This is a genomic window from Methylovulum sp., assembly GCF_028687615.1.
Taxonomy (GTDB): domain Bacteria; phylum Pseudomonadota; class Gammaproteobacteria; order Methylococcales; family Methylomonadaceae; genus Methylovulum.
This window is the reverse complement of sequence record NZ_JAQTZU010000009.1, coordinates 57,672-113,390: the sequence shown is the minus strand read 5'-3', so window position 1 is coordinate 113,390 and position 55,719 is coordinate 57,672. Positions and strand designations below refer to the sequence as shown.

The following is a 55,719-nucleotide window of genomic DNA, read 5'->3' as shown; positions in this document are numbered from 1 at the left end:
TATTTTTCAAGAGGGCAAGGGTTCGCATTTGAAAGTATTTTTGAACGGCAAACAGTCTATCTTACCCATGCACAACACTGACTTAAAAACAGGTACGGTGGAAGGCATTAAAAAACAACTCGGCTTGAAAGGAACACACCATGTTTGATTACCCCGTTATTCTCAAAGCGCAACCTGAAGGCGGCTTTGTTGCCACCTTCCCCGATATTCCCGAAGCGATCACCCAAGGTGAAGATGAGGCCGACGCTTTATGCCATGCGGTTGATGCCTTGGAAAGCGCCTTGTCGTTTTATATTGACGACCGTAAGCCTTTGCCCGTGCCTTCTGATCCGGGCGGTTTGCCAACCGTTTGCCCTTCGCCACTGGAATCTATTAAGTTGGCGATTTATAGCGAGATGCTGGCGCAGGGTATCCGTAAGGCGGAGCTGGCCAGGCGGTTGGGCTGGAAAGCCCCGCAAGTGGATAGATTATTTGATTTGACCCATGCCTCCAAAATTGAGCAAATGGAATTGGCGGCCAAGGCGTTGGGTCGGCATATCAACATGACGCTGGTTTAACGGCTGCTGGTGGATACCCGTTATGTAGACTGGCATCAAACCACAGGGATGGTTTTACCCGCTTGCAAAAATTTGTCCAAAAGTTTGGGGCTGCAAACCATTGCCGAAGGGGTGGAAACCGAGGAACAACAGGCTTTTCTGCGTGAACAGGGTTGCGGTGAGGCGCAAGGTTATTTGTTTGGCAAACCCGTGACGACCGGGCAATTTGAAATGCTACTGGCACAGGATGCCCGGCGTTTTTTGTGATGGGCTGTAGAGACCTTGCATGGCAAAGTCCAGAAGTGATAGGTAAGGATTTTCCCACCCGAACCGATTTATCTACCGTTTCTATGACATTCCTATCGTTATCACTGCCTGTAAATGTGAGTGGCGGGGACGGGCAATAAAACCGTCCCGAGCTTTTCAAGCAAAAACTTCTTCAAGAAAATTTTGCATCGCCACCCAAGAACGGCGGTCGGCACTGGCTTGATAAACCGTGCCAAAATCAGGATTGTTGGCGACCGGATTGGTGAATGCGTGCAGGGTGTTGCCGTAGACATGCACTTGCCAATCGGCTCCGGCCTCCGTCATTTCCTGCTCGAACGCGACAACTTGCTCGACCGGCCCCATCGGGTCATCATGTCCATGCAAGGCCAACACCTTGGCTTTAATCGGCTGTCCGGCAAGATTGTCCGGCGCACCCAACAGGCCATGAAAGCTGACCACGCCTTTGATGTCCGCGCCAGTGCGGGCCAAATCCAGCACACATAAACCACCAAAACAAAAACCTATCGCCGCGATCTTGTTGTCATCCACCCAAGGCATCAACCTGACCGTAGACAACGCCGCTTGGATACGTTTTTGCAACATCGCCCTGTCATCCATAAACGGCTGCATCAAACGGCTATTTTCTTCTTGCGACGTACCTAAAACGCCTTGCCCATACATGTCCACCGCAAAACCCAAGTAACCTAGCTTCGCCAGTTTTTCGGCTTTTTCGGCAATAAAACCATCCCGTCCGCCCCGGGCATGATTGATCAATACGGCGGGACGGCGGCCCTGGATTGCCTCATCAAAGGCAAAAAAACCTTCTAAAACAACGCAGCCATCCAAATAATTGACTGTGTTCGTGACTATCGCCATGCTGCTATCCTCAAAGTGTCTACGCCATTATGTTTAATCGACCTGATGCCTTTAAAGCCGCCAAAAAACCTACTGACGCTTCTTCCACCAAATCCAGCACCCGTTCAAAACCATAACTGCCACCGTAATAAGGATCAGGGACTTCCCGCACAATCAGATGCGGCGCGTAGTCAAGGAACAAACGGACTTTGTCCTTATGTTCGTCGGGGCAGGCGTCTGTCAGGATAGAGAAATTGTCATTATCCATCGCCAGGATAAAATCAAAATCCTCAAAATCGCCGCGCGTAAATTTTCTGGCGCGTAAATGGGTCAACTCCACGCCCCGGTTGCGGGCGGCTTTTTGGGCGCGTAAATCCGGCGCGTCGCCGACGTGGTAAGCATGGGTGCCGGCAGAATCAACAGCAAACTGTTTCTCCAAATAACGGTCTGCAATCAACTTGGTAAACACGCCTTCAGCGGTCGGTGAACGGCAAATATTGCCCATACAAACAAAAAGCACCTTAATCTTTTGCATCGTCAAACCTGTTTAAAAATTATCGCCTAGGAACGGGCATGAAATAATTTCCGCACCGGCTCATCAGACCTGTCAGGTTTTGATACCCTTATATCTCTGGGGCACAAGAAACCTGACAGGTCTTGATCCGCGAATTTATTCCATGCACATTCCCTAATGATTTGGGTTATGTTTTTTCATCCCGGCAATTCTATTTCACCTGCCTAAAATAAGCTATCCCGCCTAGATAGATGGCCCGATATACCTGGCCAACAGGCCATATCCGCCGGGTATTTCCGGCACAGGAATTTTCACTTCATAGCCACCGCCGGAAGCTTCCTGCATGACTTGCCCGTACATGCCTTCCATGCGTTCGACGGGTATGTCTTGGTTGCCTTCCGGCAAGATCAATTCCAGCGTATCGCCCACTGAAAATTTGTTTTTGACATCAATGGTCGCCAAGCCTGTGGCTGGATCATAACTTCTGATTTCTCCACAAAATTGCTGTTGGTGGCTTTTGGAATAGCCGGAGATGTAGTTTTGCTGCTCGTGGGTGTGGTGGCGTTGATAAAAGCCATCGGTGTAGCCGCGATTGGCAAGGTTTTCCAACACGCCGATCAACTCCGGCTGGAACGGACGACCCGCCAGCGCATCGTCTATCGCCTGACGGTAGCTTTGCGCGGTGCGGGCGACATAATAATGCGATTTGGTGCGACCCTCGATTTTCAGGCTATCGACACCCATTTCGACCAGGCGATGGATATGTTCAATCGCCCGCAAATCTTTGGAATTCATGATGTAAGTGCCGTTTTCATCTTCCATGATCGGCAGCAATTCGCCTTTGCGGCCTTCTTCTTCGAGAAAATAAATGTTATCCGCCAACGGATGCCGCTCCGCGCCACCGACTGCCACGGATGGCGGAAGTGCGGCGGCGGGTAGGGAACCCGCGCCACCGCAGCTTGCTTGGCTAAGGTCAGACAACGACAAGGAGCCGCCCGCCAACACAGTATCGCCCTCGGCATTTTCATGGGCGGGCAAAGTGTCATATTTCCAGCGGCAGGAATTGGTGCAAGTGCCTTGGTTGGGATCGCGGTGGTTGAAATAACCGGACAACAAACAACGCCCTGAATAAGCGATGCACAAAGCGCCGTGGACGAACACTTCCAATTCCATATCGGGGCATTGCTGGCGGATTTCGGCGATTTCGTCCAGCGACAATTCCCGCGACAAAATCACCCTCGCCACGCCTATGCTTTGCCAAAATTTGACCGACGCATAATTGACTGTGTTGGCCTGCACCGACAAATGGATGGGCATATCCGGCCACGCTTCCCGCGTCATCATCATCAAGCCAGGGTCAGCCATAATCAACGCATCCGGCTGCATGGCGATGATCGGGCTGAGGTCTTTAATAAAGGTTTTGACCTTGGCGTTATGCGGGATGACATTGGTCGCCAGAAAAAACTTTTTGCCTTGTTGATGGGCTTCGCTGATGCCTGTTGCCAGATTGCCAGCCAGAAAATCATTATTGCGCACCCGCAGGCTATAGCGAGGCAATCCTGCATAAACCGCATCCGCCCCGTAAGCAAACGCATAACGCATGTTTTTGATGGTACCGGCGGGGGAAAGGAGTTCTATTGGCTTCATATTGATAGGTTTAAAAATTTGATTGGGAGCGATTTTAGTGCAGTAGGAGGTCGAGGATAGCATTTAAAATATCCTATTTTCAATAGGATAATTAGCGATCAGGCCATAAACGCCATAAGGAGCCACCTTGCCTAACTCGGCATCGATGAAATCGTAAACCCGAACCTCCTCTGGCTTCCCCTTGGGGCCGCCATTCTTGGCCACTGTTCTTAAAATCACCGACCAACCTTTTCTTCTTGGTATCAACCGAGATCACCTAGAAAAAATAACTTGAACATTTGAGTGAAGCCGACTACTGTTGGCGCATGGATAATGTAGCACTGATAATTAATAACTGATGTTACGCAGACATTTTCTACGAATTGAAAATAACTAATGAAGAGTCGCTATCGCGACGTTTATTTAATCGGGTTCCCGCACCCGAAGGCGAGATACACTGCAAAATCCATCCGTGGATTTTGCCCTTCGAGTTGGCACCAAATCCGCTCCCGGCGGATTTGTCTTTTGCTCCGCCTCGGCAACCGCTCTGTCCATAGACCCCCTTGAGGGGCGTTGCCCTACCTCTGTCCATAGACCCCCTTGTGGTGGCATCTATGCAGTCGAAAAGAAAGTATCCAAAGAAAAGGCGGCCCGTTGCCGCTGATGTCTTGCGTTCCTCGCACTTGTCGGGGGGCGGCAAAAGGGGGCTTCCTGCCCTTTATGCCCTGTGGGTACTTTGCCGCCGTGCGGCATCCTTGCCGCACCCCTTTATGCCCTGTGGGTATTCGGGCTAGTCCCGACAAATGCTGCGGTGCTCGACGCGGTAAATGGGATACAAACTACGTTACTGCGTAACGTCAGTTAATAAATATAAAGTTCTTTCAGAACGGTTGGACGGGTGTCGGTATAGACCATGATACCGCCGGATTTGCTGTTGAAAGCATACGCCGCTGGTGGCGGGAAATGGGCAAGCAGTTATACGCCAGCGCGAAAAACCTGCTGATTACGGCGGACTGCGGAGGAAGTAATGGCTATCGAGTTCGCTTGTGGCGATTGCAATTACAGAAGCTTGCAGATGAGCTGCCGGAATGAAGACCAATAAAACTTGTGTAGATACTTATGCCCATGAGACGGGAAGCGCGACACCCATTTTGGGGGCGATTTTTTCAGGCAGCGTGGCCGATGCGGGGCAACAGCTTTATGGGCGCGCCATTCAAGCGGGGTTTGGTAAAGGGGCGCATTTGCACGGCGTAGGCGATGGCGCAACGTGGACGGCCGACCAGATTGACGGACAATCCGGCGTCCAAGGCCGCTGCCTGACCGACTTTTATCACCTTTGTGGCTATCTTACGGCGGCAGCAAAATCTTGTGCGCCCCGGCACGAGAAAGCCTGGATGGACAAACAAAAGACCGGTTAAAACAAAACGGCCGCCCGAGTGTTTTGGCGGAACTGGACGCATTTTTAGAGCCCGGCACCGTGGAGCCGCAAAATGCACCGGTACGCGCATGCTACAGGTATATCAAAAACCGCCCCTATCAGTTAGATTATAAAACCGCACCGGCCCAGGGCTTGCCTATGGGTTTCGGGGAAATACCCGCAAGGGGCGCATGTAGAAAGTGCGCACCGCAGCCAGAAAGTGACCGATGATAAAGTGTTGCCAATTGACATTGGCACTCAATGATTTGTATTAAAAACTATAAAAAGACAAGAGCTTATAAAAAATGGATTACAAAAAAACCTTAAACCTCCCCAACACGGGTTTCCCGATGAAAGGCAATCTGGCCCAACGTGAGCCGGAGCAATTGAAAAAATGGCAGCAATTGGAGCTATACAAAAAAATCCGCGCCAACCGTGCGGGCAAGCCTTTGTTTGTCTTGCACGATGGCCCACCGTATGCGAACGGCGAAATCCATATCGGTCATGCCGTCAATAAAGTCTTGAAAGATTTTATCCTCAAATCCAAAACTCTTAGTGGTTTCGACGCGCCATACATTCCAGGCTGGGATTGCCACGGTTTGCCGATTGAATTGCAGGTTGAGAAAAAAGTTGGCAAAGCAGGTGCGAAAGTCTCTCCTGCCGTATTCCGCAAAGCCTGCCGCGAATACGCGGGCAAACAAGTCGCCATCCAAAAAGAAGCCTTTGTCCGCTTGGGGATTTTCGGCGATTGGGAAAACCCTTATCTGACGATGGATTTTAAATTCGAGGCTGACATCGTGCGCTCACTCGGACGCATTAGCGCGAAAGGCCATATCACTAAAGGCGCGAAGCCCGTGCATTGGTGCACCGATTGCGGCTCGGCCTTGGCGGAAGCAGAAGTGGAATACGAAGACAAACATTCGCCAGCAATTGACGTGCGGTTCCAGGTGGTTGATGAGGCTGGTTTTTTGGCGCGTTGCCACCATGTCCCCGACCATGTCGGTGTGGGCCCGGTTTCTGTCGTGATTTGGACGACGACACCGTGGACATTGCCCGCTAATCAAGGTGTCGCACTGAATGCCGATTTGGACTATTCCGTCGTTCAATGCGAAATAGACGGCCAGCACGAACGCTTGGTTGTTGCCGAAGCCTTAATGAAAGACACTATGCTGCGTTACGGCGTAGACAATTACCATGTCGTCGCGTATTGCCCAGGTTCGGCCTTGGAGCACCAACTCTTGCAACACCCGTTTTATGACCGCCAAGTGCCGATTGTGCTGGGCGACCATGTCACCACCGATGCCGGAACCGGAGCCGTACACACAGCACCAGCCCACGGGCAAGAAGACTATGTGGTCGGACGAATCTACAATTTGCCCGTCGATTGCCCCGTCGGCGGCGATGGCGTGTTTTTACCCAACACCGAACTGTTTGCTGGCAAGCATGTGTTTAATGCCAATGCGGATGTGCTGGAAGTCTTAAAAGAAAAAGGTAATTTGCTGCATCACCACGCCATCCTGCACAGCTACCCGCATTGCTGGCGGCACCACACGCCCATCATCTTCCGCGCCACCCCACAATGGTTTATCTCAATGGAACAAAACCATTTGCGCGAGCTGGCCTTGAGCGAAGTGCAAAAAGTGCAATGGATTCCCGATTGGGGCCAAGCGCGTATCGAAAGCATGATGAACGGTCGCCCGGACTGGTGCATCTCTCGCCAACGTACTTGGGGTGTGCCGATCACTTTTTTCATCCATAAAGAAACCGGCGAATTGCATCCACGCACGGCGGAATTGATAGAACAAGTCGCGCTACGGATTGAAGAAAAAGGCATAGACGCGTGGTTTGAGCTAGAAGCGGCAGAATTGCTGGGCGAGGAAGCCAAAGACTACGACAAAACTACTGACACCCTGGATGTGTGGTTCGATTCCGGCGTAACCCACGCGGCGGTTTTGGAACGGCGTAGCGAACTGCAATTTCCGGCAGATTTGTATCTGGAAGGCTCAGACCAACATCGCGGCTGGTTCCAATCGTCTTTGCTGGCCTCGGTCGCCATGAATGATGTCGCGCCATACAAAGCCGTGTTGACGCACGGTTTCACGGTCGATGCCAAGGGCGAGAAAATGTCCAAATCCAAGGGCAATGTCATCCCGCCGCAAAACGTCATGAAAAACCTCGGCGCGGACGTGTTGCGTTTATGGATTGCCTCCACCGATTATCGCGGCGAAATGCGCGTGTCCGATGAAATCCTCGAACGCACTTCAGACGGCTACCGCCGCTTGCGCAACACCGCGCGTTTCTTGCTTTCCAACTTGGCGGATTTTGACCCAGCCCAACATCTGGTGGCTACCGATGATTTGCTGGCCTTAGACCGCTGGATGCTTGACCGTGCTTTTCTGCTGCAAGAAGAAGTTAAAGCCGCTTACGAGGCTTACCAATTCCAGCACGTTTTCCAAAAAGTCCATCATTTTTGCGTGATTGACTTGGGCGGCTTTTATCTGGACATTATCAAAGACCGCCAATACACCGCCAAAACCGATGGGCTAGCGCGGCGTTCGGCGCAAACAGCCATGTACCATGTCGCCGAAGCCCTAACCCGCTGGCTTGCGCCGATCACCAGCTACACTGCCGAAGAAATCTGGCACTTCTTGCCAGGACAACACAGCGAATCGATATTCTTGGAAACGTGGTACGAAGGCTTGGCGACGCTGGACGATAGCGCGACCATGAACCGGGAATTCTGGCAAAAAATCATGGCGATCCGTCCTAATGTCAGCAAGGAACTGGAGAAAAGCCGCGCCAAAGGTGACATTGGTTCTTCTTTAAATGCCGAAATTTATTTGTATTGCAATGAAGCCTACCTTGCCGATTTGCAAGCCTTGGAAGATGAATTGCGCTTTGTCTTCATCGTGTCTAATGCCAGCGTATTTCCTGAAAGCGCCTCGCCAGAAGACGCGGTAGCCAGTGAAATAGACGGCGTGAAAATCAAAATCCGCGTGTCAGAACACGGCAAATGTGTCCGTTGCTGGCACCAACGCCCCGATGTCGGCAGCCACGCCGAACATCCCGAATTATGCGGACGCTGTATCGAAAACGTCGCTGGCGATGGCGAGGCGAGACGTTATGCTTAAATGGTTATGGTTGTCGGTGCTTGTTTTGGTCGTAGACCAAGCCAGCAAACTCGCCATCTCCGGCACAATGCAATTGTACGAATCTATTGCCTTGATACCGTCGTTTAACTTGACCTACGTCCACAATACTGGCGCGTCGTTCAGTTTTTTAAGCGAAGCGGGCGGCTGGCAACGCTGGTTTTTCGCAGGGCTAGCACTCATCGTCAGTGCCGCCTTGGGTGTATGGTTGGCGCGTCTGCAAAAACATGAAACCTTATTGGCGGTGGCCTTATCGTTGGTTTTAGGTGGTGCTATCGGCAATTTGATAGACCGCTTAGCCTACGGCTACGTCATCGACTTTTTTGATTTTTATGTCGGGACGTGGCACTTCGCGGTGTTTAATGTCGCCGATGCCGCGATTAGTATTGGCGTGGGGCTGATGTTGTTGGAATCGTTTGGGGTTGGTAAAGCAAAAGAAAACGAAACTAATAATATTTGAATCATTAGATAATGAGTAACAATAGAGATGATTTCGCAGATAAAACCAAAAAAACACTTGCTGAGCGTGTGGCTTGGCGTTGTTCTTGGCCTGGCTGTAAAGAAATTACCATTGGCCCAAATTCAACAGATGCTACAAAAAGCATAAACAATGGAATTGCTGCTCATATACATGCGGCGGCCAAACACGGCCCTCGGTACAGAGAAGACATGTCAGCAGAAAATCGAAAGCATATTTCTAATGGAATATGGATGTGCAGAAAGCATGGAAATTTAATTGATGCTGATTTTGAAATATACTCAAGTGAAACGTTGATGTCTTGGAAACGTGAAGCTGAACGTTACGCCGCAGAAAATTTAAAAGCCATAAACAACAACTATCCTCAAGACTCGTCTACTTTGTTACAAATTGGTTCATCGATAATATTTAATTCTCATTGGAAATGTGCTAGCCCTCAGCAATGGGAGTTTATTATTAATTCACCAATTATTGGTAACATAGAAACTCTAATAGAGTACGTTTCGTCTTTTAATACGCTAAGTCAAGAAAATCGCTTTGTAATAGTCGAATCTCAAGGAGATGCTCGAATTATTAAGGATATTAAACTAACAGAAGGCAGCACCCTATCTTTCAATATTGAAGAAAAATCCAAACCAACTAATCCAGAGTTATTGGGGGTCAACTTGGCACTTGGTAGCAATGGTGACTTATTTGTTGAAGCAGGGAATATTGCTACTGTTGAAGGAGTGGAGTCAGCGATACAAATGCTAACAACAACCTTGTCTGTTCAAAAAGGGGAAATGATATATGCAAAAAACTTTGGTTCATTAGCTTCGCATTATTATCAAATATATAACACTGATTTACATTTACTGGGCAAGTTGTTGAAAATGGAAACAATAAGACTCTCCTTAATTCCTGAAAGCAATAACGTTTTTAAATCGGAGAAAATGCCTCCCCTTCATTTTGTAAAGCGCATCTTAGAAGTCACTATTGAATCAAGCCAACTAAATAATAATCGTCTTAATATGAATCTAGCTTTGGAATGGGGTAATGGAAAAACTTGGTCTGGCAAAGTCCCTGTATTTATTGGGATTCCAGCGTAGTGCAATTAGGTCAAACAATTAATCTTCATTACTGTTTTGATTTAACCTAAATTTCTAGGCTACTGGCTCACTAGAAGGAAAAACCATGAACGCAACCGAAATAACCCAAATGAGTAAATTTGAAAGGCTTCAAACAATGGAAGCTATCTGGGATTCGCTTATCCACGACAATTCAGGCATCGAATCGCCCGAATGGCATCAAGATATTCTTGCGGCAAGAAAAAAGAAAATCGAAGAAGGTACAGCCCAATTCCATTCAATTGCGGAGTTGAGATCACGGCCTGTTAAATGAATGTTAAGCACATTCAAATACTCGTCGATGCTGAAAATGATCTGTACGAAGGCCAAGCTTTTTACAATAAGCAAGGCGAACATGTCGGCAATTATTTCTGGGACAGCTTATTGTCAGACATAGAATCGTTAGCTATTTTTGCTGGCATCCATAAGCAAGAATTTGGGTTTTACCGAATGCTATCCAGACGTTTTCCTTACGCCATTTATTACGATGTCTGTGGTGATGTCGCCTCTGTTGTTGCGGTGTTGCCAATGCGAAGGAATCCTGTCTGGATAAAAGCGCAAATGGACACGAAAAGCTAACGAATGAGGGTAGGATGGACTGAACGAAGGGAAGCCCATCGTTTATAATTAGCTGATGGCTTCGCCCATCCCACACAACCCATGTTTACGAAACCACTATGCGATCATTAAAAAAACAACTAGCCCTACTTTCGTTCATCGCGCTATTTTCGGTTAACCCTGCCGTTTTTGCCGAACCCACCAAATCCCACGATGCCCATCACGCGCAAAACAGCATCGACTGGCCAGGTGTTTATTACGGCTTTACGCCTTGCGCCGATTGCAAAGGCATTAAAACTTCGCTGGCATTAAACAGCAACGGCACGTACATTTTGATGACCCAATTCGTCGGTAAATCGGAGCGGGAGTTTGTCGAGAAAGGTAAATTTACCTGGAGTGACCAAAGCAACACGATTGATTTGACACCTAAAAAAGGCACAACCATCCGGCATTATTTTGTCGGCGAAAACACGCTGATCCAGCTTGATGAAAACGGCAACCGTTTCACTGGCAAAAACGCTGAAGGCTATACTTTGCGTAGAAATGAAATGACAGAACCTAGCCAGCCGCATACAGGACATTAAAATTTAATTTAGTAGTACCTAGATGCTGGAGTCCAAAACATGTTTTGGACTCCAGCGAAAAGCATTATAGAGTTTTGGATGCCTCTTATAATTTGCCGACGTAATAGCAAAGGAGGCCATTAATTACTTAGCCCGTATGCTTGAAAAATAAATACCCGCCCGCCAAGCCTCACGTTTTACGTTATAATCACCCTCTTTTTAACTCAACCCAACAAAGCCCACCGTGTCGAGTCTACACTACGATTTATCTACTTTTCAAGGACTTATCCTTGCGCTGCAATCCTATTGGTCAGACCAAGGCTGCATTTTATTGCAACCCTTAGACCAAGAAGTCGGCGCAGGCACATTCCATCCTGCGACATTCTTACGCGCCATCGGCCCAGAGCCTTGGAACGCCGCCTATGTGCAACCCTCACGCCGCCCGACTGACGGGCGTTTTGGCGAAAACCCCAACCGCTTGCAGCATTACTACCAATACCAAGTCATGCTCAAACCGTCGCCGGACAACATCCAGGAACTGTATTTAGGTTCGTTGACCGCGCTGGGTTTTGATTTGCTGGAACATGACATCCGCTTCGTCGAAGACAATTGGGAATCACCGACGCTAGGCGCATGGGGCTTGGGCTGGGAAGTCTGGCTGAACGGCATGGAAGTCACGCAATTCACCTACTTCCAACAAGTCGGCGGTTTGGAATGCCGCCCGGTTACAGGCGAAATTACTTACGGTTTGGAACGCCTGGCGATGTATTTGCAAGGCGTAAAAAGCGTTTACGATCTGGTCTGGACGCGCACCCCGCACGGTGTCGTCACTTACGGCGACGTGTTCCATCAAAACGAAGTGGAAATGTCATCGTTCAACTTCGACCACGCCAACGTGCCATTTTTGTTTTCCTGCTTCGACACTTACGAGCAAGAATGCGTCAAGTTGATTGAGTTAGGTCTGCCGCTGCCCGCCTACGAAATGGTCTTAAAAGCCTCGCACACCTTCAACCTACTCGATGCCCGCCACGCCATTTCCGTCACCGAACGCCAACGTTATATCTTGCGGGTAAGGACCTTATCGCGTGCCGTGGCTGAGGCTTATTATGCGCGGCGTGAGTCTTTGGGTTTTCCGATGTGCAATCCAATTGCTGAATAAATAAACATGGCAAACTTCTTCAACTCAGTTCGGATTACTAATTTCAAATCGCTTAAGGATGTGACCTTAAGCGATTGCAAACGCATTAATTTGCTGATTGGTAAGCCGAATGTGGGGAAGTCTAATATTTTGGAGGCGATTGGGTTATTCAGTTTGCCTTATTTTCAATATAACAAGAACAAAAAATTAACCCAATTTGTCAGATTGGAAAATATTGCCGAGTTGTTTTTTGACGGAAATATTGGGGAAGAAATTAGCATCCGTGCAGATGATAATAGCTCATGTATTGTTAAATATTTAGACAGATTATTTATACAAAAAGAAAGTTTTGTTTCCTTTTACATAGAATCTACGCAAAACACCATTAAGCAAATTAGCCCTGTTATGGTAGATGAACAATTTAACTTGGGTATAAACAATCATGGCTTTTCAGAAAAAGAAGTAGAAGAAATAAAGAATAAAATTATAGAAATTGAAAAAAAATTTAACAACGGAATCGAACTATCCTTAGAAGATAATCGGACTATGATTCAATGGAAGAAGATAGGAAGGATAAATACAATCTACATCGATAAAAGAAATCAAAAAAAAAGGGATCGTTCGCAACCTAAAGTTAAATACTACAAGTTTACTAAAGATTTTGTCTTTAACTTTAAGAAGCAAACTATTCGGCATCCCTATCTAATACCTCCTGTCGGTGTTAATTTAATTGAGGCTATTCAAGAAAGTAAAATAGACAAAGAATTAGCAGATATATTTGCTGAATATGGCTTAAAACTTCTGTTTGATAAAACAAACAATACCTTGAGAATAATGAAGACATCGAAGGAAGAAAATTCAATGGTTTCATTTCCATACAGCTCTATTGCCGATACATTGCAGCGTGTGGTCTTTTTTAAAACAGCTATTGCATCCAACCAAAACTCAATCCTGCTTTTCGAAGAACCCGAAGCACACTGCTTTCCGCCTTACATTGCCCAAATAACCCAAGATATTCTCGATTCAGAAACTAACCAATTTTTCATCGCCACACATAGCCCCTATGTGTTAAATGATTTCTTGGAATATGAGCGTAATGACGTGGCTATTTTTATCGCCAATTTTAAAAACTGCGAAACCGTGATTAGACGATTGACTGATGAAGAGGTAAACGACGTTTACCAGTACGGTATAGATTTATTTTTCAACCACGAATTATTTACGGATGATTAAGAACATTAATTACCACATCATCCCAGAGTGTTACTTAGATACCAATTTGGTTGAAACGATTGTTCCACCACAAAAGTTTAAAGGTTCTCAAGGGTACAATCACCAGCACACTTGTAATGATGTTGTTAAATTAATCAGGACACAATTGAACGACAATTTCGCTGTTGGCATTGTTGATAGGGATAAACGGAAACTGGAGCATACCGACGATTTTGAATTATTGGTATCCAAACAAAATTTAGAACTCCATGTCCGAAACAATAAAAACCATTATTTGATATTCCACAAACCGATTGAACAATGGTTGCTTGATGAAGCCGCGCTTTATGGAATTTCTTTGGTAAATCATGATTTACCAGCAACCCTAAAAGAGCTTACAAAAATATCTAAGCGTGAATCCATCAAAACCGATCAGCGGTTTAAAAATCTGTTTCGAGATTTAAAAACACAAAATACCAGCGGTATCAATCTATTAGCCAAATGGGTTGAGTATCTGAAAGCAAATCCTTATAACGCCGACAAAACCACGTTACAAAACCTGTAGCAACAATTAATTAAAAAGGTCGCCCTGTGACAGAAACACAACACTTACTTTTCGAATTAGGCTCTGAAGAATTGCCGCCTAAAACCCTGTTAAAACTCAGCAACGCCTTGCTGGACGGCATTGTCGCAGGTTTAAAAGCTGCCGATTTAAACTTCACCGCCAGCAAAGCCTTAGCCACGCCGCGCCGTTTGGCGGTGTTGATTGAAAACTTGCAAACCGCCCAGCCCGACAAAACCGTTGAAAAACGCGGCCCGGCGATTCAGGCGGCGTTTGCGCCGGATGGTTCGCCTAGCAAAGCGGCCTTGGGGTTTGCGACTAGCTGCGGCACCAGTTTCGACCAATTGGAACGTTTGAAAACCGATAAAGGCGAGTGGTTAAGCTACACGCAAGCCGTCAAAGGCCAAACCACCGCCGAAATCATCCCCGACATTATCCGCGCCGCCATCGCCGCGTTGCCGATTGCGAAACGGATGCGCTGGGGCAGCTTCGCCACCGAATTTGTCCGGCCTGTGCATTGGGCGGTGTTGTTGTTTGGCGATAAAGTCATCGCAACCGAAATCCTCGGCCTGACCACGGGCAACAGCACGCTAGGCCATCGTTTTCACGCGCCACAAGCAATTGCTTTAAGCAAGCCGGACGATTACCAAGCGGCTTTGTTCGAGCAAGGCAAAGTGATTGCCGATATTGAACAGCGCAAAGCCATCATCCGCGAAAAAGCCGAACAAGCCGCCGCCAAAGTCGGCGGTATCGCGCATATCGAAGAAGACCTGCTTGAAGAAATCGCCGCGCTGAACGAATGGCCTGTGCCTGTGACGGGCGACTTCGACCCGCGCTTTTTGGCCTTGCCTGCCGAAGTGCTGATCACCACCATGCAAACCAACCAAAAATATTTTCCGGTGAAAAATCCCCCCCTGCCCCCCTTTGCCAAAGGGGGGAGTGAAGACGCTTTCGATGGCAATCACCCCCCTTTGCAAAAGGGGGGCAGGGGGGATTTATTACCGCATTTCATCACTTTCAGCAACATCGAAAGCAAACGGCCTGAATCCATCCAGCACGGCAACGAGCGCGTCGTTACGCCACGTTTGGCGGATGCGGAATTTTTCTGGAATCAAGATAGAAAACAGCCATTGGAAGCACGCATCGAAACCCTAAAAACGGTGGTTTTCCAAGAGAAACTCGGCACGGTTTACGAAAAATCCATGCGCGTCAGCAAACTCGCCGAACGCATCGCCACCCAGTTAAACGCCAACATCGAACACGCCACCCGCGCCGCCTTGCTGGCAAAAACCGATTTGATGACCAATATGGTCGGCGAATTCGGCAATTTGCAAGGTTTGATGGGGCGTTATTACGCATTGGCTGAAGGCGAAGCGGCGGAAGTCGCGTGGGCTTTGGAAGAGCAATATTTCCCCAAACAATCCGGCAGCGAAACCGCGCCTAGCACGATTGGACAGGTCTTGGCGATTGCCGAAAAAGTGGATACGTTGACCGGTATTTTCAGCGCGGGATTGATACCAACTGGCGACAAAGATCCGTACGCCTTGCGCCGTGCGGCTTTAGGCACGTTGCGGACGATGATCGAAAACAAGCTGAGCTTGAATATTCCTGAACTGTGCGCGTTTGCCTTAGAGCAATTCGCGCACAGCTTCGACAAAGCCGCCACGCACACCGCCGTGGTCGAGTTCATTTTTGACCGTTTGAAAGGTTACTGTCTGGACAAAGGTTATAGCGCGGATGAATTTGATGCCGTGATGAGCTTGGCTCCCGCCGAGCCCTTGGATTTTATGCAGCGTATCGCGGCGGTGAAAGCCTTCCGCCACAAACCCGAAGCCGAAAGCTTAGTTGCGGCGAACAAGCGTATCCGCAATATCCTGAAAAAATCCGACACCGCTCCAGCGGCTAGCGTTGGCGTGTTGGTCGAGCCGCAGGAAATGGAACTGTTCGATGCCGCCCTGCATTCAGCACAAGACATACAACCCTTATTGGCACGACACGATTATCAGGCAACATTGAACCGTTTGGCGGAATTGCGCGAAGTGGTCGATGCGTTTTTTGATAATGTCATGGTTATGAGCGATGACGCGGAATTGCGTGCCAACCGTTTGGCTTTGCTGAATTTGTTGTCCGAGCAGTTTTTGACTTGCGCGGATTTGGCGAAATTACAGTCTTAACGGAGACAGCCATGCAAACCATCAGTGACGAACAAGGCAATATTACTGGCGTTATCGTGCCGATAGACTTATGGCAAAAAATCCAGCCGCAACTTGGTCCTGATTTGCTTGCCGCCCGCGAAAAAAGGCCACGCCCTATAGGTTTGGCAAAAGGGCTTTGGTCGGTGCCGCCGGATTTTTTCGAGCCTTTACCGGATGAAATATTAGATGCTTTTGAAGGCAAGTGATGAGAGTGTTATTGGATACCTGTGCTTTTATTTGGCTGACCACCGATGCACCAGAACTGACAACAAAAACCAAAGGGATTTTTCAAAATCCTGACAACACCATCGTCCTTAGTGTAGTGTCGGTCTGGGAAATATTAGTTAAACATGGAATAGGAAAGCTGGCTTTGCCTACCCAACCAGAAACTTTCATCACTAGACAATGTGAGCAGCACCTAATTGATATATTGCCACTGAATTACACGGCAGTGTTTCAACTAGGACGATTACCCAACCATCACCGTGATCCGTTCGATAAGATGTTGGTTTGCCAAGCAATTGAACATGAGCTGATTATTTTGACTCCAGACCATTACATCGCCCAATATCCGGTGGCGACCATTTGGTAAGCCTTGGAAAATTAACCATGTCTAAATTCGTCCTCCTAGACCGCGATGGCGTAATCAACCAAGACTCCCACGACTTCATCAAGTCGCCAGATGAATGGCGGCCTCTTGACGGTAGCCTAGAAGCCATAGCCCTGCTCAACCAGCATGGCTATCAAATCGCCGTCATCACCAACCAGTCCGGTTTGGCGCGTGGGCTGTTTGACGAGGCCGCACTCACGCAAATCCACGCCAAAATGCGGCAATTAGTTGCCGGACACGGCGGCAAAATCACCGCGATTTATTACTGCCCGCACGGCGCAGACAGCACTTGCGGATGCCGTAAGCCCAAGCCAGGCTTGTTGTTGCAATGTGCCGCAGATTATCAAATCAAGCTGTCCGAAACCGTCATGATTGGCGATTCATACCGCGATTTGCAAGCCGGAATCGCCGCCGGAGCCAAACCTGTGTTGGTAAAAACGGGTAATGGCAAACAAACCTTAACTGAACACCCTAACCTTAACATCCCAGTTTTTGACAATCTTTATGACGCAGCCAAACACCTTGTATCAAGGCAGTAAAATCAAACTCTACCTAGGTTCAACCGTATTATTGATAGGTATGGTGTCATCCTCGCTGATTGTCGGCCCTTTAGTGTTGATATGTAACATCTTCCCTTTTTCAGTACGTTATGGGGCCGCCAGTGTCTGGGTACGCTTTGTCTTGTTCATAGCACGGGTTTTCTGCGGTGTCCGCCATGAAGTTGAAGGCTTGGAAAACATCAAGGACATTCAAACGGCCATTGTCCTCTGCAAACATCAATCGGCATGGGAAACCATCGCCTTAAGATTAATACTGCCCATGCAAACGGCGTTATTGAAAGAATCGCTGTTAAAAATCCCTGTCTGGGGCTGGGCATTAGCCACCCTAAAACCGATTGCGATAAACCGGCAAAACCAGCGGGCGGCACTTAAAACGCTGCTGAAAAAAGGTAAGGAATGCCTAAACGAAGGGTTATGGGTGGTGGTGTTCCCTGAAGGTACGCGGACGGCCCACGGAGAAGTTAAAAAATTCAATGCTGGCGGTGCGATACTGGCGGAAAAATCAGGCTATCCGGTAATACCTATCGCCCTTAATTCAGGCCGTTGTTGGTCACGCAACAGTTTTTTGAAATATCCCGGCATTATCAAGGTAAAAATTGGGCCGGCAATCCAAACTCAGGGACGCAAAGCCGCCGAAATTAATGCCGAAGCGGCGGAATGGATAGCCTTGGCGATGCAGGATTTATAACAAGATCTACAGCAAACCTGCGTAATTAAAACTTGCGGGTATAATGTCAGATGACTCTTGAAAAATAACAATACTGGTAAAAACTTACATGAAAAAACGACTGCTGATTGCCTTATCACCCTTATTGTTGACCGCCTGTGCGGATAAACAACACTACCAAGAAGCGGTATTGGCGCACATCCAAAAAGACCAAAAAGTACAAGAAGAACAGCATCTTAAAGATTACAAAATCGATCCTGGACATCTGGCGGAATGTGTTGTTGACACCAGTGCCAACAAAATGCCGGGGATATTCGCATTTGATCCTGAGCGGCTCACCGCATACCGCAATTACACCAAAATGCTGACCTTGACTTCTTCAGCCGATCCGAAAAAAACCTTGGAAGAATTACGCACCGACTTTGGTTCTGGCAAAGCCCTTGCGGAAGCGAACGCCAATTTTACGGAAAGTCTGTTGGATTGTTATTCGGCGATGGTTTCGGAAACCGAACCGGAAGCGAAGTAAAAGCATGGCAAGTGGGCAAACAATTTCCGCCCACTTACATGACGTTTTAATCTGGGGCGTTTTAATTTTTCGCCCCAGCATGGTTTTGAAAGGTCACGGGCACAAGCCCGCGCCGCTACCACTTAAGCCTTTTCTTTTCCGGCCGGCTTAATCAACCTAATCCCTAATTCTTTCAACTGCTCGTCAGTCACCACGGCTGGCGCGCTGACCAACGGACACGCCGCCGATTGGGTTTTCGGGAAAGCGATCACGTCACGGATGGAAGTCGATCCGGTCATCAGCATCACCAATCTGTCCAAACCAAACGCCAAGCCGCCGTGTGGCGGTGCGCCATATTTCAAGGCATCCAGCAAGAAGCCGAATTTTTCCTGGGCTTCTTCTGCGCCTATTCCCAGAATGCCGAACACGGTTTGCTGCATGGCGGGGCGGTTGATACGGATGGAACCGCCGCCGACTTCCGTACCGTTCAACACCAAATCGTAAGCGCGTGACAAGGCCGCACCAGGGTTTGCCACCAAGTCTTCAACCGAGCAGCTAGGCGCGGTGAACGGATGGTGGATGGCATTGTAGCGGCCTGATTTTTCATCCCAATCAAACATCGGGAAATCCACCACCCAAACGGGCAGCCATTCGCCTTCGATCAAATTCAAATCATGGCCCAGCTTGACACGCAACGCGCCCATCGCTTCGTTGACGATACTGGCTTTGTCCGCGCCGAAGAACAGCAAGTCGCCGTTTTGTGCACCCGTTTTCGCCATGATGCTGGCCCAGGCTTCGGCGGGGGCGAATTTGACGATAGGTGATTGCAAGCCTTCCAGACCCGCCGCCAAATCGTTGACTTTGATGTACGCCAAGCCTTTTGCGCCATAAATGGCTATGTATTTGGTCAATTCGTCGATGTCTTTACGGCTCAATTTCTCACCAGCACCCGGCACACGCATCGCCACGACACGGCCTTTCGGGTCATTGGCCGGGCCTGAGAAGACTTTAAATTCCACGTCTTTCAAATCTTCGGCGACATCAATCAATTCCAGCGGAATCCGCAAATCCGGGCGGTCGATACCAAAACGCGACATGGCTTCTTGATAGCTCATGCGTGGGAATTCGGCGGGCAACGCCACGTTGATGACTTTGGCGAACAATTGGCGGATCATTTCTTCCATGATCCCCATGATTTCGTCTTCGGTCATGAACGAGGTTTCAATATCCAACTGGGTGAATTCGGGTTGGCGGTCGGCCCGCAAGTCTTCGTCGCGGAAACAACGCACGACTTGGTAATAGCGATCCATGCCCGCGACCATCAAAATCTGTTTGTACAACTGCGGCGATTGCGGCAAGGCGAAAAACGCATTTTCGTGGGTGCGGCTAGGCACGATGTAATCGCGTGCGCCTTCTGGCGTGGCTTTGGTCAAATACGGCGTTTCGATTTCGAAAAACTCGTTGTCATCCAGGAAATTACGCAAGACACGGGTGACGTCGCGGCGCACTTTCATTTTTTCCTGCATGGCGACGCGGCGCAAGTCAATGTAACGGTAACGCAAGCGCAGTTCTTCGTTGACCTCGATCTCGCTTTCGATGGGGAACGGTGGCGTCTCCGACTCGTTCAGCACTTCGATTTCCTTCGCCAATATCTCTATCGCGCCGGAACGCATATTGGCGTTGACTGTGCCGCCCGGACGGTGGCGGACGATGCCGCTGATTTTTAACACATATTCGCTGCGCACATGTTCGGCGGCGGCGAAAGCGGCTTCCGTATCGGGGTCAATGACCACTTGCACCAGTCCGGCTCGGTCGCGCAAGTCAATAAAAATAACGCCGCCGTGGTCGCGCCGTCTGTGTACCCAACCGCAGATGGTTACGGTTTCGCCTAACTGTTGTGTGTCTAATTCCCCGCACTTGTGGGTACGCATGATGCTTTCCTGTTTGTTCTTATGGGTTTTGGTGATAAAAGATTTAAATGATCAGGTAGCGATAGCGTAACCCGACATTTTTTGAGTTGATTGTGTCGGGTTACGCTATCGCTTTTATGCCCAGTGGGTAAACCCGACCTACGATTTTTCAAATTCTTAATGGCTTTTGCAACCGCCAGCCGCAGGGCAAGTGTGGGTGGCAGGAGGTGCGGCTGATTCGCCCGCCACATTTTTCTTCGTACCGCTTTTAAAATCAGTCTCATACCAGCCACTACCCTTCAAGCGGAAGCCCGCAGCGGAGATTTTTTTCATCAGTTCAGGTTGGCTGCAAGCGGGGCAAACTTTAAGCGGTTCGGCACTGAGTTTTTGCAACGCTTCATGTTTATGACCGCAAGCTTGGCATTGATATTCGTAAATTGGCATTGATAACTCCTAAACAAAAAATAATGACTACAATTGGGTGCAATGTTAGTTTTTCAAGGCACTTTATTAATTGTTTCATAAATGCTTGCCGAATCCATTTGAGGAATACGGGTTATTTTTCAAAGCAAGCATTTATGAAACAATTAATAACTGATTGAATTGATACTATAGAATACCGTGCATTTTACAGACTCGTTACAAACAATGAAAACATTAACCCTAACCCGCCCCGATGATTGGCATGTCCACGTCCGTAATGGTGCTGTTTTAACCACGGTGTTGCCACATACCGCCAGGCAATTTGCCCGCGCGATTATCATGCCTAATCTTAAACCTCCGGTGGCGACGGTTGCCCAAGCCCAAGCGTATCGTGAAGAAATCCTCCAAGCGATTCCTGATGGCAGGGATTTTACGCCGCTGATGACGCTGTACCTGACCGCCGCAACTAGCGAAGCGGAAATCAAGCTTGCGGCGGAAGCCGATTTTATCCATGCGGTTAAATTGTATCCGGCAGGGGCGACCACCCATTCCGATGCGGGGGTTGGCAATATCGGTCAGATTTATCCATTGCTGGCGGCCTTGGAGCGTCATGGCCTGCCCTTGCTGGTGCATGGCGAAGTCTCCGATGACGATTGCGATATTTTCGACCGTGAGCGGGTGTTCATCGAGCGGCATCTAAACGCTATCACCAAAGAGTTTCCGGCCTTACGGCTCGTTTTGGAACATGTCACCACATCCGAAGCCGTACAGTTTGTCGAAGCCGCCAGCGCGAATGTCGCCGCGACGATCACGCCGCAACATTTGCTGTTCAACCGCAACGCCATTTTGGCGGGTGGTATCAGGCCGCATTATTATTGTTTGCCGGTGCTAAAGCGCGAACGACACCGTCTGGCCTTGCTCAAAGCCGCCACCAGCGGCAACCCGAAATTTTTCTTAGGTACCGACAGTGCGCCGCATCTGACAAATCTCAAAGAAACTGCCTGTGGTTGCGCAGGTTGTTTTAGCGCACCAGCAGCCTTGGAACTGTACGCCGAAGCCTTTGAACAAGTAGGCGCGCTGGACAAACTGGAAGGCTTCGCCAGCTTTTATGGCGCGGATTTTTACCGCTTACCGAGAAATTCCGGCACGGTGACGTTGGCAAAATCCGCATGGCAAATACCAACGGTTTATGGTGATGAAGACGTGGTGATTACGCCATTAAAATCGGGGGAAACCTTAAGCTGGAAAATGCTTTAAAACCGATGATCCAGATCTGTAACTGATGTTACGCATTGTCCACGAAAAGCACATAAGAAACGAAATATCCATCCTTGTATTTCTTTGTGGACTTCGCCGCCTTCGTGGTGAATTAAGGGAATGCACAATATGAATAGATTTTTTATTACGCCAATTTCGCGTACCATGCCCTATCACTGTTTTTATCTAGGATTTGACACCCATTCATGGATACACCTGCCATAATCCCTTTGGACAAACGTTTTAGAGGTTACCTGCCTGTCATTATTGATATAGAAACCGGCGGTTTCAATCCGAAAAAAAACGCCTTGCTGGAAATCGCAGCGGTGATTGTCGAACTCAATCACGAAGGCAATTTGTCGATTACTGAACGCTATTCAACCCACGTCATCCCTTTTAAAAACTCGGAACTTGACGAATCTGCATTGAAATTCAACGGCATCGACCCGCATCATCCGTTCCGCATGGCGGTGGATGAACATGACGCCCTGGATTTGCTGTTTAAACCGATCCGGCACGCGGTCAAACGCAACAACTGCACCCGCGCCATCCTAGTCGGACACAATCCGGCGTTTGACATCGGTTTTCTAAACGCGGCAATCACCCGCACCCAAATCAAGCGCAGCCCGTTCCATCCGTTCAGCACCTTCGACACGGCAACCTTGGGCGGACTCGCCTACCAACAAACCGTGCTGGCAAAAATCGCCCAAGCGGCGGGCATTGAATGGGATAACGACAAAGCCCATTCGGCCCTATACGACGCAGAAAAAACAGCGGAATTGTTTTGCATGATAGTGAACCGCTGGAAACAACTGGAAGCATTGGACGCTGGCTAGCCAAACGCCGCACGATATCCAAGCCGCACGATAGCCAAATGGTTTCAAAAAGCTAAGCGACACATCATGTCAATTGAGTTTTATGAAATTTCCATTGACTCAAAGCAGTGTTAAACATACAATGGCGGACTGATTTTTTAACAGATTAATGCTTGACGGAGCGACGCAAATGTATGCGGTAATTCAAACAGGTGGTAAACAGTACCGCGTTGAAGAAGGTACGACCTTAAAAATAGAAAAGCTGGAATTGGGCGAAGGCGACAATGTCGAATTCGACAAAGTCCTGATGATCCAGTCGGGTGATTCCGTAACAGTCGGCCTGCCCTTCATTGAAGGCGGCAAAGTGACAGCAACAGTCATGTCACAAGGACGGCACAAAAAAATTAAAATCATCAAATTCAGAAGACGTAAGCACCACATGAAACATCAAGGTCATCGTCAATATTACACAGAAGTCCAGATCACTGGCATTTCTGCCTAATCAGGAGTTAAAGAAATGGCTCATAAGAAAGCTGGTGGTAGTACCCGTAACGGCCGCGACTCAAATGCAAAACGCCTAGGTGTCAAAATGTATGGCGGCGAAGCGGCAATTGCGGGCAACATTCTCGTCCGTCAACGCGGCACACATTTTCATGCCGGTGACAATGTTGGTTTAGGCAAAGACCATACTCTATTCGCAACAGCCGATGGCAAAGTTGTGTTTCACGTCAAAGGCCCTAAAAGCCGTAAATTTGTCAGCATCGTTCCTGCCGTTTAATTCCGGCACGCTTCAAAGGCTTGGCGGCAAGCCTTTGAAAAACTTGCACAGTGCCTAGGTTAGGCGCGAGCCGTAACCCGACGCATCGAAGCGGCAATTGTCGGGTTACGCTACCGCTAACCCGACCTACATGGCTTGCACAGCCCATCGCAATGTTGTAGCCAAAAAATTTCCTTATCATCCAATAAGGTGGCGTAAATGGCATTATCCATTGAGTTTGAAGCAAACAATCTGTTCGTCATACGCTCATCAGGTGTTTTGGAACGGGGCGACGCTGATGCAATCAAAAAACAAGTCGTCAGCTATATCAAACGGCATGGTCGCGCGACGGGACTTGTCATTATCGACGAAGCCTTTCAAAACGTCTCGGCATTTGCCAGTTGGGATGACGACGAAGATGACGAATTCATCCAGAAACATATCGACCGGCTGGCGGTTGTCGGTGATTTACGCTGGCGGGACAGTGCCATGCTGTTTTTTCTAAACGGCTTTGTGCCGTTCAGCATTGAATACTTCAAGGCTGGTCAAGAGACGTTTGCCAGGGCTTGGCTTAAAAATTGACCTAGCCCATCGCCACGCTATCAATGGTGCCATGCAAGGCGATATTAACATCGGGGCGCAAATTCTCCCCAAACGAAAAGCTCCGCTGTTTGCATGGCGGGGCTTTTTTTGTTTTTAGGTCGTGGTTAAAAAGCTTTGGAGCGCGGTCATCTGACCGCAACATGTAGCGGACAGGATGTCCGCGCTCCAGTTTTTACCAGCACCTCTTTTTACAACTAGGTTTACAGTGTGAACAACCATGAAATTTGTCGATGAAGCAGAAATCCGCGTTGAAGCGGGCGATGGCGGTAATGGCGCGGTCGGTTTCCGGCGCGAAAAATACATCCCTATGGGTGGGCCAGATGGCGGCGATGGCGGCGACGGCGGTTGCGTTTACCTGGTCGCCGTCGAAAACATCAACACCTTGGTGGACTTCCGCTACCACGCCGTGCACAGGGCCGAAAACGGACAAAAAGGCATGGGTGCCAAATGCACGGGCAAAAAAGGCGAAGACTGCTATGTTTCCGTGCCGTTAGGAACCCAGGTTTCCGATGCCGGAACCAATGAGGTGATTGGCGATTTGACCCGCTTGGGGCAAACCTTGCTGGTCGCCCAAGGCGGTTTTCATGGCCTGGGCAACACCCGCTTCAAGAGCAGCATCAACCGCGCCCCGCAAAAGGCCAGCAAAGGCACACCCGGCGAACACCGCCAATTGCGTTTGGAATTGACGCTGATCGCCGATGTCGGCTTGCTCGGAATGCCCAACGCGGGCAAATCCAGCCTAATCCGCGCCGTCTCATCCGCCACGCCCAAAGTCGCCGACTATCCCTTCACCACCTTGCACCCCAACCTCGGCGTTGTGCGTATTGACGATATGCGCAGCTTTGTCATCGCCGACATTCCCGGCGTCATCGAAGGTGCGGCGGAAGGCGCGGGTTTGGGCTTACAGTTCCTTAAACATCTGTCACGCACCGGCCTGTTGCTGCATCTGGTCGATGTCGCCCCCTACGACAGCACCGAATCGCCCGTGCAAGCGGCACAAACCATCATCCGCGAAGTGGAAAAATGGAGCGACAACCTCGCCCACAAACCGCGCTGGCTGGTGCTAAACAAAACCGACCGCTTGCCGGAAGATGAAGTGGACGCACACTGCCAAGCGATTATCGACGACCTGCAATGGACCGGTCCCGTCTTCAAAACCGCCGCGATCAACGGCTCAGGCACACGCGAACTGATGTTTGCGATCATGAATTTTTTAGAACAACAAAAGCGGGGTGATGATGGGCAGGAGTAAATTTGCAAGCGTTAAATAAATCGGCAGTGCTTAAAGCAAAATAAGCGACGCCCATATTGCCTCTATTGCGGCATTACGCTATCGTTGACCCTGTCCAAATACAAAAACCAATTAGGCATCACAATATCAAACCGTCGAGGTCAACAATGAATTGGCAAGAACTCTGTGACAGCAAGGCATTTAAAGACCTGCCATTTAAGGTTGAAACCAACCAATGGGGGAAAATTGAAATGAGTCCCGCAAGCAATGAACATGGCCTCTATCGGGTGTTAATCATTGAATGGCTTATCCGGCTGGCGCAACAGGGCAAGCCGTTGGTGGAATGCAGTATTGAAACCAGCCAAGGTGTAAAAGTCGCCGATGTCGCGTGGGGCAGTTACGGTTTTTTCCAACGCAACAAACGCCAAAACCCTTATCAGGAATCGCCTGAAGTGGTGATTGAAATCATTTCACCGTCCAACAGCCGTGCCGAAATGAACAAGAAAAAACGCCTGTATTTTGCCAAAGGGGCGCGGGAATTTTGGTTGTGTGACAAAGACGGCAAGCTCACATTTTTTAATCCACAAGGACAAATACCAGAAAGCGTGCTTATCCAAGGCTTTCCTCAACGGATTACGATTGATTTTGCTTAGGATGTTGCAATATCGGCATTGCGGTGCATTCGTATACTTAAGTGGTCACAATATTGTTGGACGGACAGAATTCAAAACCAAAGAGATTACACATTGTGAGCAGAACACATTTTCAAAACGCCAAACGCATCGTCGTCAAAATCGGCAGCTCGCTACTGACCAAAGGCGGACAAGGCTTAGATAAAACCGCCATCGCCGCGTGGGTGCAACAAATGTCCGTCTTGCGCCAGCAAGGCATTGATGTCGTGCTGGTGTCATCCGGCTCGGTCGCCGAAGGCATGAGCCGTCTGGGTCTGAAAACCCGCCCCACCACCTTGCACGAACTGCAAGCGGCGGCGGCAGTCGGGCAAATGGGCTTGGTGCGCACCTTCGACGATGGCTTCAAATCCCACGGCCTACATGCCGCGCAAGTGTTGCTCACCCATGACGATTTATCCAACCGCCAACGCTATCTCAATGCCCGCAGCACCTTGCTGACCTTACTGGAATTCGGTGTCATCCCCGTCATCAACGAAAACGATACTGTCGCCACAGAAGAAATCCGCTTCGGCGACAACGACACGCTCGCCGCCTTGGTCGCCAATCTTGTCGAAGCCGAACTGCTGATTATCCTGACCGACCAACAAGGCTTGTTCACAGGCGACCCTAGCGTGTATCCCGATGCCACTTTGATCCCCGAAATCAGCGTCAACGATGACCGTTTGGAAAAAATGGCGGGCGATAGCCGCAGCGGTTTAGGACGTGGCGGCATGTCCACCAAAGTCCGCGCCGCACGGCTGGCCTCGCGTTCCGGCGCGGCAACGGTGATTGCCTGGGGCGGGGCGGCGGATGTGATTGGCACAGTCATTAGCGGACTCCCCATTGGCACATACTTCGTCCCCGATATTGAACCCTTAGCCGCGAGAAAACGCTGGCTGGCAGGGCAATTGCAGATCAGGGGCGTTGCCGTGCTGGATGCAGGCGCGGTTAAGGTCTTGAAAAACGACGGCAAAAGCCTGTTGCCAGTCGGTATCAAATCGGTTTCAGGCCAATTTGAACGCGGCGAGCTGGTCTCCTGTGTCGATGAAAAGGGGGTGGAAGTCGCAAGGGGCCTGATTAACTACGGCATCAACGATGCCCGTCTTATAGTTGGCAAAAGCAGCCCGGAATTTGAAAAAATCCTGGGTTATGCCGACGATGCGGAGATGATCCACCGTGACAATATGGTGTTGATTTAAAAACTGATCTTGCCCGGATTTGACGAACATTCAACTAAGCGACTTTTTAGCTTCAAACGCTTCCAGGCTGACATTATGGAACGGGTAATAAACCCGTTCCGGCAATTGTTTGATTCCACTGCCTACTTCCAAATACCGACAATATTGGTGAAATCATCCGTCCACGGTTTCATATCAAAATACAGCGGCATTTTTTGCCAATCGCCTAGCAGGCTAGTTTTCAGCGGTTCCAAGGTTTTTGCCTGGTTCGCCAACACCACCCAATCGGTCGCCACGACTAGCGGCTGTTCTTCTTGAGGTATAAATTCCTCAATCAACGCCGCCAGATGCAGATTTTCGGCGTGTATGGACAGGACTTTTTTCAGCGATAAATGGCGGTTGGTGATGTGGAAGGCCAGGATGCCGCCCGGTTTGAGCTTTTGGAAATACAGCTTCATCGCCTCTTCGGTGAGCAAATGCGTCGGCACGGCATCGGAGCTGAATGCGTCCATGACCAGCAGATCAAAACTGTGGTCAGGCTCTTTCGCCAACGATAACCGCGCGTCGCCGATGCTCACAAGCGCGGTTTTGTTGCAGTGGCTCAGGTAAGTGAACCAGCGCGGGTCGCTGGCAATGTCCACGACTAGCGGGTCGATTTCGTACAGCGTCCACTGTTGCCCTGGTTTGCTGTAACACGCCAACGCCCCCGCGCCTAAGCCCACACTACCGATACGCCAGTTTTGGTCAACATCATCATACGTTTTGAACAATTGCCCCATCGGCCCAGGGCGGCTGTAGTAGGTCAGCGGGATGGTGCTGAGGTTGGCGGCTAGGCGTTGTGCGCCGTGTTTGGTGGTGCCGTGGAACAGTTCCCGATAGGTTTCTGGTTGGCCTTGTTCATCGGTCAAAGTGCTTTCGCGCACGGCGAGGACACCGAAGAAAGTGCGATCTTGGAACAGGGTGCGCGATGACAAGCTATGCACGCCCAACGCCAGGAAAATAATCGCGCCAGCGGATAAGGCAAATAGTGCAGGTTGTTTGCGGAAGAAGAAAATCACCAGCGTCAACACCATCAAGCTGATGGCGATGGCATCGAAATAATCCAATAAATTGCTGACGCTGAAATACAGCACCAAGCCGATAGCCACCAGCAGGGCAGGTGGGAGCAGTTGCCATAACGCACGTTTGTTGATGGTCAAACCAGGGCGCAATAACAAGGCCGCGATTATCATGATCGGGTATTCGTAAATGCCGTTGAAAATGAACGGCGCGACAAAGGTGTTGAACATCCCGCCCAACATCCCCGCAAACGACATGATCAAATAATAGCGGGTCAGATGCTGGGTATTCGGACGCAATTTCGCCAGTTCGCCGTGGCAGACCATAATCGCGAAGAAAAACGCGATGACGTGTAAAATCAAATACATCCAATACGGTAAATCCGCCGGATTGATGAAAGCATAGGCGATGAATGGTACGAGGAACACGGGCTGGATGCGCACCATCCACGGATGGATGGCGTCATTCCATTTGGAAAAAACGATGATGAATGACAGCAAGTAAACTGTCAGCGGGATGACCCACAACAACGGCACGGAGGCAATGTCGGTGCTGATGAAATTGGTCAATCCCAGCAACAAACTGGAAGGCACTAACGCCAAGGCCAGCCAATGCAATTGTGTGGTGTAGGGGATTTTGTCGGTGGATTCTTTATCGGTTTGCGCTGCTGGCGGGTGGTTTTTCCATAATACCAACGCGCAGGATGCAATCAATACGCCCAAAACCGCATAGCCGACGCTCCAGTCGGTTTGCTGGGCGGCGAGTCCGATATTCGGTTCTAAAACAAAAGGATAGCTTAATAAAGCCAATAAGCTGCCCGTGTTGCTGGCGGCATATAAAAAATATGGGTCGTGGCTAGCATGATGCCCGATTTGCGCGAACCATTTTTGGATCAGCGGCGCGGTGGTGGACAAGACGAAAAACGGCAAGCCAATCGCCAAGCCTAAAGTGGATAACAGCCAGAAAGTCGGGTCGCTTTCAGTCGGTGGTGAGATGGTTTCCGGCAAACCGACAGGCAGGGCCAACACGCTGAGTAAAATTATCCCGGCATGGATGGCGATTTGCTGGGCCGCATTGAAGCGGGTCGAGAGCGTGTGGGCGTACAAATAACCCAAGAACAATATGCTTTGGTAAAACACCATGCAGGTGTTCCACACTGCTGGCGAACCGCCCAGCAAAGGCAGCAACAGCTTGCCGAACAAGGGTTGCAGCACAAACATCAGCGACGCGCTGGTGAATAAGGTGACGGCGAACAGCAAAATCAGGGATAAACGACGGTCGGGCGCAGCATTCATGGCAATTAACTCAGTATTTTTGATCCCCCATGATAAAGCATTGTGCTTTTGAAAGTAAGTGGACGGCGGATGTGGGTTATTTGTTGGTTGTGCGTGATGTTTAGGCGGTTTTATGTTGATCCAGAAACGCTTTCAGAACTATCCAAGGCCATGCAATTGCCGGGCAAGCACAGAAAAATCGACTTGGTTTTGATAAGGCACCACCCCCAACAAGGGCGAAGCTAAGGCCGTAACCAAGGTGGCGATGTTTTCTTCGCGCATTGGCATGTCGGCATCATTGCAAACCGCTATCCAGCCGGCACAAGGCAAGCCGGATGCGGCAATCGCCTGATGCGTGAGTTTGGCGTGGTTGATGCAGCCCAAGCGGATGGCGACGATCAAGATAACCGGCAGCTCCAAGGCTTTTGCCAAATTGCTGATGTCCTGATGTGCGTTGATGGGCGCGTACCAGCCGCCCGCACCTTCGACTAGCACGACGTCGGCCTGGATTTTGATTTGCTTGAAGCTGTCGATAATGGTGTCTATTTTCACCGGATTGGCAACTCCGGCAAGATGCGGCGACACGGCTAGTTCGTAAGCGTAAGGGTTAATCAAATGATATGGCAACGGCAACGAAGCATGGTGTTGCAACAACAAGGCGTCGGCATTTTGCCAGCGTCCATCCTGCCACTGGCAACCCGCCGCAACCGGTTTCATCGCGGCGACGGTATGCCCGCGTTGTTGGTAATATTCCATCAGCGCGACGGTGGCCCAGGTTTTACCCGCATCGGTGTCGGTGCCGGTGATGAAATAAGCGGCATTCATCGTTTTGCTCCCATAATGATGACTTCAAACGTGGCAATGACGGGATCGCCAGGATATGCCGCCATCATGCGCTGGAGCGCGGTTTTGCCAGTCACGTGTGGATTGCGTCCGGGCAGGACATTATGTGCACCGAGCTGTTTCAGTTCCTGCATCAATGCCAAGACCGATTCATAACGGGGGCGGTAAGTCAGCCGCTGGCTGCGGATGTCGCGGAATCCGGCCTGTTTTAAAATTGCATGAAGTTGGTTTTCTTCACAAAAGTCATTGACATGCTGGTAAGCATCCACGCTTGCCCAAGCGGTTTTCAGTTCCTGCAAGGTCCCGTTGCCAAACGTCGAAAACAGGATGCGTCCGTCCGGTTTCAGCACCCGCCGGATGTCACTAAACACGGCGTCAAGGTTATAGCACCATTGCAAGGCCAGATTGGAAAATACCGCGTCTACGCTTTGCCCGGCCAGCGGCAAAGCCTCGGCATCGGCGCACAAATAGCTCACTTTGGCGTTTGCGGCTAGCTTGTCGCGGGTGGCGTGCAACATCGCCAAGGCCATATCCAACGCGATAATGGCTTGGCAAGGGGCTAAGGCCAGCAATTCGCCGGTCAAAAAACCCGTGCCGCAGCCGATGTCCAACAAGGTGCCGCTTTGTTTTGCCCAATCCACCGACTGCAACAAGGCCGCGCCGACCTCGCGTTGCAAATGCGCGGCACCGTCATAGCGGGAGGAGGCGGCGGAAAAAGCCTGTTTGACCTTACGTTTATCTATCAACTTGATTTTCCATAAAATTCTTGAGCAAGATGAGCATCTCCTCTGGATGCGACAAAAACGGCGTGTGGGCGGCGTGTTCGAGCAAACACACTTGCGCGGCAGGTTGGCAATCAGGGATATGTTGGCTGAGTGCGGCGGGCACAAGGCTGTCTTTTTTGCCCAATACGACCAACACCGGCACTGTGATTGCCGCCAAAGCAGGACGCATATCGGCAGTTTTGAGGATGTCCAAACCGCCTTGCAGTGCGGTATTGTCCGGTATGGGGCGTGATAGTACGGCGGTTTTTAAGGATTTCGCCAGTTCTTTTGCGTTGGGCAAAGTCATAACCTGGATCGCCAAAAATCGCGTCAATGTCGCCTGTGTGTCTTGTTGCAGATTGGCGGCGAAACTGTCCAGCACATCCGTCCGCATTCCCGCCCAGTCATCTTGCTGTAGGAAACACGGGTTGCCCGCCACCAAAACTAGGCGGTTGACGCGTTCAGGAAAACACCGCGCCATCTCCAGCGCCACCGCCGAACCCAACGACCAGCCCAGCCAGCAACAGGGTTCATCCGGCAAAGTTTGCGCCAGCATGTCAGAGATATTTTCCAATGTGAACGGCGTAATCAGGTCGCTATGCCCATGCCCGGGCAAATCAACCAGCGTGACTCGATGATGCGAGGCAAGTTGTTCGGCAAAATCCTGCCAGATGCCGCTGTGCATCCCCCAGCCGTGGATGAGGACGATGGGTTTGCCGGAGCCTAGGGTTTGGTGGTGGAGTTTTTGCAAGGGATTAGAATCCTTTCGTGGTTTAACTCTAGTTTTTAAAGACGCAGACATCAAGTTTCAGTCAACCTGTCCAGATAGGGGCATAATTAACTTCACGCTAGGGAAATAAGTGCTGAACCTGCCTTTATCGCGCGTCACCAAACCATAGCCAGACACGGCGGCATGGGCGCCGATGAAAAAATCGGGTAGCACGTTGCCTTTTCCCCCCTTACGCTTTTTGTAATCCAAATAGGCTTTCCCTGCAAGGAACAAGGCTTCTTTAGGAAGCGGCTTTATGGGTAAACGCAAATGCACAAACAATGCTTCGACCTCTTCAAACCGTTGGAAGCCGATGGAGCATTCGGCGTAAATAATAGGGTTGATCACCATTTTATTGTCGCCATCCAGCTTTTCCAAAGTTCCCGCACTCCATTCATGCCAATCGCTGGATTTATCGGCAAGGTCGGTGATGATGCAACTGTCAATTAGGATGACGGTCACAGTCCGCCCCGTGTCAGTGCCATGATTTCCTCGGTGGACAGGGTTAGTTTTGCGGTTTTATGGGCGGTACGGAAACGGCTTACTGGTTTATCGGTAACTTGGTTTTTTTCGATGCTTTTTTCGATATACCAGCGGCCTTGCTCATCTTGCCGGAAATTGATTTCCGTTTCAGCGGGCAATATGCCCATGCTTTCCCGAACGTTGAGTGGAATGGTCACTTGGCCTTTTGTGGTTACGCGCATGATGGCAATCCTGTTTGTGGGTAATACTTTAATGGTAATACCCGATGGCGTGAAAATCAATCATGGTCATGCCCATCAGTCCAGGGCGGACATTTTCTGCCACTGCCGATGATCAACCCAAGGGCGGCTAATAAACCATCAACCATCGACTCTTCATGCGCCGCCGATAAAGTCACCCGCAACCGTGCAGTTCCTTGTGCCACAGTCGGCGGACGGATCGCGCTGACCAAAAACCCTGCTGCCAATAAGGCATTGCTGATTGCTACGGTGCGATGGCTGTCGCCAATTACTATCGGTTGGATAGGCGAAGACGAGGGCATCAATTGCAAACCTAGTTGTTCGGCACCATCGCGGAAACGCGCCACTAAGCTATTGAGTTTCTCCCTGCGCCAATTTTCGGTTTGAATAATATGTAGGCTGGCGCGGGTGGCTTCGGCAACGGCAGGTGGTAAAGCCGTGGTATAAATATAAGTCCGCGCCGATTGGATCAAGGTTTCGACCAACACCTCAGATCCCGCGACAAACGCGCCAAAGGTGCCAAAACCTTTGCCCAATGTCCCCATCAGCACTTGCACATCGTCCTGCACCAAGCCGAATTGCTCCAATAAACCGCCGCCGTTTTCACCCAACACGCCCAAACCGTGCGCGTCATCGACCATCAGCCACGCATCGTGTTGTTTTGCCACTGCCGCCAATTCCGGCAAAGGCGCGACATCGCCATCCATGCTGAACACACCATCGGTAACGACCAATTTATTGCCCGTCGCTTGAGCTAACAATTTCGTCAAATATTGAGTGTCAGCATGGGCATAGCGTTTGAATTTTGCCCCCGATGACAAACCGCCGTCCAGCAAGGACGCATGGTTCAGGCGGTCTTCAAACACCGCATCACCGTGCCCGACCAAGGCGTTGATCACGCCGATATTCGCCATATAACCCGTGGAAAACAGCAACGCCCGCTCGCGTCCGGTAAACGCCGCTAGTTCATCTTCCAGCGCATGATGCGCCGTGCTATGCCCGCAAATCAAATGCGCCGAACCGCTGCCCACGCCGTAAGTGTCGGCGGCATTTTTAAACGCCTGTACCACCGCCGGATGGTTTGCCAGCCCCAAGTAATCGTTGCTGCAAAAATTGATGACGGTTTTGCCGTTTAATTGCAGATGGATGCCTTGCGGGGAAGCTACGATGCGGCGGGAACGGTATAAGCCTTGTTGGGTGAGCTTATTGAGATTGTGGGTTAAATGTTGAAAGGGCATGATTGGATTGGGTTTGTAGGTTGGGCTGAGGAACGAAGCCCAACCTATCGGAGTGACAAATGCTGGGTTACGCTACCGCTAACCCAACCTACGAAACTTGAAAAGTTGTCATTAACGAGCGGTCTGAAAAAGTGATAGGGAATTCTTCCAAATAAAGTTCGGTGGCTTCTTGTAGATTTGCCAAAGCCTCTTCAATGCTATCGCCTTGGCTGGTTGTGCCTGTTTCCGGGTTTAAGGCGACGTAGCCGCCTTCAGGGGCGGGGTTAAGATTGCGGAGAGTTCCATGGTTTTTCCTACAAATCGGAATTGCTTAGTTAGCGTCGCCAAATCCAACCGACTTGGTTAATATATCTCTTCAACGGAATAAAAACTGAATATATCCGTTCTCGTGATATTCATAATATGGAGAATGTCCGGCCTTTTATCAACAAGCCGTTTAAGGATGCCACGTGTCAAATCCTTTTCGGCATGATGGATTGCCCGATGGCAATATGGGCAAAGGCTGAAAATATTTTCTATAGTATCGAGTTTCTTGGGTAGCACTTTTTGTAACGCCATCGGAATTAAATGATGGGCTTCAAGATAGGGTCTTTGTGTATGACGTGAAATGAAAAGGCTGTGCGACGCACTGTATTCACATCGGTATTTTTCGATTTTAATTCTTTCCAGAGCTAGGTTCCGGTCTCTTGAAAACACATCGCGTGCTTGCAATGTATTGATTTTTATTGCGTCCAACTCTAACAACGAATCCTGATACACGTTTTCTGTTCCATCATAGACGATGATGATATTTTCATCCCGCCATTGTGCCTCTGCCATGCTGCCAATCCGGATGGCACTATTGTGTAAAAACATAAATAAAACGAATGCCATCAATAATAAATATCGTCGCTTTGAGCTAGGTGCGGTAACTCAAAGTTCGACCTTCTCAAAAATGAATTCCCTATGATAAACAAGGAATTCTGAATGGGGTATAAATTTTTCTGGCAATGAAATTGGCTTGCCGTCATAAGTCCAAATGGCTGAATAAAAAAAACCATCTGTTTTTTCTTTGTACTTTTTTGAAACGTTAACCGTCATATCCTCAGAAATCGTAATTATGCCGACATCAAATGCTTTGTCATGCAACATAGACAGACAAAGCCCATTGCTGGGATTAAGACGATTAGCCTCATCAATCCTCCAGGGAACGATATGGCTAGCCACTAACAGTTTTGAAATTGCCAACCCAGTGATGCAGCAACGATAGTCATACGCACTAAGCACAGCCCGCCTAAAAAAATTCTGACCAATTCGTGATGTTGTTTGGATTGCCTTGTTGCTCCCAGTGTAATCAATAAAATTATTTGGCTCGGAAGATTCATAAGTGTCTACGGACAACTCCATTATTCCAAAAGCATTTGTTGCTTGTTCAACTTTATTAGCGAAGCTTTCCCAGTCTGCTTGCATTTCTTCCCACATTGCCCTGTCAGAAGCCGAAGCACCTTTCAATCCTTTGCGTCCAGATGATGTTATTGCTGGATCAAGGCTAGCAATATTAGATAGTTTCATCGCTAATGCAGATGGAGTTCTGCCAATCATTTCAGCATATTTGATGATTTCAGGATTTCGAAAGTGCAGTTTTCCAAAAGGAATTTGACAATATAGATTAAAGGCAACCAACAATTGGTTGCGAGTCCAACCCGTTTTTGTAGTCATTATTTCCTTCCATTTATAGGGAAAACTATCTCTTACCTGTTATAAGGCACATCTGTTATATCGTTGATGACCGCGTAACTGAACGAATAGCCGAGTGCTTCGATAGTCTTTTTGATAATGGCAAACGTATTGCCTTTGTCATGTCGCACCAGGTTTTTGACATTTTCCAGAAAAATTACGGCAGGACGTTTTGCCGCCACAATCCTCATCACGTCAAAAAACAACGTGCCTTGGGTTTCGCAAGCAAAACCGTGGGCGGTATTTAACGATGTCCGTGCGGAAACCCCTGCCAAACTGAACGGCTGGCAAGGAAATCCTGCGCACAGCACATCATGGTCAGGTATGTCGTGTTCAGAAATAGTGGTGATGTCACCTGCGGGCAGTTCGCCAAAATTGTCGAAATAGGTGGTTTGCGAATCTTTGTTCCATTCGCTGGAGAATACACATTTTCCGCCAACAGACTGCATAGCCAGGCGAAAACCGCCTATGCCAGCAAACAGGTCAATAAACTTGAATTTACCCATTTCAGGCGCAGGAAACTCACCGTTGATTGCGGAGAAATGGTTATGTTCTATTTTATACATGTTAAAAATCACTTGAGTTATGTGATGAAAAGCATTTTTGTTGGATAACATGCTTATGTTAATTGTTTCATAAGTAATCGCTCCATAAATTTCAAAATTGGAAGTGCGATTACTTATGAAACAATTAACAACCTATTGATTGGATTTATTAATCGCCCCATAAGTTCGCGCACAGTATGATAAGGTTACTGTGCGCGAACTTATGGGGCGATTAATATTGTGCTTAACATGTTCTTTACTTTGCAAGATATTTACTGATTTCCCAATTGGTTGTTTTGTATCCATGTCCTACAGCACGATCTACTATGCAACAGCATAACTAGACCCACCCGAATGCAGCCCCAAACGGTCAAACAACGCCACATCATGGTTAGTCATCGGGTTATCCGTGGTCAGCAATTTATCGCCATAAAAAATTGAGTTTGCGCCCGCCAGGAAGCATAAAGCCTGCATTTCGTCGCCCATATCTTTGCGGCCTGCGGAGAGGCGGACGCGCGAAGTCGGCATGAGGATGCGGGCGACGGCGATGGTGCGGACGAACACTAGCGGGTCGAGTTTTTCCGTGCCCATCAGCGGCGTGCCTTCGACTTGTACCAGCATGTTGATCGGGACGCTTTCCGGGTGTTTTGGCAGGTTCGCCAATTCGATCAACAGCTTGGCGCGGTCTTGTTCGCCTTCGCCCATGCCGACGATGCCGCCGCAGCAGACGTTGATGCCGGCGTCGCGCACCCGTGCCAGCGTGTCCAAACGGTCTTTATAGGTGCGGGTGGTGATGACTTCGGAGTAGTAATCTTCCGAGGTGTCCAGATTATGGTTGTAGTAATCGAGTCCGCCTTCTTTTAGCCGTGCAGTTTGGCTGTCGGTCAACATGCCCAGCGTCACGCAAGTTTCCATGCCTAAGGCTTTGACGCCTTGCACCATTTCCACGACGCGCTCGATGTCGCGGTCTTTCGGTTGCCGCCAGGCCGCGCCCATACAAAAACGCGATGCGCCTTGGTCTTTGGCTTGTTGCGCGGCTTGCAGGACTTTATCTATCGGCATCAGGGCTTCGGGGGTCAGGCCGGAATCGTAACGCGCACTTTGCGGGCAATAGCCGCAGTCTTCTGAACACGATCCGGTTTTGATGCTGAGCAAGCTGCTGATTTGTACTTCGTTCGGGTCGAAATGTTCGCGGTGGGTGCTTTGGGCCTTAAAGATCAGGTCGTTGAAGGGGAGGGCGAACAGGGCTAGCACTTCGGCTAACTGCCAATCGTGGCGTAATACAGACATAAGGGATAACTCCGGCTATAGTTATTGCTAAGCGTAAAACCACACTTATCAACTTGTTATTATGAATTTGGTATACAACTGGCTGGATATTATACAGGATTACCTGTTGCCGCCTACCTGTCTGTTATGTGGGAATCCAGGAATGCCGCATCGTGACTTGTGCCAGCCTTGCCACCAGCAATTGCCGCGCAATACCCAATGCTGCTACCAATGTGCCGACCGTCTGCCAACGCCATCATCCGCGCCGATGTTGTGTGGCCGTTGCCTAAGCCAGCGTCCGGCGTTTGATGAAACTTATGCGCCGTTTGTTTACGGAGATTCCTTGCGTTATTTGGTCATGGGCTTGAAATTTGGCGCACAGTATAAAAACGCCCGTTTGCTGGGGCATTTGTTGGCCGGGCATCTACAAAAAACCGCCGAAAAACCGGAGTTGATCTTGCCTGTGCCGCTACACAACAGCCGCTATCGGCAACGTGGGTTTAACCAGGCGATAGAAATCGCCCGCACGGTCAGCAAAGAGATACAAGTGCCGCTGGATTTGCACACTTGCCGACGGCGGCATGACACGCCGCATCAGAGCAATCTGACGGCTAAACAGCGCAGGAAAAATATCAAAAACGCCTTTGCCGTGGTCAAGCCTATCACCGTCCGGCATGTCGCGGTACTGGATGATGTGATGACTACTGGCTCAACGGTGCATGAGCTGGCAAAGGTGTTAAAAAAGGCGGGGGTGGCTAGGGTGGATGTGTGGGTTTGTGCGCGGGCGTGATGGCTGCCGCCATTTTCTGGATAGCTCAGCCCGCCACCAGATAACCAAAGCGTTTAAGGCGATGGCGCAGGATGTTGCGGCTAATGCCCAGCAAGCGTCCAGTTTGCACCTGGTTGCTTTCGCAGTAGGCATAAGCCGTGCGTATGATGGCTTCTTCGATCATTTCAAATAAATTATCGGACGGTTGTTCGTATAAGGCGAGCAAGGCGTCTTCCAATGGTTTCAACGGTGTGGAGGCCACCACATTCGCCGGGCGGTTACGTGCGAATCCGAAATCGGGGTTTAAATGCAGGTCAGCGGCGGTCACTTTGCCATTTTTGCAAATGAGCAAGGCGTGATGGATCACATTTTGCAGTTCGCGGATGTTACCAGGCCAGGCATAGCTCATAAGGGTGCGTTCGGCATCAGCACTCAAATCGACATCGGTCAGTTTCAGCCGGTTGCTATATCGCCCCATGAAATGCCAGACCAAGGGCAGAATATCGCCGGGACGTTCGCGCAGCGGCAATAAATCCAGCGACGCGACATTCAGGCGATAATACAAGTCTTCACGAAACCGTCCTGCCTGCACGGCTTCAGCCAGATTGACATTGGTCGCCGCCACCAGCCGCACATCAATGGGGATGGGGGTTCTGGAGCCGACACGCACCACTTCTTGCTCTTGCAAGACGCGCAAGATTTTCACTTGCGTGGACATGGGCAAATCCCCGATTTCATCGAGAAACAAGGTCCCGCCATTCGCCGCTTCAAACCAACCGCTACGCGTGTTGAGGGCGCCGGTGAACGCGCCGCGCTCATGTCCAAACAATTCGCTTTCCACCAAAGATTCGGAAAATGCGCCGCAGTTTACCGCGATAAACGGGCCGGTTTGACGTTGGCTAAGTTTATGGACTTGCCGCGCCACCAATTCTTTACCCGTACCCGTTTCGCCGATAATCAGCACCGTTGCATCGCTAGGCGCAATCCGCTCGATATATTCCAGCAGGTGGATTGAGGCCGGATCGGCAAACACCAGCGCGGTTGCGCGGACGGAAGTGGCGTGGGCATCAGGATTCGGTAAGGTAATTAGCGGCTCACCGTTAAAGAGATGGCGGTGGGTGGTTTTGTTTGAATCCCTGTAATTATCCATAGACGATAACCCATGTTATGAAACCATCATGAGTGCAAAAACAAAGTTGCCATAGTCTATCCATCCCTGTGGATGAGCTATAGTTCCAATTCGGTCTTTGCGTAGGCAGGTACTCTAACAGCCTATGGGGCTAATTGAAAAATGACAAATTGTCATGTTGTTATCTAATTTTGACATATACATGGCATCATGCAGGAAAATGCGAGATATTGCTTTGATTTTGCCGACAAATAGCGGTTTGATGGACCATCTGGAAAGTTGGCCATGAAAGCTTAATGGCAAACGATAAGTAGGTGTGCAAAAGTGTTTTTACATTTGATTTTTACAGGATTAACCCCCGCTATTTTTACCGCAACATTGAGGAAGCATCGTCATTCCGGCAATCCCTGCCGGAATGACGGCATTCTCTTAAAATGTTAAAAATAAAGGTGTGCAAAATATCCATTTTAAAGCAGCTAAATCGATGGATTAGATACGCGTCAATCGTGATAAGCGGTTTCGCCATGCTCGCAAATATCCAAGCCTTCGCGTTCAGCATCCTCGTCCACACGCAAGCCGACGACTTTGTCAACGAGTTTATACGCAACGTAAGATACACTGCCTGACCAAATCAAAGTCACTATCACGCCCCAAAGTTGGCTTTGCAACTGCGTAAAGATGCTGTATTCGCCAAAACCATTTGCCACATAATCGTAGACGCCGGTGCCACCTAAGGCAGGTGAGGCGACGAACGCGGTGCCCAGCGAACCGAGCATGCCGCTGATGCCATGTACGCCGAAGACGTCCAGGGAATCGTCGTAGCCCATCGCGTTTTTCAACATCGTCACGGCCCAAAAACACACGGCTCCAGCCAATAATCCCAGGACGATTGCACCCATTGGCCCGGACCAACCACACGCCGGGGTAATTGCGACGAGTCCTGCCACCGCGCCGGAAGCCGCGCCCAACATACTGGGTGTGCCGCGCATGTACCATTCCGCAAACATCCAGGCCAGGGCCGCAGAGGCCGTCGCCAGCAACGTGTTGGCAAACACCAGTCCAGCCGCACCGTTCGCCTCCAGATTGGAGCCGACATTGAAACCGAACCAACCGACCCATAACAAGGCCGAGCCGATCATCGTCATCGGTACATTATGCGGGGCCATTGAATCCCGTCCAAACCCCAGCCGTTTACCTACCAGCAAACACCCCACCAAACCAGAAATCCCGGCATTGATATGCACTACCGTACCACCGGCAAAATCCAGCGCGCCTTTTTGGAAAATAAGCCCCGCCGTATCGGTTGCCGCTGCCGCCGCCGCCGCGTCGGTATAGGCGTCGGGCCCTGCCCAGTACCAGACCATGTGGGCGATAGGCAGATACGAAAAGGTAAACCACAAAAACATAAACATCAGCACGGCGGAAAATTTGATCCTTTCCGCGAACGCACCCACAATTAAAGCGGGGGTGATGGCGGCGAAAGTCAATTGGAACATCGCATAAATATATTCCGGGATATACACGCCCTTGCTGAACGTCGCCACCACCGAGTCGGGGTTCACGCCCCTAAGAAAAACCTTATCGAAGCCGCCGAAAAACAGGTTGCCTTCGGTAAACGCGATGCTGTAACCATATAAAGCCCACAATACAGCCACCATGCAGAAAATCATAAATACCTGCATTAAAATGGAAAGCATATTTTTTGCCCGCACCATACCGGCGTAAAACAAGGCCAAGCCCGGGATTGTCATCAGAATGACCAGGACAGTGGCGACAATCATCCAACTGGTATCGCCCTTATTCGGGATAGGCAGGGCAACGGCTTCCTGTGCCAATAATGTCCCCGAATAGAGCAACGGTGCTAATAATGCGAAAGGCTTTAATGGTATTGCCATGTGGTTTCTCCTAACTTCAGTTATCTCTCAAGGCGTTTGGGCTTTGGAGGTGGTCATATCGGAACAAGGGGGATTTAGAACGTGTTTTAAAAGCTGCTACACGGTTCGATTGCTGCGTTGCGCGGTGCTCGAAATCCTCATGTACTCCAGTACACTCCGGTTTCTCCGCTCCGTGCGCCTCGGCACACCGCTACGCTGCTCTGTCCATAGACCCCCTTGAGGGGCGTTGCCCTACCTCTGTCCATAGACCACCCTTGTGGTGGCATCCCGGCAGTCGTTGCGCTCGAACCGCTCGCGACGCTTTTAAAACACGTTCTTAGGGCGATTCCACCTTGCTATCGGGATAGAACCAGCAGGAATCGCGCCAATATCCTTTCAATCTGGATTAGCAAGCGGCGACAGCATGGGGCGGTATCGGCTTGCACCAAGTTTAAACAAGCAATGAGCTGTTTGCGCGTTTTTAGTGCAGTATCTTTTATCCGTGATCTACGCGTTTTAATTCGTGTTTCAATTTAAAGGCTTCGTCGCTTGGCTTGCAACGTAGTTCTTGTGGCTATCAAGATGCCTTCGGTTTTGAAATATCGATGGGGCTTGAGGATAAGGCCGCGTCCCACAATCACTAGATGCTAGCTTGTAGGGATTACTTTTGTTATTTCAATCCTTAATCACTTGTTGCCTAACTGAATATTCATGTCGTCTCTGCTTGGTTGACGGTGAGGGTCTGCTTGGAAGATCCGCTTAAATGTTACGATAAATGCCCGGCAAGCGACCGTTAGTCAAAGCCTGTTTGCCTTACCTATCCATTGTTAGTTTGGCACAATCAATGCTTGGTCACTGGAGTTACCTACATCAACCTACTCACAAAGTGAGATAATTCATTATGCCCCAAGCAATAGAAGGCACTTTCAATCCCGCTTTCCATTTTCTGGGATTGATCCAAAAAGCGATGTCTGATGGAATCACACGCCATTGTGTCCATGCAGGCTCCCCGGAAGTTTATCTTGTTCCTGCGGAACAGATCTATTACACCGCCCATCCTGACATCAAGGCCCTGGAAGCTTTATGCCTTGCTGCGCCGTTTGATTTCAGCGTGGAGTTGGCACCTGATTGGCGGCCCGACAAAGACCAAGAAGTGCGGGCTGCACGGATGGTGATACATCGAAAGGTTCCGGCAGAAGGCACCGAAATGCTAGGGCGTCCCCTCCAAGAACTGCTCTGGTACGCCGCCCTTTGTGGTTCGGGAGGACAATTGCTGCAAGGCTGCTATGCCGATACGCAGGTAAGCTTGACGTCTTGTCCCGATTTTTCCCATTTGGTCCACAGGGAGTTCGATCCGGTGTTGGCGGCGTCCCTGCTCGAAAAAAGCGCGGCGTTGACCACCGTATCAGAAACCACCGGAATTCCCCTGGCGCAGGTCTTCGAATTTTACAATGCCTGTGCCGCACTCGGTTTGATCATGGTCGAACCTGAAAATGTATTCGATCCTGCCAATTACCTGCTTGGCCTGCTCCAAAAGGCGGATGCCGACCGGCAAATACGGCGTTGCGAACTGACGGGCCATGCTGCCATTTATCTTGTCCCTGATGAAGGAAGATATTACACCGAAGCAGATCCAGCCGAGCTTGCCAAACTCTGCGCGGCACAATTGTCGGAGCTAGAAGTGAGTATCGTGGACAACAATAGTGGCGAAGAAGAAATCGTACAAGTCGGGCGGACAAGGATACGCCGCAAAAAAGAACCGTCCTTACCCAAACTGCCCGGACATCCGCTTTCCGAATTGATGTTCCATGCGGCCTTGTATGCCTCGCAAGGACGCCTGCTTTCCGGCTACAACCTGAATGAAGCCGTCCGTCTCAAGAGCTGGCCGGACAAAGCCCTGCTCAAGGAGGCCGCGTCCATCAAGGAAGAGAGATATTTCTTTCCGTTAGCCGCGTTCATGAGCACCAAGGCGGCTTGCCTCACCGATATTGCCGAAGCGACCCAACTGCCTTTGGAGCGGGTGATTGATTTCCACAACGCCTGTGCCGTTGCGGATTTACTGGAGCACCCCTCTTGAAGTGAAAAATAGGCTCTATATGGATTTTGGGGTCTTTATTATTTGTAATAACTGATGTTACGCACGACTTCCTTTTGTCCACGACCCGTAGAGCGCGAAGCGAAAAAGCACGAAAGGATCCTGAGCATTTATTTGGCTTGGATTGGTCGGGGCGGGACGGTGGGGTCAAAATCCCGTCCTTAATCGTTACGGGCTTGCGTTAGAAAGCGAAAAAGGCTAGGGGAGCATTTCAAGTTGCCGCTTATTTGCTCACGAAGGCGTCAGTGAGTTTTTTCGTGCCTTTCGTGGACAATGCGTAATATCAGTTAATAAATAAGCGACTATAAATACCCCCGTCATTCCGGCCGACCCTCGCTACGCTCTCCCTGCCGGAATGACGACCAATAAAACTTGTGTAGATACTTATGCCTTACGTCGGCACATCCTAATAAATCGTCGCCTGGCGACACCAAAAGCCATCACGGCAAAAACTGATCGGTCATCAAACAAAAAAATCAAAACTCATCTGCCCGCTTTCATCGGGTTTGCGGAACAAATCGGTACGCAAGGCGGGTAAGCCTTGATCCAATTGCAAGCGTTTGCTGATCAAACGGAAACGTTGGGCGAGCAAATCGGCGTAACTGCCGGTACCAGTCATGCGCTGGGGAAATGCCGGATCGTAGGTTTTGCCGCCGCGACAGTCGCAGACCAGGTTCATCACATGCCCGGCTTTCAAGGGGTAATTCTCACGCAGCCATTCCTCAAACAAATCCGCCACTTCCAAGGGTAAACGCAGCAAAATGTACTCGGCACTCATTGCTCCTGCCACATGGGCTGCTTTGACGATGTTTTCCAGCTCGTGGTCGTTTAAGGCGGGGATTACGGGCGCAACCATCACGCCTGCCGGAATGCCCGCTGCCCTTAATTTTGCCAAAGCTTCCAAGCGCCGTTGCGGTGCGGCGGCGCGTGGCTCTAAATTCCGCGCCAATTTGCGGTCTAGCGTCGTGACTGACAGAAACACCGATACCAAGCCAAGTTCCGCCATTTCCGACAGCAGGTCAATATCGCGCTCGACCAATGCCGATTTGGTGACGATGCTCACCGGATGCCGCACATCCGCCAACACTTCCAAAATCTGCCGCATGATTTTGTACTGGCGTTCCAAGGGTTGGTAAGGGTCGGTGTTCGTCCCCAAGGCCAAGGGCGCACAACGGTAATTGCGCTTGCCCAGTTCTTCGCGCAACACCCGCGCGGCATCGGGCTTGATCAGGATGCGGCTTTCAAAATCCAGGCCGGGGGATAGGCCCAAATAGGCATGGGAAGGCCGTGCGTAGCAATAAATGCAGCCGTGTTCACAGCCCCGGTAGGGGTTGATGGATCGGTCGAACGGCAAATCCGGCGAATCATTGTAGTTGATCACCGACTTGCTGCTGTCGATGAGGGTTTCGGTTTTCAGCGGCGGCAACTCGGCATCCAAGCTGCCCCAGCCGTCGTCGTCCGCCACGCTGTCTTGCTTTTCGTAACGTCCGGCGGTGTTGCTGATGCTGGCACGGCCTTTGTAGATTAAGGGGTTGGGCATGTGTTGAAGTGTGGGGGATTTAGAATAATCCGGAAATTGTAGATAAGCCGACGATGAAATAGATTTTCAGATCCCCTCGAAACAAAAAGCGCATCGTTGGGGTTTCCTTACCCCAACGATGCGCTTTTGAATAGCAAGACGATTGTTTATAACAAATCAACGCAACAAATCAATAACGCCTTGGGTGGTTTCTTCTTGGACTTTAGCTTTGACGGCTTCTTTAGCATTGTTTTTTAGTGCGTCCGGTGTCCTTGTCACCGCATTTTTTAAGGTATTGGCTTGATCCAACGTTTGTTTGGCGGCTTCGATATTTTTAACCGCATCGGGTGCAACGGCGGTGGCGGAGTCGGTGATTTTTTGTTGGACGGCTTCTTTGGCGCGTTCTTGTGCTTGTTGTTTTAAGGCTTCAGGGGATGCGTTTTTTAATTCGTTGGCCTGTTCTACCGCTTGGCTAACCGCTTCGGCATTTTTTACTGCTTCAGGCGCGGCTGTGGTAGCCACATCTTTCGCAACTTGTTTGGCTACGCCTTCGAGCAGGCCAAAATCCGCCAATGCGGCATTGGATGCGATGAACAGCGTGGCCAATAAAACGGTTTTGTTTCTCATGATTTATTCCTCGTCGAGTGGTGGATTGAAAGTCCAGAATACTATAACGAACATTAACCCACCATAAATAATTCCATATCATATTCCAGCCCGGCAGGATTTCCCAGGTAATATCCAGCTCCGGCCCACGACTGCGGATGACGCGCGTGACGACCGAAAAACGGGGGTGGTTGATCTTATCGGGGTCGGCCGTGGCAACGTTAGTCTTGGTCAAATCGTAATAAGCCAGCGTGGCCCCGCAAGCGTCCGCCGAAAAACTCGGTTTTGATGCCGCCTTCATTCGGCGCCGATGGGGGGAGAAGGCTTGCCGGGAAAAAACGGTGCCGGTGTTGGCTCCGAAACTTTCCACATAGTTGGCGTACAGGCTTAGCTTAGATAAGTTGCGTATTGAATCCAATGGCAAGTATCTTTGCCAGCTTTCTTAGCGCAATGCTTTAAAAGGCAATTGTAATAAGCGTACAAAACTTAATTCTGTCGCTAGGCGGAGTGCGGGCAAGCCGATGGGCATCGTGGTTTGAGCTTGTTGCGGTTCTGGTCGATAAGTTTTAAACAGCTTATCCCAGAAAACGACGGAGAATCCGTAGTTGCTATTGGTTTCTTCGGGCAAGGTGGAATGGTGGATACGGTGCAGATCCGGCGTGATGAGTAGCCAGCGCAAGGCTTGCTCCAATTGGGTGGGGATATGGATATTGCTGTGGTTAAACGTCGCCGCGCCGTTCAGGATAATTTCGAACACCACCACCGCCAGCGGATTTGCGCCGATTAAAATGATGCACAGGGTTTTATAAACCATCGACAAGAGTATTTCCAGTGGATGGAAACGCACGGCGGTGGTGGCGTCAATCGCCAAATCGCTATGATGCACTTGATGCAAACGCCAGATTATCGGGAGGTGGTGGCTGGCGACATGTTGCCAGTAAATGGCTAAATCCAGCCAGAATAAGGTCACGAGCATTGACAGTGCAGGTGCCGCATCCAGCCAATTCAACAACCCCACGCCTAGTGTTTGGGCGTAATCCGCCGCCAGATACGCCATGCCGCCGATAGATACCCGCATCAGCAGCATATTGACGGCGGCAAGGCCAAGATTGATGGGCCAGCGTTGCTGGCGGTCAATATGGGCTTTACGTCGGGGGATTAGCGTTTCCAAGCCTATCATCAGGGCGAAAATGCCCGCCGCCATTGTTAATCTTAGCCACGTTTCCATAATCGCCCCTTGGCATAGATTGCCGCCAGTTTGTCAGGATGGACACCGCAAGCAAAGCAGCCGCGCAGCCACCACATCAATAAAATGGTTTGAAAAACGCCGTGTTGTTGCCAGCGGCGGCCTGAGCTGGTCACTTTGGCTTTTAGGCACACGGGCTTGCTGATTTTGTTTAGGGCTTTGCTTAGGGCGATGTCTTCCATCAGGGCAATTTCAGGATAAGCACCGGCGGCGGTAAAGGCCGTGCGGGTGACAAATAGCACTTGGTCGCCTGTCGCAATACCGGTCAGACGCGAACGCCAATTCATCATAAACGCGATGATTTTCAACATGAAATGCTGTCCACTGAGTTGTACGTCAAAACGTCCCCAGTGGTGGGCATCGTCCAGATGTGCGGTGATTTGTTCTAGTGCGTGTCCGGGCAGGTAAGTGTCGGCATGGAGAAAAACCAGCACGTCACCTATTGCTTTTTCTGCGCCGAAGTTCATTTGACTGGCGCGTCCTGGTTTTGAAACCAATACCTTATCGACCCAAGCTGCCGCCAATTTGACGGTATCATCGACACTGCCGCCATCGGCTACAATCAGCTCACATGCAGGACGCAATGCTTGCAATGCCAGCAGGCAGGCTTCAATACCGGCGGACTCGTTTAGCGTAGGGATGATGATGGAGAAGTGCATGGGCTGGCCTTTTGTCCAAGCGTGTTAAAACGTAAGCCATATTATGAAATGGCATAAAACGGCTTCCAACGCCAAAAAGTTATCCCCATAAAAAAAGCTTTTGTGAATGCCACAAAAGCTTTTTAACACAGTTTATTAACAACCAATAAAGCTGATATGGTTATTTTGTGCTTACATTGGTTGCAGTCAAACCTTTAGGGCCTGATTCGACATCGAAAGTGACTTTTTGACCTTCGGTCAACGTCTTAAAGCCTTCGCCTTGGATCACGGAATGATGCACGAACACATCTTCGCCGCCTTCGGTGGGTGCGATAAAACCAAAACCTTTAGTGTTGTTAAACCACTTTACAGTACCTGTTGCCATTGGAAAACTCCTGAAATTAAAACTTACGGTAAAACAGAACTACAACATTGATGACCGGATAAGCATTAAAAGGGACTTCCACTGGCTCAACATCTTGACTCTGTGGGTGCGGATTGTACTGATATTTTTTATTCGATGCTATTTCTCAACACAAATGCCTGAAAAATTGTGATGCAGGTTTTTCAGGTTTTACCGATCTGATAAGCCTAAATGTAACTGTTCCATGTTTAAACGGGTTTAAACGGGCTTAAAATAAAAGCTTTCAAGGCTTTTCAGACAATAAATACAAACCGTCCAACACCAAAGAATTGGGGCTGACCATGCCGATGACTTCGCGGTTGGCGATGACGGGTGCGCGGACCAAATTATAATCGGCGAACAAGCGCGAGCAATAACGGATGTCCATCTCAGGATGCACGGATATGACCGGTTTGCTCATGATTTCATAGACATTGACACGTTCCGGTGCGCGGTCTTTTGCCAACACATGGCGGGCTATATCGCCGGAATTGATGATGCCGTATTCGTCATCTTCATGGCGTTTGTTGACAATCAGCACCGAGGTTTTTTGCGACTTCATGATATGCAAGGCTTCGGCGACGGTGGCGATGCCGTCTATCCTGCCAAAATCGGTTTTCATGACATCCTTGACACGGATGACTTGCGGTTTTTCAATCATAATTTGTCCTCAATTTCATGGCTTAATATTTCCATCTGGCGGGTCACGCCGATAGCGTCTTCGACATCGATTTGAAAAGCGATGCCGGTTCCGGGTTTGTTGTCAAAGTCCGCGACGCTGGCGATTTTCTCCAAAATATGGCGGCTCAGATGTTCTTCGACCAGCATCAGCAGCACATCGCGTTGGGTTTCCAACGTTAGGCCAAAAAACGTCCTCGACTGTTTCAGGCCCTCGCCACGGGCATTGTTGATCACGGTCGCGCCTTTCGCGCCGTTTTCCCGCGCGGTTGCCAAGACTAGGTCGGTTTTATCGTCTTCGACAAAAGCGATAATCAATTTAAAGTGCATAATTAAACCTCATGTGTGGATTTGCGTTTGCTGAGCCAGTGCGCTAACTGGACGTAGGCCAGTACGGCAATGATGGGGAACAAGCTGGCGAAGGCGATCAGGCCGAAACCGTCCAGCACCGGGTTGCGGCCTGGCACGGCGGCGGCCAGCCCTAGCCCCAAGGCGGCGACTAGCGGCACGGTGACGGTGGACGTGGTCACGCCGCCCATATCGTAAGCCAAAGCCAGGATGACTTTCGGGGCGAATAGGGTTTGCAGTGCCACCACGCCATAGCCGGCGACAATGTAAAAGTATAAATCCGCACCAGTGACGATACGGAACGTGCCCAAAGCCAGCCCGAAAGCCACGCCCAAGGCCACGGCAATGCGCAGCCCCCACGCGCGTATTGTGCCGCCGGACACGTTTTCGACTTTTTTGGCAACCGCCAGCAAGGTCGGTTCCGCCAACGCGGTGGTCAGGCCCAGGCTGGCGGCAAAGACATAGACCCAACCGTAAGCCAGCCAAGTGCGCGGGGCGGTGGCGGGGATGCCGAGAAACTCCGGCGCGGTCAATTGGCTCGCCATCAGCGTGCCTAGCGGGAACAGGGCCATGTTCAGGCCTTCGAGGAAAAATGCGATGCCGACCAACACCAAGACAAAGCCGGCGGCAATCTTACGCGGGTTCGCCAACGGCTTGCGGATCACCAAAAATTGAAAAACAAGGATAATTGCCGCTATCGGTAAAATATCGCGGCAGGTTTGCAGCAAGACTTCGGCAAAATGCACTAACCAGACGATCATCGTACTATCCCGTAAACCATGACAAATAACATCGCCATCAAAGCAGCCAAGGCGATCATGCCAAAACCGTCGCTCATCGGGTTGCGGCCTTTGATCGCCGTTGCCAGACCTACGCCCAAGGCGGTGACCAGCGGTACGGTGATGGTGGTGGTCGCCACGCCGCCCGAATCATAAGCGATGCCGATAATTTCCTTCGGCGCGAACGGGGTGATGGCCGCCACGGCAACATAACCGCCGATAATCGGATAATAAATCGGCCAGCCACGGATAATCCGCAACACGCCAATCAAAATCGCCACGCCGACCGCCAAGGCGATGGTCAGGCGCAAACCCAACGCATAATCGCTTTTGGCAAGTTCGGAATCGGCGATGATATGGCCCTGGCTGGCAATCCGCGCCGCTTCCTTGCTGATGGCAATCAAGGATGGTTCAGCCACCGCCGAACCAAAGCCTAAACAAAACGCGAACGCCAGCAACCAAACCACGCTGCCTTTGCGGGCAAACGCGTAGGCCAAGGATTCGCCCAAGGGGAACAGGCTTTGCTCCAGCCCTTGGACAAATAAAGCCAAACCTAGAATGACGAACAGCGTCCCCATGAGCAAATGTGCAACATCAGGAATCGGCTGGCGGATGACGGCTATTTGAAAAAACAACACAACGGAAAGGATAGGCAACAAATCCAGAAAGCTGTTGAGCAGTTGTTTGATGAAGCGGTTTTTTAACATAGCCCTGCCGATAGGAGGTGAAGTCTGGATGGTATCGCTTTGTGGGGCAAGCAGTAACACAACGACTGGTATACCGATGATTTTATCTACGAATAATGACGGGTTGGTTGGGTAGCTCATCTGGATTGTCGGCGTTGGCAGGAAAATGTGCCGCCAAGATGCCGGTAATGCGCCCAATGCCCTCCAATGAGCCGCGAAGAAAATCGCCCTGACGGAAATATCCCTCCATCGCTAGAGCCACCGCGTCCCATTCAGCCTGGCGCACACGCTTGTTGATGCCACGGTCTGCGAGGATGTGGACTTCACGGTCGGCAAGCTGTAAATAAATCAACACGCCTGAGTTTTCTTCGGTGTCCCATACCCGTAGCTTGGCAAACAGTTCCGTTGCCCGTTGCCGTGCGCTAAGTCCATGCCAAACCCGGGCGGACGGTAGCGTTGTTTCGATGGCAAAACGGAGTTCCCCGCTATGCTGGGTTTCCGATAATTTTACCGCCTCTTCAATCGCCTTGAGGGTGGCCTTAGGAAATGTCCAATGCCATCGCCAAGGTGGGGTGAAAGTGTGAATGAGCCAACGTTTGCTATTTACCATGATCCCGATGCGCCTCCGCCGCCAAAACCGCCATCGCCGCCGCCCCAAGAACCGCCGCTACCACCACCAAATCCGCCGCCAAATCCGCCCAAGCCTCTGCCACCACGACCACTGAAGCCGACAAAAAAGAACACCATCATGGCGATAAATACGCCAATGCTAAAGGACAAGCCTACAAGCAAGACCGCCGCGAGTCCGCTGCCCAAGCCCGCCAGCAAGCCGCCCATGACCTGCCCAAATATGGCGGACAGGATGAAACCCGATACTACGCCGACTATTAGGAAGACAATAAAAGTATTTTCATTGAAGTGGCTATTGGCATGGGTTTGCGGGGCGGGCAAAGGCTCGCCGTCGATCAATTTTGTCAATTGGCTGATCCCCGCATTGATGCCGCCAGCGTAATCATTTTGTTTGAAATAGGGAGTTATTGTTTCTGAGATGATGCGTTTGGCAATCGCGTCGGGAATCACGCCTTCCAAGCCGTAACCCACTTCCAGGCGCATTTTCCGGTCATTCTTGGCGATGATGAAAATGACGCCGTCATCAATCGACTTGCGGCCAATTTTCCAGGCATCGGCCACGCGGATTCCAAATTGCTCAATTGCTTCCGGTTGTGTCGTCGCTATCATCAACACGGCGATCTGGCTGCCTTTCCTGGCTTCAAAAGCCGCTAAAGTCTGTTCCATTGCGTTCATTTGCCGGGCACTGAGCGTCCCGGTCAAATCGGTCACGCGCTGGGACAATGGCGGGATTGCAATTTCCGCAGCGGCTGTTGTAAATAACAGCAGCAGGAAAACACCCAGTCCATAACGCATGACCTTGACCATAAACAGCAAAGTCTATTGGTTGGCGGCAGGTGCGGTCGGCGCACCAAAGTCCACCTTGGGCGGCTGGGCGATGGCTTGTTCATTTTCCACCGTAAAGCTGGGTTTGGTTTTTAGCCCAAAAACCATTGCGGTTAAGTTGGAAGGGAAACTGCGCACCGTGGTGTTGTATGCTTTGACGGCTTCGATATAACGGTTGCGGGCCACGGTGATGCGGTTCTCGGTGCCTTCGAGCTGTGCCTGCAAATCACGGAACACACCATCGGCCTTTAAGTCAGGGTATTTTTCCGCAACCAGCAATAAGCGGGAGATCGCACTGGTCATTTGGCCTTGCGCGGCAATAAATTTCTTGAAGGCTTGCTCATCATTGACCAATTCAGGGCTGGCCTGGATCGCGCCAACTTTTGCCCTGGCCTCGGTCACGCCTAGCAGCACGTCTTTTTCATGGGCGGCATAGCCTTTGACGACATTGACCAGATTGGGGATTAAATCGGCCCGACGCTGGTATTGGTTCAATACTTCCGCCCATTTTGCCGTGATGTCTTCATCGCCCGATTGTAAGCTGTTGTAACCACAACCCGTCAAGCTGAACAGGATGAATAATAGGAATAGCTTTTTTATGATTAGCTTTTTTATGAACATGGTGGATTTCTCTATTAATATTTCTGTGTTGTGGCACTGCTGTTTGGAAGAAACGCTGATAAACCAGAAATGCTGCCAAATCGTGGCTACGGATCAAATAATACGCCCATGCCTTATCAATCGCCAGCATGGTTTGTCGTTCGCTTGGCTGGCTAGACGTAAATCAACAGTAAAAATGATGATAATCACCGTAAAATTTAGCTTAGAATCTTCCGGTAGTGAGGCAAACCCTGTTTAAAAATAACCAAGCAGGTACTGTAATGCAAATCCACATAGACGATGACATCATCCGCGAATTTGAATATATCCTAAAACTGCACAGACGCAGTGGACAACCACTATTGGCTGAAAATGTCGAAGGTTTGATCAATTATGCCTTGCTCGCGATTGCCAGGGGCAGTAAAGACCCTGATTCGTGGGAGCGTGAAATTGCCCAAAAACTCGGCTTGATAGTCGACCACGATTCACACTATAGCCCGCGTGGGCGCTTTGGGAAACCTGGGTAATCCAGTCAAACTATGTGAGAAGGCCGTCAACTTGTCATAATGGTTTAACAAAATGCAAAAAACTTTTACCATAGCGGGTTCGGAGAGAATTTTTTGATCAGGCCTTCGGGTGATCACATCTTCGGCTTTTTCGCAAGAAATCACATTAACAGGTTTAAAAATGGCACTTTATGTCTATAAATTCGGTGGCACGTCGGTGGGTACGGTAGAGCGTATCAAAGCGGTCGCTGAAAAAGTAAAAACCGCCCAGGATTTGGGCGATCGGATTGTCGTGGTGGTGTCGGCGATGAGTGGTGAAACCAACCGCTTGATTGGCCTGGCAAAAGAAATTCAGGTGCAGCCTACGGAACGGGAAATGGATGTGTTGATTTCCACTGGCGAGCAGGTGACGGTGGCGTTGTTGAGCATGGCCTTGCATGAAATTGGCTGTGACGCTTGTTCCTACACGGGCGGGCAGGTGAAAATCCTTACCGATAGCAGCCACACCAAAGCGCGTATCCGCAAAATTGATGACACGCGCATCCACGCCAATCTCAATCAGGGTAAGGTTGTGGTGGTCGCGGGTTTCCAGGGTGTGGACGAACACGACAATATCACGACGCTAGGGCGTGGCGGTTCCGATACCACGGCGGTGGCCTTGGCGGCGGCGTTAAAGGCCGATGAATGCCTGATTTTCACCGATGTCGATGGCGTTTACACCACCGACCCGCGCGTCGAACCCAAAGCCCGCCGTTTGGACCGCATCACTTTTGAAGAAATGCTGGAAATGGCGAGTTTGGGTTCAAAAGTCTTACAGATCCGTTCCGTCGAATTTGCCGGCAAATACAATGTCGCCCTGCGCGTTCTGTCATCATTTACAGAAGGGTGTGGCACACTCATTACCTACGAGGAATCATCAATGGAAAGTGCTTTAATTTCAGGTATCGCCTTTAACCGCGACGAGGCAAAACTCACCATTACGGGCGTACCTGACCGTCCAGGCGTGGCATCCACCATCTTGGGCCCTATCGCCGATGCGAATATCGAAGTGGATATGATTGTCCAAAACATCGCCGACGATGCGACTACGGATTTTACCTTTACCGTGCATCGCAACGATTACCAACGTGCTTTGGCGATATTGGAACAAACCTGCGCCGAACTGGGGGCGAGAAAAGTTACGGGGGACAACACGATAGTGAAAGTGTCCATCGTCGGTGTCGGGATGCGCTCCCATGCCGGCATCGCCAGCACCATGTTCAAAACCTTGGCTTCCGAAGGCATCAATATCCGTATGATTTCCACGTCGGAAATCAAGATTTCCGTGGTGGTGGACGAGAAGTACTTGGAGTTGGCAGTGCGGGCCTTACATGCCGCGTTTAAATTGGATCAAGCGGTAGCCGCGTAATTTGTAGGCCGGAATAAGCCTGTTCGAGCGAGGACAGGCGTTTCCGGCGTGAGCCTTAATTGTCGGAAAAGACCGCCCCGCGTGATGTGTGGGCAGTCTTTTCCAGCCTACCTAATTTCTTCAGAACAAGCCTGTAATCTTGCCATCATCATCAATATCAATGCGTTCGGCGGCGGGGACTTTCGGCAAGCCGGGCATGGTCATCATATCCCCTGCGATGGCGACGATAAAGCCCGCGCCGTTTGCCAAGCGCACGTCACTGATTTCCACGGTATGCCCAGATGGCGCGCCTTTGGAGCTAGGGTTGGTCGAGAACGACATTTGGGTTTTTGCTATGCAAATCGGGAATTTGCCGTAATCCGCTTGCCAAGCCGCCAGTTGGGTTTTGACTTTGGCGTTGGCTGTTACCGTTCCCGCACCGTATAACTTGGTGGCGATGGCGACAATTTTTTCCCATAATCCCAAGTCTTCATCGTAAACAAACGCGCATCCGGGTTCGCGCTTATCGACAATTCCGATCACTTCATGTGCCAGGGCTTCGGCACCGGCACCGCCTTCCGCCCAATGTGTGGAGAGTATGCAAGTCGCGCCTAAGACTGCACATTTAGCTTGTAGCAGGGCGATTTCAGCTTCGGTGTCAAAGGTGAAATGGTTGACGCACACGACGCAAGGCAGGCCGTAATGTTCGGTTATATTGCGGTAATGGCGTTCCAGATTGACGAAACCTTGCTCCAGTGCGGTCAAGTTTTCCTGGTTCAATGCTTCCTTGGCAATGCCGCCGTGGAATTTTAACGCCCTGATGGTTGCCACAAGGATCACCGCCGATGGTTTCAGGCCGGACATCCGGCATTTGATGTCGATGAATTTTTCCGCGCCCAAATCGGCACCGAATCCGGCTTCCGTGACGACATAATCCGCCAGTTTCAACGCCGTTTTGGTGGCGGTTACGGTATTGCAACCGTGGGCGATATTGGCGAAGGGGCCGCCGTGGATGATGGCGATATTATTTTCCAAGGTTTGCACCAAGTTGGGTTTGATCGCGTCTTTCAACAACGCCGCCATCGCACCGTGGGCGTTCAGGTCGCTGGCATAAACCGGCGTGATTTTGTCGGATTTGTAGCCGATGACGATACGGCCTAAACGGGCTTTCAAATCGGCGCGGCTGGTTGCGAGGCACAGGATTGCCATCACTTCGGAAGCGACGACAATATCATAGCCGTCTTCACGCAAATAACCGTTAGTTGCACCACCCATGCCGACGACGATATGGCGTAAAGCCCGGTCATTCATATCGACGACGCGCTTCCACTGGATGCGGCGCGGGTCTATGTCCAGCCCGTTGCCGTGGTTGATGTGGTTGTCGATAAGCGCGGAAAGCAAGTTGTGCGCTACGCCAATCGCGTGGAAATCGCCGGTGA

At 50.2% G+C, this 55,719-nt stretch carries 62 protein-coding genes and 2 pseudogenes (2 of these 64 running past the window's edge); 32 read left to right on the top strand and 32 right to left on the bottom strand.

Translation table 11 applies throughout. From position 1 onward, the window contains the following. The 3 genes in view from PHH59_RS07535 to PHH59_RS07525 are tightly spaced (at most 9 nt apart) and all read left to right on the top strand, a layout consistent with a single transcriptional unit that may run on beyond the window. Positions 1-148 carry the 3' portion of a type II toxin-antitoxin system HicA family toxin gene (locus PHH59_RS07535; protein WP_300013583.1) on the top strand. 44 nt of this gene lie to the left of the window's left edge, so 148 of the gene's 192 nt are visible here — the last part of the coding sequence; the start codon falls outside the window, past its left edge; the stop codon is at positions 146-148. Beyond that, positions 141-557: a type II toxin-antitoxin system HicB family antitoxin gene (locus PHH59_RS07530; RefSeq protein ID WP_300013579.1), complete on the top strand. Its 417-nt coding sequence runs from the start codon at positions 141-143 to the stop codon at positions 555-557. Before PHH59_RS07535 ends, PHH59_RS07530 begins: the two co-directional genes overlap by 8 nt. 9 nt (positions 558-566) lie before the next feature. Continuing rightward, positions 567-803: an EAL domain-containing protein gene (locus PHH59_RS07525; RefSeq protein WP_300013576.1), complete on the top strand. Its 237-nt coding sequence runs from the start codon at positions 567-569 to the stop codon at positions 801-803. A 156-nt stretch (positions 804-959) separates the two neighbouring features. Here PHH59_RS07525 and PHH59_RS07520 read toward each other — a convergent pair whose 3' ends face one another. The 4 genes and pseudogenes from PHH59_RS07520 to PHH59_RS07505 form a co-directional block, all read right to left on the bottom strand. Then, positions 960-1,679, bottom strand: a complete 720-nt coding sequence (locus PHH59_RS07520) for a dienelactone hydrolase family protein (protein WP_300013572.1) — start codon at positions 1,677-1,679, stop codon at positions 960-962. Positions 1,680-1,698: 19 nt separating this feature from the next. Then, entirely contained in the window at positions 1,699-2,193 is a 495-nt protein-coding gene (locus PHH59_RS07515; RefSeq protein ID WP_300013569.1) for a low molecular weight protein-tyrosine-phosphatase, read from the bottom strand. A gap of 222 nt (positions 2,194-2,415) precedes the next feature. Further along, entirely contained in the window at positions 2,416-3,819 is a 1,404-nt protein-coding gene (gene yegQ, locus PHH59_RS07510; RefSeq protein ID WP_300013566.1) for a tRNA 5-hydroxyuridine modification protein YegQ, read from the bottom strand. Positions 3,820-3,918: 99 nt separating this feature from the next. Further along, positions 3,919-4,075: pseudogene (locus tag PHH59_RS07505) on the bottom strand (ISAzo13 family transposase); the annotation flags it as partial. 611 nt (positions 4,076-4,686) lie between these two features. Here PHH59_RS07505 and PHH59_RS07500 point away from each other — a divergent pair. From PHH59_RS07500 to PHH59_RS07420, 17 genes and pseudogenes are all read left to right on the top strand, one after another. Beyond that, positions 4,687-4,881: pseudogene (locus tag PHH59_RS07500) on the top strand (ISAzo13 family transposase); the annotation flags it as partial. 5 nt (positions 4,882-4,886) lie between these two features. Continuing rightward, the gene (locus PHH59_RS07495; RefSeq protein WP_300013563.1) at positions 4,887-5,216 is read left to right on the top strand and encodes a hypothetical protein; all 330 of its coding nucleotides are present in this window, start codon (positions 4,887-4,889) and stop codon (positions 5,214-5,216) included. A 304-nt stretch (positions 5,217-5,520) separates the two neighbouring features. Next, positions 5,521-8,346, top strand: a complete 2,826-nt coding sequence (ileS, locus tag PHH59_RS07490; protein WP_300013560.1) for an isoleucine--tRNA ligase — start codon at positions 5,521-5,523, stop codon at positions 8,344-8,346. Next, positions 8,339-8,824, top strand: a complete 486-nt coding sequence (gene lspA / locus PHH59_RS07485; RefSeq protein WP_300013557.1) for a signal peptidase II — start codon at positions 8,339-8,341, stop codon at positions 8,822-8,824. The genes ileS and lspA overlap by 8 nt, the downstream gene beginning before the upstream one ends. 11 nt (positions 8,825-8,835) lie before the next feature. After that, a complete protein-coding gene (locus PHH59_RS07480) occupies positions 8,836-9,930 on the top strand; it encodes a hypothetical protein (RefSeq protein WP_300013554.1) in 1,095 nt (364 codons plus the stop codon). 85 nt (positions 9,931-10,015) lie between these two features. Then, on the top strand, positions 10,016-10,222 hold the full coding sequence (locus PHH59_RS07475) for an addiction module protein (RefSeq protein ID WP_300013551.1): 207 nt from the start codon (positions 10,016-10,018) through the stop codon (positions 10,220-10,222). Then, positions 10,219-10,527: a type II toxin-antitoxin system RelE/ParE family toxin gene (locus tag PHH59_RS07470; RefSeq protein ID WP_300013548.1), complete on the top strand. Its 309-nt coding sequence runs from the start codon at positions 10,219-10,221 to the stop codon at positions 10,525-10,527. Before PHH59_RS07475 ends, PHH59_RS07470 begins: the two co-directional genes overlap by 4 nt. Positions 10,528-10,625: 98 nt before the next feature. Beyond that, a complete protein-coding gene (locus tag PHH59_RS07465) occupies positions 10,626-11,090 on the top strand; it encodes a copper resistance protein NlpE (protein ID WP_300013544.1) in 465 nt (154 codons plus the stop codon). Between the two features lie 223 nt (positions 11,091-11,313). Next, positions 11,314-12,228 carry a glycine--tRNA ligase subunit alpha gene (gene glyQ / locus PHH59_RS07460; protein WP_300013540.1) on the top strand — a complete coding sequence of 305 codons (915 nt, stop codon included), beginning with the start codon at positions 11,314-11,316 and terminating at the stop codon, positions 12,226-12,228. Positions 12,229-12,234: 6 nt separating this feature from the next. After that, positions 12,235-13,440, top strand: a complete 1,206-nt coding sequence (locus PHH59_RS07455) for an AAA family ATPase (RefSeq protein ID WP_300013537.1) — start codon at positions 12,235-12,237, stop codon at positions 13,438-13,440. Then, entirely contained in the window at positions 13,433-13,984 is a 552-nt protein-coding gene (locus PHH59_RS07450; RefSeq protein WP_300013534.1) for a hypothetical protein, read from the top strand. Before PHH59_RS07455 ends, PHH59_RS07450 begins: the two co-directional genes overlap by 8 nt. A 26-nt stretch (positions 13,985-14,010) precedes the next feature. Further along, positions 14,011-16,155, top strand: coding sequence for a glycine--tRNA ligase subunit beta (gene glyS / locus PHH59_RS07445; protein ID WP_300013532.1), 2,145 nt, complete (start codon positions 14,011-14,013; stop codon positions 16,153-16,155). 11 nt (positions 16,156-16,166) lie between these two features. After that, positions 16,167-16,382, top strand: coding sequence for a hypothetical protein (locus PHH59_RS07440; protein WP_300013529.1), 216 nt, complete (start codon positions 16,167-16,169; stop codon positions 16,380-16,382). Further along, on the top strand, positions 16,382-16,768 hold the full coding sequence (locus PHH59_RS07435) for a type II toxin-antitoxin system VapC family toxin (RefSeq protein ID WP_300013526.1): 387 nt from the start codon (positions 16,382-16,384) through the stop codon (positions 16,766-16,768). Before PHH59_RS07440 ends, PHH59_RS07435 begins: the two co-directional genes overlap by 1 nt. Positions 16,769-16,785: 17 nt before the next feature. After that, positions 16,786-17,325 carry a D-glycero-beta-D-manno-heptose 1,7-bisphosphate 7-phosphatase gene (gene gmhB / locus PHH59_RS07430; protein WP_300013523.1) on the top strand — a complete coding sequence of 180 codons (540 nt, stop codon included), beginning with the start codon at positions 16,786-16,788 and terminating at the stop codon, positions 17,323-17,325. Further along, positions 17,291-18,034 carry a lysophospholipid acyltransferase family protein gene (locus PHH59_RS07425; RefSeq protein WP_300013520.1) on the top strand — a complete coding sequence of 248 codons (744 nt, stop codon included), beginning with the start codon at positions 17,291-17,293 and terminating at the stop codon, positions 18,032-18,034. Before gmhB ends, PHH59_RS07425 begins: the two co-directional genes overlap by 35 nt. Before the next feature lie 88 nt (positions 18,035-18,122). Continuing rightward, entirely contained in the window at positions 18,123-18,539 is a 417-nt protein-coding gene (locus tag PHH59_RS07420; RefSeq protein WP_300013517.1) for a hypothetical protein, read from the top strand. Positions 18,540-18,661: 122 nt separating this feature from the next. Here the strand turns inward: PHH59_RS07420 and aspS are convergent, their stop codons facing one another. Both aspS and PHH59_RS07410 read right to left on the bottom strand, forming a co-directional pair. Then, complete coding sequence (aspS, locus tag PHH59_RS07415) at positions 18,662-20,449, bottom strand: aspartate--tRNA ligase (protein ID WP_300013514.1); 1,788 nt, start codon at positions 20,447-20,449, stop codon at positions 18,662-18,664. A gap of 156 nt (positions 20,450-20,605) precedes the next feature. After that, positions 20,606-20,872, bottom strand: coding sequence for a zinc ribbon domain-containing protein (locus PHH59_RS07410; RefSeq protein ID WP_300013511.1), 267 nt, complete (start codon positions 20,870-20,872; stop codon positions 20,606-20,608). A gap of 204 nt (positions 20,873-21,076) precedes the next feature. Between PHH59_RS07410 and pyrC the strand changes: the two genes are divergently transcribed. The 8 genes from pyrC to proB all read left to right on the top strand — a co-directional run bounded on the left by pyrC (position 21,077) and on the right by proB (position 27,384). Continuing rightward, positions 21,077-22,108, top strand: a complete 1,032-nt coding sequence (pyrC, locus tag PHH59_RS07405; RefSeq protein WP_300013508.1) for a dihydroorotase — start codon at positions 21,077-21,079, stop codon at positions 22,106-22,108. Positions 22,109-22,314: 206 nt separating this feature from the next. Further along, on the top strand, positions 22,315-22,944 hold the full coding sequence (gene rnt, locus PHH59_RS07400; RefSeq protein WP_300013505.1) for a ribonuclease T: 630 nt from the start codon (positions 22,315-22,317) through the stop codon (positions 22,942-22,944). A gap of 169 nt (positions 22,945-23,113) precedes the next feature. Next, a complete protein-coding gene (gene rplU, locus PHH59_RS07395; RefSeq protein ID WP_300013502.1) occupies positions 23,114-23,425 on the top strand; it encodes a 50S ribosomal protein L21 in 312 nt (103 codons plus the stop codon). Between the two features lie 15 nt (positions 23,426-23,440). Continuing rightward, positions 23,441-23,701, top strand: coding sequence for a 50S ribosomal protein L27 (rpmA, locus tag PHH59_RS07390; RefSeq protein WP_300013499.1), 261 nt, complete (start codon positions 23,441-23,443; stop codon positions 23,699-23,701). A 198-nt stretch (positions 23,702-23,899) separates the two neighbouring features. Then, the gene (locus PHH59_RS07385; protein WP_300013496.1) at positions 23,900-24,262 is read left to right on the top strand and encodes an STAS/SEC14 domain-containing protein; all 363 of its coding nucleotides are present in this window, start codon (positions 23,900-23,902) and stop codon (positions 24,260-24,262) included. A gap of 238 nt (positions 24,263-24,500) precedes the next feature. Beyond that, positions 24,501-25,535: an Obg family GTPase CgtA gene (gene cgtA, locus PHH59_RS07380; protein WP_300013493.1), complete on the top strand. Its 1,035-nt coding sequence runs from the start codon at positions 24,501-24,503 to the stop codon at positions 25,533-25,535. Positions 25,536-25,681: 146 nt separating this feature from the next. After that, positions 25,682-26,167, top strand: a complete 486-nt coding sequence (locus PHH59_RS07375) for a Uma2 family endonuclease (RefSeq protein WP_300013490.1) — start codon at positions 25,682-25,684, stop codon at positions 26,165-26,167. Between the two features lie 95 nt (positions 26,168-26,262). Next, positions 26,263-27,384: a glutamate 5-kinase gene (gene proB, locus PHH59_RS07370; RefSeq protein WP_300013487.1), complete on the top strand. Its 1,122-nt coding sequence runs from the start codon at positions 26,263-26,265 to the stop codon at positions 27,382-27,384. Between the two features lie 122 nt (positions 27,385-27,506). Here proB and PHH59_RS07365 read toward each other — a convergent pair whose 3' ends face one another. The 11 genes from PHH59_RS07365 to bioB all read right to left on the bottom strand — a co-directional run bounded on the left by PHH59_RS07365 (position 27,507) and on the right by bioB (position 37,583). Beyond that, positions 27,507-29,717: a spermidine synthase gene (locus PHH59_RS07365; protein WP_300013484.1), complete on the bottom strand. Its 2,211-nt coding sequence runs from the start codon at positions 29,715-29,717 to the stop codon at positions 27,507-27,509. A gap of 138 nt (positions 29,718-29,855) precedes the next feature. After that, complete coding sequence (gene bioD, locus PHH59_RS07360) at positions 29,856-30,521, bottom strand: dethiobiotin synthase (RefSeq protein ID WP_300013481.1); 666 nt, start codon at positions 30,519-30,521, stop codon at positions 29,856-29,858. After that, positions 30,518-31,285: a malonyl-ACP O-methyltransferase BioC gene (gene bioC, locus PHH59_RS07355; protein WP_300013478.1), complete on the bottom strand. Its 768-nt coding sequence runs from the start codon at positions 31,283-31,285 to the stop codon at positions 30,518-30,520. The genes bioD and bioC overlap by 4 nt, the downstream gene beginning before the upstream one ends. After that, positions 31,275-32,054 (bottom strand): pimeloyl-ACP methyl ester esterase BioH, encoded by a 780-nt coding sequence (gene bioH / locus PHH59_RS07350; protein ID WP_300013475.1) that lies wholly within the window; start codon positions 32,052-32,054, stop codon positions 31,275-31,277. The genes bioC and bioH overlap by 11 nt, the downstream gene beginning before the upstream one ends. Positions 32,055-32,111: 57 nt before the next feature. Next, the gene (locus tag PHH59_RS07345) at positions 32,112-32,534 is read right to left on the bottom strand and encodes a type II toxin-antitoxin system VapC family toxin (protein ID WP_300013472.1); all 423 of its coding nucleotides are present in this window, start codon (positions 32,532-32,534) and stop codon (positions 32,112-32,114) included. Then, the gene (locus tag PHH59_RS07340) at positions 32,531-32,776 is read right to left on the bottom strand and encodes an AbrB/MazE/SpoVT family DNA-binding domain-containing protein (protein WP_300013469.1); all 246 of its coding nucleotides are present in this window, start codon (positions 32,774-32,776) and stop codon (positions 32,531-32,533) included. The genes PHH59_RS07345 and PHH59_RS07340 overlap by 4 nt, the downstream gene beginning before the upstream one ends. Positions 32,777-32,832: 56 nt before the next feature. Further along, positions 32,833-34,032 carry an 8-amino-7-oxononanoate synthase gene (gene bioF, locus PHH59_RS07335; RefSeq protein ID WP_300013466.1) on the bottom strand — a complete coding sequence of 400 codons (1,200 nt, stop codon included), beginning with the start codon at positions 34,030-34,032 and terminating at the stop codon, positions 32,833-32,835. A gap of 342 nt (positions 34,033-34,374) precedes the next feature. Continuing rightward, a complete protein-coding gene (locus PHH59_RS07330; RefSeq protein ID WP_300013463.1) occupies positions 34,375-34,905 on the bottom strand; it encodes an HNH endonuclease in 531 nt (176 codons plus the stop codon). Positions 34,906-34,944: 39 nt separating this feature from the next. Continuing rightward, positions 34,945-35,730 carry an HNH endonuclease gene (locus PHH59_RS07325; RefSeq protein WP_300013460.1) on the bottom strand — a complete coding sequence of 262 codons (786 nt, stop codon included), beginning with the start codon at positions 35,728-35,730 and terminating at the stop codon, positions 34,945-34,947. Positions 35,731-35,762: 32 nt separating this feature from the next. Next, positions 35,763-36,314, bottom strand: a complete 552-nt coding sequence (dcm, locus tag PHH59_RS07320) for a DNA (cytosine-5-)-methyltransferase (protein ID WP_300013458.1) — start codon at positions 36,312-36,314, stop codon at positions 35,763-35,765. A 303-nt stretch (positions 36,315-36,617) separates the two neighbouring features. After that, the gene (gene bioB / locus PHH59_RS07315; RefSeq protein WP_300013455.1) at positions 36,618-37,583 is read right to left on the bottom strand and encodes a biotin synthase BioB; all 966 of its coding nucleotides are present in this window, start codon (positions 37,581-37,583) and stop codon (positions 36,618-36,620) included. A 61-nt stretch (positions 37,584-37,644) separates the two neighbouring features. Here bioB and PHH59_RS07310 point away from each other — a divergent pair, with 61 nt between their 5' ends. Next, on the top strand, positions 37,645-38,352 hold the full coding sequence (locus tag PHH59_RS07310) for a ComF family protein (protein ID WP_300013452.1): 708 nt from the start codon (positions 37,645-37,647) through the stop codon (positions 38,350-38,352). A 25-nt stretch (positions 38,353-38,377) separates the two neighbouring features. Here the strand turns inward: PHH59_RS07310 and PHH59_RS07305 are convergent, their stop codons facing one another. Next, positions 38,378-39,481, bottom strand: coding sequence for a sigma-54 dependent transcriptional regulator (locus tag PHH59_RS07305; protein WP_300013449.1), 1,104 nt, complete (start codon positions 39,479-39,481; stop codon positions 38,378-38,380). 479 nt (positions 39,482-39,960) lie between these two features. Next, entirely contained in the window at positions 39,961-41,355 is a 1,395-nt protein-coding gene (locus tag PHH59_RS07300) for an ammonium transporter (RefSeq protein ID WP_300013446.1), read from the bottom strand. A gap of 880 nt (positions 41,356-42,235) precedes the next feature. On the opposite strand from PHH59_RS07300, the gene PHH59_RS07295 reads away from it, so the two are divergent. Further along, a complete protein-coding gene (locus PHH59_RS07295; RefSeq protein ID WP_300013444.1) occupies positions 42,236-43,411 on the top strand; it encodes a hypothetical protein in 1,176 nt (391 codons plus the stop codon). Between the two features lie 481 nt (positions 43,412-43,892). On the opposite strand, the gene PHH59_RS07290 is transcribed toward PHH59_RS07295, so the two are convergent. From PHH59_RS07290 to PHH59_RS07235, 12 genes are all read right to left on the bottom strand, one after another. Continuing rightward, positions 43,893-44,969 carry a PA0069 family radical SAM protein gene (locus PHH59_RS07290; protein WP_300013441.1) on the bottom strand — a complete coding sequence of 359 codons (1,077 nt, stop codon included), beginning with the start codon at positions 44,967-44,969 and terminating at the stop codon, positions 43,893-43,895. Positions 44,970-45,125: 156 nt separating this feature from the next. Beyond that, a complete protein-coding gene (locus PHH59_RS07285; RefSeq protein WP_300013438.1) occupies positions 45,126-45,575 on the bottom strand; it encodes a hypothetical protein in 450 nt (149 codons plus the stop codon). Between the two features lie 421 nt (positions 45,576-45,996). Then, complete coding sequence (locus PHH59_RS07280) at positions 45,997-46,782, bottom strand: sterol desaturase family protein (RefSeq protein WP_300013435.1); 786 nt, start codon at positions 46,780-46,782, stop codon at positions 45,997-45,999. Further along, the gene (locus tag PHH59_RS07275) at positions 46,767-47,459 is read right to left on the bottom strand and encodes a TIGR04283 family arsenosugar biosynthesis glycosyltransferase (RefSeq protein ID WP_300013432.1); all 693 of its coding nucleotides are present in this window, start codon (positions 47,457-47,459) and stop codon (positions 46,767-46,769) included. The genes PHH59_RS07280 and PHH59_RS07275 overlap by 16 nt, the downstream gene beginning before the upstream one ends. Positions 47,460-47,619: 160 nt before the next feature. Next, positions 47,620-47,823, bottom strand: coding sequence for a cold-shock protein (locus PHH59_RS07270; protein ID WP_300013429.1), 204 nt, complete (start codon positions 47,821-47,823; stop codon positions 47,620-47,622). Between the two features lie 262 nt (positions 47,824-48,085). Beyond that, positions 48,086-48,502 carry a CBS domain-containing protein gene (locus tag PHH59_RS07265; protein ID WP_300013426.1) on the bottom strand — a complete coding sequence of 139 codons (417 nt, stop codon included), beginning with the start codon at positions 48,500-48,502 and terminating at the stop codon, positions 48,086-48,088. Continuing rightward, entirely contained in the window at positions 48,499-48,849 is a 351-nt protein-coding gene (locus PHH59_RS07260; RefSeq protein WP_300013423.1) for a P-II family nitrogen regulator, read from the bottom strand. Before PHH59_RS07260 ends, PHH59_RS07265 begins: the two co-directional genes overlap by 4 nt. A 2-nt stretch (positions 48,850-48,851) precedes the next feature. Continuing rightward, positions 48,852-49,628 carry a DUF1538 domain-containing protein gene (locus PHH59_RS07255; RefSeq protein WP_300013421.1) on the bottom strand — a complete coding sequence of 259 codons (777 nt, stop codon included), beginning with the start codon at positions 49,626-49,628 and terminating at the stop codon, positions 48,852-48,854. Continuing rightward, positions 49,625-50,353, bottom strand: coding sequence for a DUF1538 domain-containing protein (locus PHH59_RS07250; protein ID WP_300013640.1), 729 nt, complete (start codon positions 50,351-50,353; stop codon positions 49,625-49,627). Before PHH59_RS07250 ends, PHH59_RS07255 begins: the two co-directional genes overlap by 4 nt. A gap of 82 nt (positions 50,354-50,435) precedes the next feature. Next, entirely contained in the window at positions 50,436-50,942 is a 507-nt protein-coding gene (locus tag PHH59_RS07245) for a TPM domain-containing protein (RefSeq protein WP_300013418.1), read from the bottom strand. Next, positions 50,936-51,757 (bottom strand): YgcG family protein, encoded by an 822-nt coding sequence (locus PHH59_RS07240; RefSeq protein ID WP_300013415.1) that lies wholly within the window; start codon positions 51,755-51,757, stop codon positions 50,936-50,938. The genes PHH59_RS07245 and PHH59_RS07240 overlap by 7 nt, the downstream gene beginning before the upstream one ends. Positions 51,758-51,781: 24 nt before the next feature. Further along, positions 51,782-52,408, bottom strand: coding sequence for a LemA family protein (locus PHH59_RS07235; RefSeq protein ID WP_300013412.1), 627 nt, complete (start codon positions 52,406-52,408; stop codon positions 51,782-51,784). 260 nt (positions 52,409-52,668) lie between these two features. Here PHH59_RS07235 and PHH59_RS07230 point away from each other — a divergent pair, with 260 nt between their 5' ends. Both PHH59_RS07230 and PHH59_RS07225 read left to right on the top strand, forming a co-directional pair. Then, on the top strand, positions 52,669-52,914 hold the full coding sequence (locus tag PHH59_RS07230; RefSeq protein WP_300013409.1) for a hypothetical protein: 246 nt from the start codon (positions 52,669-52,671) through the stop codon (positions 52,912-52,914). 160 nt (positions 52,915-53,074) lie between these two features. Next, positions 53,075-54,301, top strand: a complete 1,227-nt coding sequence (locus PHH59_RS07225) for an aspartate kinase (protein ID WP_300013406.1) — start codon at positions 53,075-53,077, stop codon at positions 54,299-54,301. A gap of 120 nt (positions 54,302-54,421) precedes the next feature. On the opposite strand, the gene PHH59_RS07220 is transcribed toward PHH59_RS07225, so the two are convergent. Further along, positions 54,422-55,719, bottom strand: the 3' portion of a protein-coding gene (locus PHH59_RS07220; protein WP_300013403.1) for a formate--tetrahydrofolate ligase. The gene runs 376 nt beyond the window's last position; only the last 1,298 of its 1,674 coding nucleotides appear in the window; its start codon lies beyond the right edge, outside the window — the gene reads right to left on this strand; it ends in the stop codon at positions 54,422-54,424.

Excerpts from the sequence above, each read along its gene's own strand:
- PHH59_RS07530 (WP_300013579.1), top strand. The coding sequence starts at position 141 with ATGTTTGATTACCCCGTTATTCTCAAAGCGCAACCTGAAGGCGGCTTT.
- PHH59_RS07520 (WP_300013572.1), bottom strand. The coding sequence starts at position 1,679 with ATGGCGATAGTCACGAACACAGTCAATTATTTGGATGGCTGCGTTGTT.
- PHH59_RS07515 (WP_300013569.1), bottom strand. The coding sequence starts at position 2,193 with ATGCAAAAGATTAAGGTGCTTTTTGTTTGTATGGGCAATATTTGCCGT.
- yegQ (WP_300013566.1), bottom strand. The coding sequence starts at position 3,819 with ATGAAGCCAATAGAACTCCTTTCCCCCGCCGGTACCATCAAAAACATG.
- PHH59_RS07495 (WP_300013563.1), top strand. The coding sequence starts at position 4,887 with ATGAAGACCAATAAAACTTGTGTAGATACTTATGCCCATGAGACGGGA.
- ileS (WP_300013560.1), top strand. The coding sequence starts at position 5,521 with ATGGATTACAAAAAAACCTTAAACCTCCCCAACACGGGTTTCCCGATG.
- lspA (WP_300013557.1), top strand. The coding sequence starts at position 8,339 with ATGCTTAAATGGTTATGGTTGTCGGTGCTTGTTTTGGTCGTAGACCAA.
- PHH59_RS07480 (WP_300013554.1), top strand. The coding sequence starts at position 8,836 with ATGAGTAACAATAGAGATGATTTCGCAGATAAAACCAAAAAAACACTT.
- PHH59_RS07475 (WP_300013551.1), top strand. The coding sequence starts at position 10,016 with ATGAACGCAACCGAAATAACCCAAATGAGTAAATTTGAAAGGCTTCAA.
- PHH59_RS07470 (WP_300013548.1), top strand. The coding sequence starts at position 10,219 with ATGAATGTTAAGCACATTCAAATACTCGTCGATGCTGAAAATGATCTG.
- PHH59_RS07465 (WP_300013544.1), top strand. The coding sequence starts at position 10,626 with ATGCGATCATTAAAAAAACAACTAGCCCTACTTTCGTTCATCGCGCTA.
- PHH59_RS07455 (WP_300013537.1), top strand. The coding sequence starts at position 12,235 with ATGGCAAACTTCTTCAACTCAGTTCGGATTACTAATTTCAAATCGCTT.
- PHH59_RS07450 (WP_300013534.1), top strand. The coding sequence starts at position 13,433 with ATGATTAAGAACATTAATTACCACATCATCCCAGAGTGTTACTTAGAT.
- PHH59_RS07440 (WP_300013529.1), top strand. The coding sequence starts at position 16,167 with ATGCAAACCATCAGTGACGAACAAGGCAATATTACTGGCGTTATCGTG.
- PHH59_RS07435 (WP_300013526.1), top strand. The coding sequence starts at position 16,382 with ATGAGAGTGTTATTGGATACCTGTGCTTTTATTTGGCTGACCACCGAT.
- gmhB (WP_300013523.1), top strand. The coding sequence starts at position 16,786 with ATGTCTAAATTCGTCCTCCTAGACCGCGATGGCGTAATCAACCAAGAC.
- PHH59_RS07425 (WP_300013520.1), top strand. The coding sequence starts at position 17,291 with ATGACGCAGCCAAACACCTTGTATCAAGGCAGTAAAATCAAACTCTAC.
- PHH59_RS07420 (WP_300013517.1), top strand. The coding sequence starts at position 18,123 with ATGAAAAAACGACTGCTGATTGCCTTATCACCCTTATTGTTGACCGCC.
- aspS (WP_300013514.1), bottom strand. The coding sequence starts at position 20,449 with ATGCGTACCCACAAGTGCGGGGAATTAGACACACAACAGTTAGGCGAA.
- PHH59_RS07410 (WP_300013511.1), bottom strand. The coding sequence starts at position 20,872 with ATGCCAATTTACGAATATCAATGCCAAGCTTGCGGTCATAAACATGAA.
- pyrC (WP_300013508.1), top strand. The coding sequence starts at position 21,077 with ATGAAAACATTAACCCTAACCCGCCCCGATGATTGGCATGTCCACGTC.
- rnt (WP_300013505.1), top strand. The coding sequence starts at position 22,315 with ATGGATACACCTGCCATAATCCCTTTGGACAAACGTTTTAGAGGTTAC.
- rplU (WP_300013502.1), top strand. The coding sequence starts at position 23,114 with ATGTATGCGGTAATTCAAACAGGTGGTAAACAGTACCGCGTTGAAGAA.
- rpmA (WP_300013499.1), top strand. The coding sequence starts at position 23,441 with ATGGCTCATAAGAAAGCTGGTGGTAGTACCCGTAACGGCCGCGACTCA.
- PHH59_RS07385 (WP_300013496.1), top strand. The coding sequence starts at position 23,900 with ATGGCATTATCCATTGAGTTTGAAGCAAACAATCTGTTCGTCATACGC.
- cgtA (WP_300013493.1), top strand. The coding sequence starts at position 24,501 with ATGAAATTTGTCGATGAAGCAGAAATCCGCGTTGAAGCGGGCGATGGC.
- PHH59_RS07375 (WP_300013490.1), top strand. The coding sequence starts at position 25,682 with ATGAATTGGCAAGAACTCTGTGACAGCAAGGCATTTAAAGACCTGCCA.
- PHH59_RS07365 (WP_300013484.1), bottom strand. The coding sequence starts at position 29,717 with ATGAATGCTGCGCCCGACCGTCGTTTATCCCTGATTTTGCTGTTCGCC.
- bioD (WP_300013481.1), bottom strand. The coding sequence starts at position 30,521 with ATGAATGCCGCTTATTTCATCACCGGCACCGACACCGATGCGGGTAAA.
- PHH59_RS07340 (WP_300013469.1), bottom strand. The coding sequence starts at position 32,776 with ATGCGCGTAACCACAAAAGGCCAAGTGACCATTCCACTCAACGTTCGG.
- bioF (WP_300013466.1), bottom strand. The coding sequence starts at position 34,032 with ATGCCCTTTCAACATTTAACCCACAATCTCAATAAGCTCACCCAACAA.
- PHH59_RS07330 (WP_300013463.1), bottom strand. The coding sequence starts at position 34,905 with ATGGCATTCGTTTTATTTATGTTTTTACACAATAGTGCCATCCGGATT.
- PHH59_RS07325 (WP_300013460.1), bottom strand. The coding sequence starts at position 35,730 with ATGACTACAAAAACGGGTTGGACTCGCAACCAATTGTTGGTTGCCTTT.
- dcm (WP_300013458.1), bottom strand. The coding sequence starts at position 36,314 with ATGTATAAAATAGAACATAACCATTTCTCCGCAATCAACGGTGAGTTT.
- bioB (WP_300013455.1), bottom strand. The coding sequence starts at position 37,583 with ATGTCTGTATTACGCCACGATTGGCAGTTAGCCGAAGTGCTAGCCCTG.
- PHH59_RS07310 (WP_300013452.1), top strand. The coding sequence starts at position 37,645 with ATGAATTTGGTATACAACTGGCTGGATATTATACAGGATTACCTGTTG.
- PHH59_RS07305 (WP_300013449.1), bottom strand. The coding sequence starts at position 39,481 with ATGGATAATTACAGGGATTCAAACAAAACCACCCACCGCCATCTCTTT.
- PHH59_RS07300 (WP_300013446.1), bottom strand. The coding sequence starts at position 41,355 with ATGGCAATACCATTAAAGCCTTTCGCATTATTAGCACCGTTGCTCTAT.
- PHH59_RS07295 (WP_300013444.1), top strand. The coding sequence starts at position 42,236 with ATGCCCCAAGCAATAGAAGGCACTTTCAATCCCGCTTTCCATTTTCTG.
- PHH59_RS07290 (WP_300013441.1), bottom strand. The coding sequence starts at position 44,969 with ATGCCCAACCCCTTAATCTACAAAGGCCGTGCCAGCATCAGCAACACC.
- PHH59_RS07285 (WP_300013438.1), bottom strand. The coding sequence starts at position 45,575 with ATGAGAAACAAAACCGTTTTATTGGCCACGCTGTTCATCGCATCCAAT.
- PHH59_RS07280 (WP_300013435.1), bottom strand. The coding sequence starts at position 46,782 with ATGGAAACGTGGCTAAGATTAACAATGGCGGCGGGCATTTTCGCCCTG.
- PHH59_RS07275 (WP_300013432.1), bottom strand. The coding sequence starts at position 47,459 with ATGCACTTCTCCATCATCATCCCTACGCTAAACGAGTCCGCCGGTATT.
- PHH59_RS07270 (WP_300013429.1), bottom strand. The coding sequence starts at position 47,823 with ATGGCAACAGGTACTGTAAAGTGGTTTAACAACACTAAAGGTTTTGGT.
- PHH59_RS07265 (WP_300013426.1), bottom strand. The coding sequence starts at position 48,502 with ATGATTGAAAAACCGCAAGTCATCCGTGTCAAGGATGTCATGAAAACC.
- PHH59_RS07260 (WP_300013423.1), bottom strand. The coding sequence starts at position 48,849 with ATGCACTTTAAATTGATTATCGCTTTTGTCGAAGACGATAAAACCGAC.
- PHH59_RS07255 (WP_300013421.1), bottom strand. The coding sequence starts at position 49,628 with ATGATCGTCTGGTTAGTGCATTTTGCCGAAGTCTTGCTGCAAACCTGC.
- PHH59_RS07250 (WP_300013640.1), bottom strand. The coding sequence starts at position 50,353 with ATGTTAAAAAACCGCTTCATCAAACAACTGCTCAACAGCTTTCTGGAT.
- PHH59_RS07245 (WP_300013418.1), bottom strand. The coding sequence starts at position 50,942 with ATGGTAAATAGCAAACGTTGGCTCATTCACACTTTCACCCCACCTTGG.
- PHH59_RS07240 (WP_300013415.1), bottom strand. The coding sequence starts at position 51,757 with ATGCGTTATGGACTGGGTGTTTTCCTGCTGCTGTTATTTACAACAGCC.
- PHH59_RS07235 (WP_300013412.1), bottom strand. The coding sequence starts at position 52,408 with ATGTTCATAAAAAAGCTAATCATAAAAAAGCTATTCCTATTATTCATC.
- PHH59_RS07230 (WP_300013409.1), top strand. The coding sequence starts at position 52,669 with ATGCAAATCCACATAGACGATGACATCATCCGCGAATTTGAATATATC.
- PHH59_RS07225 (WP_300013406.1), top strand. The coding sequence starts at position 53,075 with ATGGCACTTTATGTCTATAAATTCGGTGGCACGTCGGTGGGTACGGTA.